47 protein-coding genes and 1 riboswitch (2 of these 48 cut by a window edge) are annotated in these 57671 nt (G+C 34.7%); of the genes, 31 read left to right on the top strand and 16 right to left on the bottom strand.

Features of this window, described 5'->3' with window-relative positions; translation table 11 throughout:
* From HM984_RS02285 to HM984_RS02265, 5 genes are all read right to left on the bottom strand, one after another.
* Positions 1 to 117, bottom strand: partial view of a phosphoenolpyruvate carboxylase gene (locus HM984_RS02285; protein WP_179347956.1) — the 5' end (the start) only. 2463 nt of this gene lie to the left of the window's left edge; only the first 117 of its 2580 coding nucleotides appear in the window; the start codon lies at positions 115 to 117; the stop codon falls past the left edge of the window.
* 9 nt (positions 118 to 126) lie between these two features.
* A complete protein-coding gene (gene leuB, locus HM984_RS02280) occupies positions 127 to 1245 on the bottom strand; it encodes a 3-isopropylmalate dehydrogenase (protein WP_115807918.1) in 1119 nt (372 codons plus the stop codon).
* A gap of 47 nt (positions 1246 to 1292) precedes the next feature.
* Complete coding sequence (gene leuD / locus HM984_RS02275) at positions 1293 to 1883, bottom strand: 3-isopropylmalate dehydratase small subunit (protein WP_179347955.1); 591 nt, start codon at positions 1881 to 1883, stop codon at positions 1293 to 1295.
* Between the two features lie 80 nt (positions 1884 to 1963).
* Positions 1964 to 3346, bottom strand: coding sequence for a 3-isopropylmalate dehydratase large subunit (gene leuC, locus HM984_RS02270; RefSeq protein ID WP_179347954.1), 1383 nt, complete (start codon positions 3344 to 3346; stop codon positions 1964 to 1966).
* A gap of 5 nt (positions 3347 to 3351) precedes the next feature.
* On the bottom strand, positions 3352 to 4527 hold the full coding sequence (locus HM984_RS02265) for a 2-isopropylmalate synthase (protein ID WP_179347953.1): 1176 nt from the start codon (positions 4525 to 4527) through the stop codon (positions 3352 to 3354).
* Between the two features lie 148 nt (positions 4528 to 4675).
* Between HM984_RS02265 and HM984_RS02260 the strand changes: the two genes are divergently transcribed.
* The 12 genes from HM984_RS02260 (at position 4676) to HM984_RS02205 (ending at position 25806) form a co-directional block, all read left to right on the top strand.
* Positions 4676 to 6223 carry a hypothetical protein gene (locus tag HM984_RS02260; RefSeq protein ID WP_179348127.1) on the top strand — a complete coding sequence of 516 codons (1548 nt, stop codon included), beginning with the start codon at positions 4676 to 4678 and terminating at the stop codon, positions 6221 to 6223.
* A gap of 102 nt (positions 6224 to 6325) precedes the next feature.
* Positions 6326 to 6449, top strand: a riboswitch (SAM riboswitch).
* Positions 6450 to 6593: 144 nt separating this feature from the next.
* Positions 6594 to 7892, top strand: a complete 1299-nt coding sequence (locus HM984_RS02255; protein WP_179347952.1) for an O-acetylhomoserine aminocarboxypropyltransferase/cysteine synthase family protein — start codon at positions 6594 to 6596, stop codon at positions 7890 to 7892.
* Positions 7893 to 7973: 81 nt separating this feature from the next.
* Entirely contained in the window at positions 7974 to 8426 is a 453-nt protein-coding gene (locus tag HM984_RS02250; RefSeq protein WP_115807923.1) for an OsmC family protein, read from the top strand.
* Positions 8427 to 8435: 9 nt separating this feature from the next.
* On the top strand, positions 8436 to 9443 hold the full coding sequence (locus HM984_RS02245; protein WP_179347951.1) for an alpha/beta fold hydrolase: 1008 nt from the start codon (positions 8436 to 8438) through the stop codon (positions 9441 to 9443).
* A 367-nt stretch (positions 9444 to 9810) separates the two neighbouring features.
* Complete coding sequence (locus tag HM984_RS02240; RefSeq protein WP_179347950.1) at positions 9811 to 11529, top strand: DUF885 domain-containing protein; 1719 nt, start codon at positions 9811 to 9813, stop codon at positions 11527 to 11529.
* Between the two features lie 89 nt (positions 11530 to 11618).
* Positions 11619 to 13073: a membrane dipeptidase gene (locus HM984_RS02235; protein ID WP_179347949.1), complete on the top strand. Its 1455-nt coding sequence runs from the start codon at positions 11619 to 11621 to the stop codon at positions 13071 to 13073.
* A 95-nt stretch (positions 13074 to 13168) separates the two neighbouring features.
* The gene (locus tag HM984_RS02230) at positions 13169 to 18265 is read left to right on the top strand and encodes a translocation/assembly module TamB domain-containing protein (RefSeq protein ID WP_179347948.1); all 5097 of its coding nucleotides are present in this window, start codon (positions 13169 to 13171) and stop codon (positions 18263 to 18265) included.
* A 2-nt stretch (positions 18266 to 18267) separates the two neighbouring features.
* Positions 18268 to 20559: a translocation and assembly module lipoprotein TamL gene (gene tamL, locus HM984_RS02225; protein ID WP_442712700.1), complete on the top strand. Its 2292-nt coding sequence runs from the start codon at positions 18268 to 18270 to the stop codon at positions 20557 to 20559.
* A 244-nt stretch (positions 20560 to 20803) separates the two neighbouring features.
* The gene (locus tag HM984_RS02220; RefSeq protein ID WP_115807929.1) at positions 20804 to 21277 is read left to right on the top strand and encodes a nucleoside deaminase; all 474 of its coding nucleotides are present in this window, start codon (positions 20804 to 20806) and stop codon (positions 21275 to 21277) included.
* Positions 21278 to 21468: 191 nt separating this feature from the next.
* Positions 21469 to 22878, top strand: coding sequence for an FAD binding domain-containing protein (locus HM984_RS02215; protein ID WP_179347947.1), 1410 nt, complete (start codon positions 21469 to 21471; stop codon positions 22876 to 22878).
* Complete coding sequence (locus HM984_RS02210) at positions 22871 to 25201, top strand: xanthine dehydrogenase molybdopterin binding subunit (RefSeq protein WP_179347946.1); 2331 nt, start codon at positions 22871 to 22873, stop codon at positions 25199 to 25201. Before HM984_RS02215 ends, HM984_RS02210 begins: the two co-directional genes overlap by 8 nt.
* 230 nt (positions 25202 to 25431) lie before the next feature.
* On the top strand, positions 25432 to 25806 hold the full coding sequence (locus HM984_RS02205) for a hypothetical protein (protein ID WP_218845001.1): 375 nt from the start codon (positions 25432 to 25434) through the stop codon (positions 25804 to 25806).
* 301 nt (positions 25807 to 26107) lie between these two features.
* Here the strand turns inward: HM984_RS02205 and HM984_RS02200 are convergent, their stop codons facing one another.
* The 3 genes from HM984_RS02200 to xdhC form a co-directional block, all read right to left on the bottom strand.
* Complete coding sequence (locus tag HM984_RS02200) at positions 26108 to 26593, bottom strand: nucleoside-triphosphatase (protein WP_179347945.1); 486 nt, start codon at positions 26591 to 26593, stop codon at positions 26108 to 26110.
* Positions 26590 to 27597, bottom strand: coding sequence for a hypothetical protein (locus tag HM984_RS02195; protein ID WP_179347944.1), 1008 nt, complete (start codon positions 27595 to 27597; stop codon positions 26590 to 26592). Before HM984_RS02195 ends, HM984_RS02200 begins: the two co-directional genes overlap by 4 nt.
* Before the next feature lie 80 nt (positions 27598 to 27677).
* The gene (xdhC, locus tag HM984_RS02190; RefSeq protein WP_179347943.1) at positions 27678 to 28457 is read right to left on the bottom strand and encodes a xanthine dehydrogenase accessory protein XdhC; all 780 of its coding nucleotides are present in this window, start codon (positions 28455 to 28457) and stop codon (positions 27678 to 27680) included.
* Between the two features lie 176 nt (positions 28458 to 28633).
* Between xdhC and HM984_RS02185 the strand changes: the two genes are divergently transcribed.
* The 13 genes from HM984_RS02185 to HM984_RS02125 all read left to right on the top strand — a co-directional run bounded on the left by HM984_RS02185 (position 28634) and on the right by HM984_RS02125 (position 42540).
* Positions 28634 to 28969: an arsenosugar biosynthesis-associated peroxidase-like protein gene (locus HM984_RS02185; protein WP_020895861.1), complete on the top strand. Its 336-nt coding sequence runs from the start codon at positions 28634 to 28636 to the stop codon at positions 28967 to 28969.
* A 56-nt stretch (positions 28970 to 29025) separates the two neighbouring features.
* On the top strand, positions 29026 to 30081 hold the full coding sequence (arsS, locus tag HM984_RS02180; RefSeq protein ID WP_179347942.1) for an arsenosugar biosynthesis radical SAM (seleno)protein ArsS: 1056 nt from the start codon (positions 29026 to 29028) through the stop codon (positions 30079 to 30081).
* 35 nt (positions 30082 to 30116) lie between these two features.
* On the top strand, positions 30117 to 30797 hold the full coding sequence (locus HM984_RS02175) for a DUF2064 domain-containing protein (protein ID WP_179347941.1): 681 nt from the start codon (positions 30117 to 30119) through the stop codon (positions 30795 to 30797).
* Between the two features lie 89 nt (positions 30798 to 30886).
* A complete protein-coding gene (locus HM984_RS02170; protein ID WP_179347940.1) occupies positions 30887 to 34081 on the top strand; it encodes a SusC/RagA family TonB-linked outer membrane protein in 3195 nt (1064 codons plus the stop codon).
* An 82-nt stretch (positions 34082 to 34163) separates the two neighbouring features.
* Complete coding sequence (locus tag HM984_RS02165) at positions 34164 to 35606, top strand: SusD/RagB family nutrient-binding outer membrane lipoprotein (protein ID WP_179347939.1); 1443 nt, start codon at positions 34164 to 34166, stop codon at positions 35604 to 35606.
* Positions 35607 to 35612: 6 nt separating this feature from the next.
* Positions 35613 to 36953 carry a sodium:solute symporter family transporter gene (locus tag HM984_RS02160; protein WP_179347938.1) on the top strand — a complete coding sequence of 447 codons (1341 nt, stop codon included), beginning with the start codon at positions 35613 to 35615 and terminating at the stop codon, positions 36951 to 36953.
* Between the two features lie 25 nt (positions 36954 to 36978).
* A complete protein-coding gene (locus tag HM984_RS02155) occupies positions 36979 to 37806 on the top strand; it encodes a metallophosphoesterase family protein (protein ID WP_179347937.1) in 828 nt (275 codons plus the stop codon).
* A gap of 30 nt (positions 37807 to 37836) precedes the next feature.
* Positions 37837 to 38331 carry a rhodanese-like domain-containing protein gene (locus tag HM984_RS02150; RefSeq protein ID WP_179347936.1) on the top strand — a complete coding sequence of 165 codons (495 nt, stop codon included), beginning with the start codon at positions 37837 to 37839 and terminating at the stop codon, positions 38329 to 38331.
* Complete coding sequence (locus HM984_RS02145) at positions 38324 to 38953, top strand: TIGR04282 family arsenosugar biosynthesis glycosyltransferase (protein WP_179347935.1); 630 nt, start codon at positions 38324 to 38326, stop codon at positions 38951 to 38953. The genes HM984_RS02150 and HM984_RS02145 overlap by 8 nt, the downstream gene beginning before the upstream one ends.
* Positions 38946 to 39758 carry a purine-nucleoside phosphorylase gene (locus HM984_RS02140; protein WP_179347934.1) on the top strand — a complete coding sequence of 271 codons (813 nt, stop codon included), beginning with the start codon at positions 38946 to 38948 and terminating at the stop codon, positions 39756 to 39758. The genes HM984_RS02145 and HM984_RS02140 overlap by 8 nt, the downstream gene beginning before the upstream one ends.
* Before the next feature lie 119 nt (positions 39759 to 39877).
* Positions 39878 to 40786, top strand: coding sequence for a sterol desaturase family protein (locus HM984_RS02135; RefSeq protein WP_115807945.1), 909 nt, complete (start codon positions 39878 to 39880; stop codon positions 40784 to 40786).
* Positions 40787 to 40813: 27 nt separating this feature from the next.
* Positions 40814 to 41674 (top strand): DUF547 domain-containing protein, encoded by an 861-nt coding sequence (locus HM984_RS02130; RefSeq protein WP_179347933.1) that lies wholly within the window; start codon positions 40814 to 40816, stop codon positions 41672 to 41674.
* Between the two features lie 32 nt (positions 41675 to 41706).
* The gene (locus HM984_RS02125) at positions 41707 to 42540 is read left to right on the top strand and encodes a TIGR04283 family arsenosugar biosynthesis glycosyltransferase (protein ID WP_179347932.1); all 834 of its coding nucleotides are present in this window, start codon (positions 41707 to 41709) and stop codon (positions 42538 to 42540) included.
* A gap of 133 nt (positions 42541 to 42673) precedes the next feature.
* Here the strand turns inward: HM984_RS02125 and HM984_RS02120 are convergent, their stop codons facing one another.
* Positions 42674 to 43405 (bottom strand): metallophosphoesterase family protein, encoded by a 732-nt coding sequence (locus tag HM984_RS02120; protein WP_179347931.1) that lies wholly within the window; start codon positions 43403 to 43405, stop codon positions 42674 to 42676.
* Between the two features lie 181 nt (positions 43406 to 43586).
* Between HM984_RS02120 and HM984_RS02115 the strand changes: the two genes are divergently transcribed.
* Positions 43587 to 45116 carry a carboxypeptidase-like regulatory domain-containing protein gene (locus HM984_RS02115; RefSeq protein ID WP_179347930.1) on the top strand — a complete coding sequence of 510 codons (1530 nt, stop codon included), beginning with the start codon at positions 43587 to 43589 and terminating at the stop codon, positions 45114 to 45116.
* A gap of 18 nt (positions 45117 to 45134) precedes the next feature.
* Here HM984_RS02115 and HM984_RS02110 read toward each other — a convergent pair whose 3' ends face one another.
* On the bottom strand, positions 45135 to 46142 hold the full coding sequence (locus HM984_RS02110; RefSeq protein WP_179347929.1) for a glycoside hydrolase family 113: 1008 nt from the start codon (positions 46140 to 46142) through the stop codon (positions 45135 to 45137).
* A gap of 96 nt (positions 46143 to 46238) precedes the next feature.
* Here HM984_RS02110 and HM984_RS02105 point away from each other — a divergent pair, with 96 nt between their 5' ends.
* From HM984_RS02105 to HM984_RS02085, 5 genes are all read left to right on the top strand, one after another.
* The gene (locus HM984_RS02105) at positions 46239 to 47543 is read left to right on the top strand and encodes an NAD(P)/FAD-dependent oxidoreductase (protein WP_179347928.1); all 1305 of its coding nucleotides are present in this window, start codon (positions 46239 to 46241) and stop codon (positions 47541 to 47543) included.
* A gap of 2 nt (positions 47544 to 47545) precedes the next feature.
* Positions 47546 to 49135, top strand: coding sequence for a 4Fe-4S binding protein (locus HM984_RS02100; RefSeq protein WP_115807952.1), 1590 nt, complete (start codon positions 47546 to 47548; stop codon positions 49133 to 49135).
* A 269-nt stretch (positions 49136 to 49404) separates the two neighbouring features.
* The gene (locus HM984_RS02095; RefSeq protein ID WP_179347927.1) at positions 49405 to 50097 is read left to right on the top strand and encodes a glycosyltransferase family 2 protein; all 693 of its coding nucleotides are present in this window, start codon (positions 49405 to 49407) and stop codon (positions 50095 to 50097) included.
* A complete protein-coding gene (locus HM984_RS02090; RefSeq protein ID WP_115807954.1) occupies positions 50094 to 51584 on the top strand; it encodes a cellulose synthase family protein in 1491 nt (496 codons plus the stop codon). Before HM984_RS02095 ends, HM984_RS02090 begins: the two co-directional genes overlap by 4 nt.
* Positions 51581 to 52948 carry an MptA/MptB family glycosyltransferase gene (locus tag HM984_RS02085; RefSeq protein ID WP_179347926.1) on the top strand — a complete coding sequence of 456 codons (1368 nt, stop codon included), beginning with the start codon at positions 51581 to 51583 and terminating at the stop codon, positions 52946 to 52948. Before HM984_RS02090 ends, HM984_RS02085 begins: the two co-directional genes overlap by 4 nt.
* A gap of 28 nt (positions 52949 to 52976) precedes the next feature.
* Here HM984_RS02085 and HM984_RS02080 read toward each other — a convergent pair whose 3' ends face one another.
* The 6 genes from HM984_RS02080 to speB all read right to left on the bottom strand — a co-directional run.
* The gene (locus tag HM984_RS02080; protein ID WP_147298309.1) at positions 52977 to 53348 is read right to left on the bottom strand and encodes a hypothetical protein; all 372 of its coding nucleotides are present in this window, start codon (positions 53346 to 53348) and stop codon (positions 52977 to 52979) included.
* Between the two features lie 170 nt (positions 53349 to 53518).
* Positions 53519 to 53932 (bottom strand): VOC family protein, encoded by a 414-nt coding sequence (locus HM984_RS02075; RefSeq protein WP_179347925.1) that lies wholly within the window; start codon positions 53930 to 53932, stop codon positions 53519 to 53521.
* A 121-nt stretch (positions 53933 to 54053) separates the two neighbouring features.
* The gene (locus HM984_RS02070; protein WP_020895942.1) at positions 54054 to 54380 is read right to left on the bottom strand and encodes a hypothetical protein; all 327 of its coding nucleotides are present in this window, start codon (positions 54378 to 54380) and stop codon (positions 54054 to 54056) included.
* 134 nt (positions 54381 to 54514) lie between these two features.
* A complete protein-coding gene (locus HM984_RS02065; protein WP_115807958.1) occupies positions 54515 to 56047 on the bottom strand; it encodes a carbon-nitrogen hydrolase family protein in 1533 nt (510 codons plus the stop codon).
* Positions 56047 to 57024, bottom strand: a complete 978-nt coding sequence (locus tag HM984_RS02060) for a deoxyhypusine synthase family protein (RefSeq protein ID WP_092466466.1) — start codon at positions 57022 to 57024, stop codon at positions 56047 to 56049. The genes HM984_RS02065 and HM984_RS02060 overlap by 1 nt, the downstream gene beginning before the upstream one ends.
* Positions 57014 to 57671, bottom strand: the 3' portion of a protein-coding gene (speB, locus tag HM984_RS02055; RefSeq protein ID WP_115807960.1) for an agmatinase. It continues 284 nt past the right edge of the window; 658 of the gene's 942 nt are visible here — the last part of the coding sequence; the start codon falls outside the window, past its right edge; its stop codon occupies positions 57014 to 57016. Before speB ends, HM984_RS02060 begins: the two co-directional genes overlap by 11 nt.

Here is a 57671-nt window from a genome sequence, read left to right as displayed (position 1 = left end):
AAGCGCTCCTGTTTTTGTAACAGCATCAAAAGGCAATGTCATAAATATACTATTGTATATCTGATATTTAGACAAAACATTTTGATTAAATCGTGTTAATTTTGGTTGTGTGGGCATTATCTTAAATTATATTATTGTTGACTGCCCTAAGTGGATATTCTTAAAATTGAGATTAGTATCTTTTGGATTGTAAATAAAATCTTCAATAAAGTCACCAACATTAGAGGTTGTCACCGTATTTACCACCGAATTTATATCTGGTGTTGTGATGTTTAATTTTAACGATTTTTCTACAGCTAACCTAATTAATTCGGCTTCATTATGTAACTCGAAATGACTCAACAACATAGCAGCCGATAAAATTGACGCAATCGGATTTGCAATACCTTTATCAGCCGCTTGAGGGTATGAACCATGAATAGGCTCGAACATTGCATACTTATCTCCAACTGAAGCAGACGCTAACAATCCAATAGAACCACCAATAACACTAGCTTCGTCACTAATAATATCTCCAAACATATTCTCGGTTAAAATCACATCGAACTGTTTTGGGTTTAAAATCATTTGCATCGCTGCATTATCTACAAATAAAAAGTCGAGTGTTACATCAGGATATTGCTCTGCAACTTCTTTAACTACCTTTCTCCAAAGTCGAGATGTTTCTAACACATTAGCCTTATCCACCAGAGTCACTTTATGACTTCTATTTTCAGCAGCAACAAATGCCAAATGTGCAATACGCTCTATTTCTTCGCGAGAATACCCACATAAATCCGAAGCGTAATTACCATCCTCTGATGTATGTTTTTCACCAAAATAAATACCTCCAGTTAATTCTCTATAAATAGAAATATCCGTACCCTGAATGATATGTTTCTTTAATGGCGATTTATCTAATAAGGTTTTATAAGCTTTTACAGGTCTAATATTAGCATACAAACCCAACTCTTTACGCAATTTAAGCAAGCCTTGCTCTGGACGCACTTTTGCAGAAGGATCATTATCATATTTAGGATCACCAATGGCTCCAAATAAGATGGCATCACTTTTTTTACAAAGTTCTAATGTTTTCTCTGGTAAAGCATCATTATGCTTATCTATGGCAACGGCGCCAACATCTGCCGTTGTAAATTTAAAATTATGATTAAATTCCGAAGCAATTGCTTTCAAAGCTTTTATAGCTTGATTTGTAACTTCTGGACCAATACCATCACCTGGTAAAATTGCTATGTTTAATTTCATCGAAGAAAAATCAATTCCCGAATTAACGAAAATCTTACGTTTAATTATTAGTATATTTTTTGAGCTTCAAAAGCTTCAATTTGTTCTTTATTATTAATCAGATAGTCGATATCATCATAACCATTGATCATACATGTTTTTTTGTAGGCATCAATTTCAAAATTTTCGGATAACTCTGAATCTTTTACTGAAATGGTTTGTTTTTCGAGATCAACCACTAATTCTATCTCTGGATTGGACACAATTTTCTGCATTAAGTCACTCAAAAATGCTGGCGAAACCTGCACTGGTAACAGTCCATTATTTAAGGCATTCCCTTTAAATATATCCGCAAAAAAACTAGACACCACCACTTTAAATCCAAAATCGGTTATAGCCCAAGCGGCATGTTCTCTACTCGACCCGCAGCCAAAATTATCTCCTGCAACTAAAATACTTCCTGAGTATTTTGAATCATTTAATACAAAATCCGTATTAACTGTTCCGTCTTTGTGATATCTCCAATCTCTAAATACATTGTTTCCAAACCCTTCTCTATCCGTCGCTTTTAAAAAACGAGCAGGTATAATTTGATCCGTATCTACATTCTCAATATGTAATGGAATGGCTCTTGATTGTAATGTTGTAAACTTTTCCATAGTAATGCCCACGAAAGTGGGTATCTTCTTTTAATTCATTTTAAATACCTACAAGGTTTTTGAAACCTTGCAGAATAATATCAATTCAATTGCTTTGAAATATCTATAATTTTACCTTCTACAGCAGTTGCAGCAGCAACTAAAGGACTTGCTAAAATCGTTCTTGAACCTTGCCCTTGGCGACCTTCGAAATTCCTATTTGAGGTTGATACACAATATTCTCCCTGAGGAATCTTATCATCGTTCATCGCTAAACATGCGGAACAACCTGGTTGACGCAATTCAAAACCTGCATCATCAAAAATAGATTTTAGACCTTCTTCTATTATTTGAGTTTCCACTTGCTTACTTCCTGGCACTAACCAAGCCGTAACATTAGCTGCTTTTTTCTTGCCTTTTATATAATTGGCTGCGACTCTAAAATCTTCAATTCTAGAATTGGTACAACTCCCTATAAACACAAAATTGATGGGCTTATTAATCAAGCTTTCTCCAGCTTCAAAATTCATATAAGCTAAAGATTTTTTAAACGATGGATTTTCATCCACAGGAATCGTTTCAGAAATTTTAATTCCCATTCCTGGATTCGTTCCATACGTAATCATTGGTGCTATATCTTCTGCATCGAAGCTGTATTCTTTATCAAATTTAGCATCGCTGTCTGTTGGTAAAGTTTTCCAATAGGCCACTTTCTTATCAAACGCGTCTCCTTTTAGTGCGAATTCTCTACCTTTTACGTATTCAAAAGTGGTTTCATCTGGCGCAATCATGCCTCCTCTTGCTCCCATTTCGATACTCATGTTACAGACCGTCATACGACCTTCCATGCTCATGTCTTCAAACACATTTCCTGCATATTCGCAGAAATAACCTGTACCAGAATTGGTTCCTAATTTTGAAATGATATACAGAATTACATCCTTTGGTAAAACACCATTTTTCAACTTACCATTAACGGTAACTCTTAAACTTTTTGGTTTTGAAAGCAATAAGCACTGGCTCGCAAATACTTGCGCCACCTGACTTGTTCCGATACCAAAAGCAATGGCTCCAAACGCACCATGTGTTGAAGTGTGACTGTCTCCGCAGACCATGGTCAAGCCTGGTTGTGTCACCCCTAACTCTGGAGCCATTACATGCACAATACCATTATATTTATGTCCTAATTCGTATAGGGTTATATTATTTTTTTTACAATTTTCAGATAATTGCTCCAATTGCTTTCTAGACAACTCATCTTTTATCGGTTGATCCTGATTCAAAGTCGGAGTATTATGATCTGCTGTAGCCACAATTTGATTGGGCCTAAAAACAGGAATGCCACGATCTTCTAACTCATTAAAAGCCTGTGGACTTGTTACTTCATGTATTAAATGTTTATCTATATATAATATTTGTGGCCCATTTTCTATAGTACTGACCACATGCGAATCCCAAACTTTATCAAATAATGTTTTACTCATCTATCTTATGCTGAAATTATTTGTTGATATACATTACTCGTCTCTATAATTTGATGAATATCGTTATCATTGATTTCTTTTTGTCGATCTGCAAAACTCAAAAAGTTAGCATACACATCATCTAACTGCAACTTCGTAAGCTCATAACCTACATTTTTTGCTCTGTAAGCTAAGGCTGCTCTTCCACTTCTTGCGGTTAACACAATAGCCGACTCCGTAACACCGACATCTCTAGGGTCGATAATTTCGTAAGTTGCTCTATTCTTTATCACACCATCTTGATGAATCCCAGAACTATGCGCAAAAGCATTTGCTCCAACAATCGCCTTGTTTGGCTGTGTATAAATCCCCATACTATCGCTAACCAACTGACTCATTCCGTATAGCATAGACGTATTAATATTTGTATCTAAATTAAGATAAGGATGCTGCTTTAGCACCATCACCACTTCTTCTAAAGCCGTGTTTCCTGCACGCTCACCAATACCATTGATCGTACACTCAATTTGACGTGCTCCGTTAATCACACCCTCTATAGAATTAGCGGTTGCTAAACCTAAATCATTATGGCAATGACAAGACAGAATAGCCTTTTCAATACCTTTTACATTTTCTTTTAAGTATTTAATTTTTGCACCATATTCACTAGGCAAACAATACCCTGTTGTATCAGGAATATTCAATACTGTTGCACCTGCTCTAATGGCAGCTTCACAAACTCTTGCTAAATATTCATTATCTGTTCGTCCGGCATCTTCAGCATAAAACTCAACATCTTCAACAAATGACTTTGCATATTTCACCGCTTCAAAAGCACGCTCAATAATCGCCTCTCTATTAGATTTGAATTTATGAAGAATATGCGAATCTGAAGTCCCAATTCCCGTATGGATTCTAGGCTTCTTAGCATACTTTAAAGATTCGGCAGCTACTTTTATATCATTTTCTACAGCTCTTGTTAAACCACAAACCGTAGCATTTTTAACAATTTTTGAAATCGCTTCTACCGATTTGAAATCACCTGGACTAGAGACCGGAAACCCTGCTTCAATGACATCAACTCCAAGCTGATCTAACTGCTCTGCAATAATCACTTTTTGTTCTGAGTTAAGTTTACAACCCGGAACTTGCTCTCCATCGCGAAGTGTTGTATCGAAGATTTGTATGTTGTTATTAGACATATATCAAAATATATTTTATAGTATTGTCTAACGAATGTATGTTTTGATTTAGATTTAAACATTATTGATATAGTTAGTTTACGATGTTCAGTCGCCAAAATATACTTTAAATAACTGATTTACAGATTTATAAATCTATTTTCTATTGATAACTAAAGACCAAAAAGATAATTTATTCTCACTTGTAAAGTCCTTAACAAAATCCGAAAAACGGCAATTTAAACTTTACGTAGGGAGACTTGGGGTAAATTCAGATTCTAAATTCTTAAACTTATTTAACCTTTTAGACAAATCAAAAGGCTATAATGAAGCTGTTATTATTAAAAGTGGTATTGTAAAAAAGCAACAACTTGCAAACGTAAAAGCGCATTTATACAAACAAATTTTAATTAGTCTTAAGCTCAATCCTTCACATCAAAATGTGCGTTCACAAATTAGAGAACAACTCGATTTTGCTTCCATCTTGTATCATAAAGGCTTATATAAACAAAGCTTAAAAATTTTAGATAAAGCCAAAGAGTTGGCGATTATTAACGAAGAAAAAAATTCAGCTTTCGAGATTGTTGAGCTCGAAAAAGTAATTGAGTCACAATATATTACACGAAGCATTAGCACCAGAGCAGATGAATTGGCTGTACAAGCCAAGGAACTGAGTTCTCTTAATGTTATTGCCAGTAAACTCTCCAATTTATCACTTCAACTTTATAGTACTATTCTAAAAACAGGCTATATAAGAAATGAAAAAGAAGCCAACATGGTTATTGATTATTTTAATAATCATGTTCCAAAAGTTGACATTGAAAAATTAGGATTTAGAGAAAAATTATGGCTTTATAAAGCTAATTTATGGCAAAGCTTTTTGCTTCAAGATTTTTTAAATTGTTACAAATACGCTTCAAAATGGGTGGATTTATTTTATCAAAACCCAAGCATGATTAACCTGAACCCTGTATTCTTTTTAAAAGGCAACAACTACCTTTTAGAAGCGCTTGTTTTCATCGGCAACAAACAAAAATTCTTAGAAAAGTTTTCAGAATTTGAAGCTACTGTTCAAAAATCTAATTTTCCACAAGATGAAAATGTGGCGACTTTAGTTTTTCTCTACACCAATTTCCACAGTATTAATCAACACTTTATTGACGGGAGTTTTGAGGAAGGTTTAGGTTTAATTCCTAAAATTGAAAAAGCACTAATTCCATTTAGCAATAGAATAGATCCGCATCACAAAATGATATTTTATTACAAGTTTGCGAGTTTACAATTTGGAGCTGGCAACAATAAAGCTTGTATAAAATATTTAGATAAAATCATCTCTAACAAAACACTTTCGATGCGTGAAGATTTACTCTGTTTCTCAAGAGTTTTAAATCTTGTAGCCCATTATGAAGCTGGTTTAGATTATCATTTAGAAACCCTTTTACGAAGCACGTACAAGTTTTTAATTAAGATGAATGACCTGCATGAAGTACAAAAAGAGATGATAAAATTCATTAGAGGACTTCAGGATATTTATCCACACGATCTTAAAAATGCGTTTATAGAATTACACAAAACGCTGAAGACTTTTGAAGATCATCCGTACGAACGACGTGCGTTTTTATATCTCGATATTATTTCTTGGCTAGAGAGTAAAATTCAGAACAAACCTGTGAGCGAAATTATTCAAACTAAGTATTTAGCAAAGAAAAGTTCATAATTCTACGAATTTCACAAAAAACTCATAAAATTGACAAATTATTTGGATTTGTAGTTTTTGTATTGCAATATTTGTGCTCACAAAGTTCAAACACTTACTGAAATGTTATCAAGAAAGGCGGAGGGAATGACCCTATGAAGCCTTAGCAACCCTTAGATTTACTAAGAAGGTGCTAAATTCTACTTAATTATTTGATTCATTAATCGAAAAATTGGATAGATAACTCAAGACTAATTACTCATCTGTAATTAGCATTTTCTTTTTAATATTTTTCTATTAAGTACGCTTCTTCCTTCGACTACGCTCAAGGAACAAAAGAGGCTTATTTGGCTTTTGGTTTAATCATTTATTAACTCAAAAACTTAGAAAAATGAGTACACAAAAATTCGCAACACAAGCGTTGCACGCAGGTCACGACACCAATCTAACTTCAGGAACAAGAGCTGTTCCTATTTACCAAACATCATCGTATGTTTTTAAAGATTCAGATGAAGCTGCTGGGAGATTTAACCTTTCTGTTCCAGGTTTTATCTACACACGTTTAAACAATCCAACAAACGACATTTTAGAGCAGCGATTAGCAGCACTAGAAGGTGGAATTGCAGCGGTTGCAACAGCTTCTGGAACCTCAGCAATTGCAACAACGTTACTAACACTTTTAAGAGCAGGAGACCACATTGTTGCATCGAGCAGTTTGTATGGAGGCACTTACAATTTATTGAGCGTTACCTTACCGAGACACGGCATTACCACAACGTTTGTTGATGCGTCAAACCCGGAAGAGTTTGAAAAAGCAGCACAAGAAAACACAAGAGCCTTTTTTGTAGAGTCTTTAGGGAATCCGAAATTAGATGTTTTAGATCTTGAAGCGATTTCAAAAGGAGCTAAAGCGCACAAAGTGCCCTTAATTGTAGATAATACAGTAGCCACACCTTATTTATTAAATCCGATAGAATACGGTGCAAACATCGTTATTCATTCGTTAACCAAATATATCACCGGAAACGGAACATCACTAGGAGGCATCATTATTGATGCTGGTACTTTTGACTGGACTAACGGAAAATTTCCAGAGTTCACAGAACCTTCTGCAGGTTACCATGGTTTAGTCTATAGCGAAGCCATAGGAGCAGCAGCATTTATAGCAAAAATTAGAATTGAAGGTTTACGAGATTATGGTGGAGCGCTGAGTCCGTTTAACGCGTTTCAAATTATTCAAGGTTTAGAAACTTTAGAATTACGTATTCTAAAACATAGTAAAAATGCCCTTGAATTAGCCACATGGTTAGAATCTCAACCTGAAGTTAAATGGGTGAATTACCCAGGATTAAAATCTAGCAAGTATAATGCGTTAGCTAAAAAGTATTTACCAAAAGGCCAAAGTGGCGTCGTCACTTTTGGAGTGGATGGTGGTTACGAAGCTGCAAAAACCATTGCTGATACGACCAAATTATTCTCATTGTTAGCCAATATTGGAGACACAAAATCGCTTATCATTCATCCTGCAAGTACAACGCATCAACAATTAAGTGATGACGCGCAAGAAACCACAGGTGTTACTAAAGATTTAATTCGTTTGTCTGTAGGTATTGAAAATATAGAAGATTTAAAAGACGATTTAAAAGAGGCTTTTGCTGTTGTTAAACAGAAAAAAGCCCTTCAAAATTAAATTTAAGTTGTGACGTAGAATGGATGTCTTTAATCGTAAAGGCATCTGTTTTATAATATTCAATACTAAAAAGACAAAAACATGAGTGATTTAAAATTCTCCGTTGTAGGAGACAGTGCTTCTGCAACCCAATTTATAGGAAAAACAAGACAATTTACTTTAGTTGTAGATGAACCTGAAGCTTTAGGTGGCACCGATGAAGATGCCAATCCTGTAGAATACATTTTAGCAGGCTTTGCTGGTTGCGCCAATGTTGTTGGACATCTCGTAGCCAAGGAATTAGGTTTCACAATTAAAAATTTAAAGATTGAAGTGACGGGTGAATTAAATCCTGATCGTTTTTTAGGTACGTCTACGAAAGAACGCGCAGGCTTTAAAACCATTAATCTCAATCTTATTCCAGAGACTGACGCTAGTATCGAAGTCTTAACACAATGGCTTCAGATTGTTGAAGAACGTTGTCCTGTAAAAGATAATTTACAGAATAAAACACCTTTAAAAATTTCCGTAGAAAAAGAATATACGGCTATATAAAAAATTTTTATGGCACATTTACACTACATAACCCTAACTAATTACGTTACTGAAAGCGGTAAGACAATCACTCCTAAATTGTCTTACCAAACTTTTGGTAAAGCATTACATACTGCACCCATAATTTTAGTCAACCACGCCCTTACCGGAAACTCAAATGTAGTTGGAGAAGACGGTTGGTGGAATGATATTATTGGCGACGACAAATGTATTGACACTAATGATTATACGATTTTAGCGTTTAACATTCTTGGCAATGGCTACGATAATATTGCAGAAAACTGCATTGAAAATTACAAAGACTTTACAGCAAGAGATATTGCAAAACTGTTTGCTTTAGCTATAGAGCAATTAGAAATTGAAAATTTATTTGCCGTAATTGGCGGCTCTGTTGGTGGTGGAATTGCATGGGAATTAGCAGCACTAAAACCACGCTTAATTCAGCATTTGATTCCTATTGCGACCGACTGGAAATCCACGGATTGGGTCATTGCGAATTGCCATATTCAAGATGCGATATTGAATAACTCGTCACAACCTTTAGTCGATGCCAGAATGCACGCCATGACTTTATATCGTACACCAGAATCGTTGACTCAAAAATTTGAACGCACTAGGAAAAACGATACCCTTTACAACATTGAATCTTGGTTGAGTTACCATGGCACAGCTCTAGACAATCGTTTTCAGGTTGCTGCTTATAAACTGATGAATCAGATTTTGCGCACTATTGATATTACCAGAAACAGAACTGATTTTTTAGAAATCGCTTCAAAAATTGAAGGAGACATTCACATCATCACCATTAATTCTGATTTGTTTTTTAAAGCGGATGAAAACTGGAATACTTATGTGGACTTAAAAGCAGTGAAAGACAACGTACATATTCATGAAATTAAATCCGTACATGGTCACGATGCTTTTTTAATAGAATTTGATCAATTAGCACGCTTTTTAAAGCCTATTTTTAAGGTGGAAGCCAAAGTTTGTGAAAATCGTAAGAAGTGTGTGGCTTAAATTCTAAACCCACTTGAAGTATTATTTTTCCATTGTATAAATTATTTTAGTCATTTTTAAAACGTTAGCAATTTGCTCTAACGTGACTTTGCTCGCAAAATATCGAAATAAATGGTTAGTTTAAACCTACTATTTCAGCACAAAAAAACCATTGAATTTCCTTCAATTCTTCCCAATCAAAAAATATTTCCAAATTATTATTTCTTCATAAATTAAGGTCTCGATTACGAGATTATAAGAATTCCAATCTATCTCGTATATTTATGACGCTAATAAACTCATAATTAATAATGAAAGAGAGAATAAAGGTTCCCTACCTTCTGTTTTATTAATTTATGAATCGGCAAATAACTTTTATAAATCTTATATGAATAACTTCAAGTCTCTAGTCATAATTCTCTGTTTAGGATTATTATCCGTTCAATCCCTTTCAAATTCCGATAAATTAAATGCCATTATTGCAAAATATGAAACCCAAAGAGATTATGAATTTAAACCTAATAAATCTGTTGAAAATACCATTAAATATCATAATGCTGAAGCTGATTTCGCAGAGCTTTTAAAGAAAAAATTAGAACAAATTTCAGAGGAGGGATTGTCTGAATCCGAAAAAATTTCAAAAGAATTATTAGCCTTCGTCTTACAAGATAAAATTGACACAAACACATATAAAACTTATTTAAACACAATTACAAATGAGTATGCTTTTCATTTGGAATTAAGTCGAATGGGAAATACAACCTTCGACACAAAAGAACAGGCAAACAACTATTTAAAACGTCTTGATGATCTACCGAAATGGGTTGATTATAATATCGACATCATGAGATCCGCCATAAAAGAGGGCATGGGACAACCAATGGCTGTTTTTAATAATTATGAAGATACCTATGACAAGCACATTGTTTCAGACGTTACTACAAGTCAATTTTACAAACCATTTCTTAATTTACCAAAATCGTTTCCGACAACATTGAGAGATTCTATCATTGGAATTGCAAAAACGAGTGTTCAAAAAAACGCCATCGATCAGTATAAAAAAATCAAACACTTTTTTGAAGATGACTACTTTCCAAATACGAGAAAAGAATTAGGTGTTTCAAGCATTCCGAATGGTGAAGCATTTTATCAAAATAGAATTAATTATTTTACGACGAGTAATGAATATACAGCGGATGACATTCACAAAATTGGACTAACTGAAGTTGCAAGAATTAAATCAGAAATGCAACAGATTATTGCTGATTTAGGATTTGAGGGCAGCTTTGCAGAGTTCATAGAATTTCTTAGAACTGACGAACAATTTCGCCCGAAAACAGCAAAGGAACTAATGATGTTTGCCAGAGATATTGCAAAGCGCATCGATGCAGAATTACCAAAGTTCTTTAAAACATTACCTAGAAACCCCTATGGAGTTGTTCCTGTTCCAGAAGAGATTGCACCAAATTATACAGCAGGACGATATTCACATTCTTATAACGACGAAACGGCTGGGTTTTATTGGGTAAACACCTATAATTTACCGAGCAGAACCCTATACACAATTCCGGCTTTAACAGCGCACGAAGCTGTTCCTGGGCATCATTTACAAATCTCACTGAATAATGAATTACCTGAATCAATTCCTCGTTTTAGAAGGAACTTATATTTATCGGCTTATGGTGAAGGTTGGGGGTTATACTCAGAATATTTAGTTGATGAAATGAATATTTACACGACTCCTTATGAGAAATTTGGTCAGTTAACTTACGAAATGTGGAGAGCGTGCCGACTAGTGGTTGACACAGGTGTACATGCAAAAGGTTGGACAAGACAGCAAATGATTGATTATATGTCTGAAAACACAGCTTTATCCATACATGAAGTCACTACCGAAACCGACCGTTACATTTCTTGGCCAGGACAAGCGATTTCCTATAAAATTGGAGAACTTAAAATAAGAGCGTTACGACAAAAAGCAGAAACTGAATTAGGTGCAAAATTTAATATTCGCGACTTTCATGAAATTATTTTAGAACAAGGGACAGTCACTTTGTCAATTCTTGAAAGACGTGTGAACACTTACATTGACAATGTAAAGCAATAAAAAAAGTAATGATTCGAAAACAACCTTACCGATAACACCTATTAGGTTCTTATAAAAAACTACCTTTTCAATGTCCTAATCAATTTAAAATGAGCAAGTCATATATAGATATTCACTGTCATCCTTCCTTAAAACCTTATGGGAAGAGTTTTAAATATCAACCACAAAAACAAAACCGTCTTAATACTGGCAGAAAAAATTCTATTTGGCATTATAGTCCTCCGAATTTTATTGAAAGACACGTAAACTTATTACTTACTCTCACAAAATTCACACAAACCGACCTTACAGCTTTAGCGAAAACAGATTGTAATATTGTTATTATCTCTTTATACCCTTTTGAAAAACACTTTTTAAAAGATAGGATGTTAGGTTTTAAATTTATTCCAGATTTATTAGTCAATTTAGCAGCAGGAGTAAGTCAAAAACGGATTGATAATTTAAGGAATCATTCTAGTTATTTTCAAGATTTAAATGATGAGTACAACTATTATATGCAATTGCATAATATGGCTCAAATTATAGATGACGTTACATTTACATACCGCCTTGTGAGCAGCTATTCTGAAATTACCAACAATATAAAAACCTCAACAGCTAAAAGAAAAATCATTAGTCTTGTACCAAGTATTGAAGGAGCTCACGCTTTCGAAACTGGTTTAGACAAGGACAAAGACACCGCAGATGAAGCCACTGTTTTACAACATATAGAAACTGTAAAAAAGTGGGACCACAAACCATTCTTTGTTACGTTGGCCCATCACTTTTATAATGAAATTTGTGGTCACGCGAGAAGTATTAGCATAGGCTTAATTGAAAAAGAACAAAATAGAGGCCTTAACACAGACATTACAGAATTAGGATTTAAGGTTATTGATAAACTTTTAGATAACTCTGACAACAAACGCATACTCATCGATGTAAAACACATGAGTACAGCCGCTCGAAAAACGTACTATAAATTATTAGAAACCAAATACATTAATGAGAATATTCCAATTATTGTAAGTCATGGAGCCCTAAATGGCAAACGTTCCATTGAAGAATGGAAAATATCTGACTCAAAACTCAGCGAGAATTTTAGTGATGTTGACATTAACTTTTATGATTCGGAAATTGTACGTATTGCAAAATCTAAAGGGCTTTTTGGATTGCAATTAGACGAACGCCGCATTGGCAGCAAAAAAGCAATTAGAAGCTCGCGTGTTTATTGGCCAAATACGAAGAGGCGTTATGAGAATAAATCTCAATTAATATGGAACCAAATTCAACGTATAGGCGAAATTCTAAACGAAAACGGATTATTTTGCTGGGAAACGGTTGCAATTGGCTCTGATTTTGATGGCATCATAAACCCAATCAAAGGACTTTGGACTGCCGAAAACATAAAAGACATAAAACCTTATCTTATCCAAAACGCTGAAAATTACCTTAAATCTAATGCTTCAAAATTACAAGCACAGAATCAAATTTCAGCAGAAGAAATTATTGACCGATTACTATTTATTAATGCTGATGCCTTTTTAAAACGAAACTTCAATTAATCAACTTTTAATTTTAATTAAAAAATAATGTGAGAGCGTTAATATTATTAGCATTAAAGACAATAGTTATACTTTTACACGTATATATTTGACTATTGAATAAGATCGAAAATACAGAGCCTCAAGCACCAAAAAAACGACAATATCGTTGGTTTCGCAGAACCTTACGCGTACTGCTAGGCATTCTTGTGTTCTTTTTTCTGGTCGTTCTTTTTGTTCGTAGCCCTTGGGGACAAGGTATTATTGTGGATAAAGCAGTCAGTTACGTCTCTGATAAAACAGGAACTAAAGTCGCCATAGAAAAACTTTTTATTACGTTTGATGGTGATATACAACTCGATGGTCTGTATCTCGAAGATAAAAAAGGGGACACTTTAGTCTATTCAAAATCATTGGAGGCTAACATGCCACTAATTAAAATCATAAGTGGTAATGGGATCGGAGTAGACGCTTTAGATTGGGATGGTTTGCGCGCTAACGTGATTAGAAAAGATAGTATTGAAGGTTACAATTTTCAATTTCTAATTGATGCTTTTGCTTCAGCGGATACGACAACCGTGGTAACAGACACCACTTCCACTCCACTTAATCTAGTTTTAGGCAACTTAAATTTCAACAATTTCGATATTGTTTTTGATGATGCGGTTGCAGGCATCGATTCTAGATTTAAAATTGGCAAGTTGAAGGCTAATATGAAAACCACCAATATTGAAGACATGATTTTTGATGCTTCAACGATTGAACTTAGCGAAGCCAATATTAAGTTTATTCAAAAACCAGTAGCGATTGACACCACAACTTCAGAGACTCCTTTACCAAAATTATCTTTTGAAACTATTGTATTAAACAATGTGGTTGCTTATTACGAATCGCAACCCGATCGTTTGATTGCAGATGTTGACATTTCGGAATTCTCAACAGAATCACCACTCATAAATTTAGCAGCTAGTGATTTCAATCTTAAAAACATCACGCTTAAAAATTCTAAAATCAGCTTAACCACAGACGCTGAAATTAATGGCTTAACGCAAAAAATTGAAGACGTTACAAACGAAGCCAAAACAGACATCACAACGTTTGAATGGCCACAACTAAAAATTAATATCGCGTCCATTGATTTTGAAAACAATCACATAAATTATAGCGTAGGTAACGCAAAACCTACAAAAGACATTTTCAACCCGAATGCGATCGCACTTTCAAATTTCACACTTCAAGCTAAAGACATTTCTTTAAAGGATAAAAAAGCGACACTAGATTTAGAGCAATTGAATTTTAATGAATTTTCAGGATTAAACCTTAATCAACTCGCTGTTAATTTCAACGCTACAGACCAAGATATGCGTTTGGATGATTTACAATTCAAATTAAATAACAATTCAATTTCAGGTGATGCGCATTTAGAGTATCAGTCACTTTCAAAATTAATAGAAACGCCTGAAACCACTAAAGTCAACTTAAATCTCCCTGCCTTCCAAATCTCATTGACAGAGATTTTCAAATTTCAACGTGATTTAAAAAATAACGAATACCTCAATAAATTAAGCAAAAAACTAGTTTTAGGAAACCTAAATGCTTCCGGAACTTTAGCATCGATTAATTTAAATAAAGCAGAACTGAATTGGGGAAGTTCAACAAAAATTTCTACTAAAGGAACGCTTCAAAACGTTACCAATCCCAAAACACTTCAATTTAATATCCCACAGTTTTCAGCAGTTACAAAACGATCTGATTTAATTCAGTTTGTAAATGAGGAAGATTTAGGAATTAGCTTTCCAAATGACGTGAAATTTGTGGCACAATTTAAAGGAAATCTTGACGACATTTCAACTAAAGCAAAACTCACCACCTCACAAGGTCTGGCATCAGTAGATGGTAATTTTAAAAATACCGATAACATTTCTTATGACGCGCTGTTAACTATTGAGGAATACAAGGTGAACGAATTACTTAACAATCCTCAACTTGGTGCTTTAAGTCTTACGTTAAAATCTAAAGGATCTGGCAGCACTATCAATACCTTAAATGCGGATTTAGAGGCTACTATTTCGGAATTTCAGCTTAATAACTATGCTATAAAAGATCTTAATATTAATGGAAATATAAAAGACGGATCCGGAACTATTAATTCAAAATACAAAGACGACAACCTAAATGCTAATCTAGAGGCCTTTGTTGTTTTAGACTCAATTTCCCCTGAAGCCAATGTAACATTAGATGTTATTGGTGCAAATTTACAAGCACTTGGTTTAATGAATCGCAATGTTAAAACTGCTATGCATTTAACGGCAGATTTTAAAGGTAATGGAGAACGTTACGATGCTAGTGCAACACTAGACAAAGGTGTTGTGGTTTATGACAATCGAAGTTATTTAATAGGAGATCTAAATGCAATCGCACATGTAGAAAAAGACACCACTTCGGTTACGATAAAAAATAAAATTATAGATCTCGATTTGCAATCAAATACAGATCCACAAACCTTTAGTAAGGCTTTAAAAAGACATGTGCTTAGCTATTTCTATAGAGAAACGGATAGGCCTGATTCTATTTCTGATTTTGTGAATTTAAACCTAAAAGGCAGAATTGCACAATCACCTTTACTTAACGATGTCTTTTTAGTTAACGCAAGAGATTTAGACACGATAAATATTGCTGTAGATTTCAATGAAAGAAGGCGTAAACTAAAAGCAAATATTACGGCTCCACACATTAATTATAGCGGCAACACTTTAGATAGTCTTGCATTTTCAATAGATACAGATAAGGATAATTTCAATTTTAATCTTGGCTTTAATAATGTGAATGCTGGTCCTTTAGATATTCCGAAAACCATCATAAAAGGAAAACAATCTGACCATGAATTATCACTAGACTTTTTAGGCTATCATGACGGTGAGAAATTAATGAATGTAAATACTAAACTCACAGGAGATCGTGAACGTTTAGTTTTTACTGTAAGTCCGGATAGTTTAATTCTGAATAAAGAAAAATGGACTATTCCTCAAAGTAATGAGATGGTTCTAACCGACAAAAAACTTGAGTTTAACGACTTCAAAATCACAAAGAACAATCAGTCCATAGAACTTACTGATAAATTAAATAACATCTCAAAAAAACATATTGCTATAGCTTTTGAAAATTTTGATATTAATGAAGTATTCAACTATTTAAACCCTACAACAGAATTAGCAAGCGGCAAATTAAATGGTGATTTTATTCTCGAAGATCCTTTTGAAAACACAGGAATCATTGCCGATTTAAACATTGAAGAATTCAACGCTCTTAAAACAGACTTAGGTACTTTAAGTATTAACGGTAAGTCGCTTGGAGCAGGCAGCTATGCGTTTAATGCAGGATTAAAAGGTGGTAATATTGATTTTGATCTCGTTGGCGATTATACGGTTACCAACACCGTTGCTAATTTAGATCTCGATTTTGATATCAATGAATTTAAAATGAAAGCACTCAACACGCTTTCTCTGGGAGAAATCAAAGAAACAGATGGTAGTTTTTCTGGAAATTTTAAAGTTACAGGCACCACTTCAGATCCGCAATACAATGGGTCTTTAACATTCAATAATGCAAGTTTTAATGTTGCCAAGCTCAACTCAAAATTTAGCATGGCTAATGAAAAACTGAACATTAACAATGCAGGACTTTCAATGACTGACTTCACCATTCACGATGAAAATAATAATGCATTGGTGCTTTCAGGGAATGTTGGCACTAAAAACTTTATTAATCCTACATTCGATTTAAGTGTTAAGGCCACAAATTTTCAGGTATTAAATGCTACAAAAGAAGATAATGAAGAATTTTACGGCAACGTTAGTTTCGATGCTAGTGCAAAGTTAACTGGCGATTTACAAATCCCTAAACTAGATGCCAAATTAACCTTAGGCTCCGATACAGATTTAACGTATGTAATGCCGTCTTCTGTTGCGAGTATTGAAGAACGCGATGGTGTGGTGATTTTTGTAAATCGTGAAAATCCGGATGCGATTCTAACCCAAACAGAAGAACAAACTGCAACGATTAAAGGTTTCGATATTTCTGCATTACTCAAAATTGGCAAAAATGCAGCAGTTACCGTTGTCATAGACGAAGAAACTGGCGACAATTTTAAAGCCTCAGGAGAAGGGGATTTTGTCTTTACGATGAATCCAAACGGTCGTATTACACTCACAGGTGCATATGAAATTCTAGATGGCCATTACGAGCTAAATTTATATAACTTAGTCAATAGAAAGTTCTTAATTGCAAGCGGAAGTCGCGTAACGTGGTCTGGAGATCCGTTGGATGCCAAATTAGACGTGCGTGCGATTTACAATTTAGAAACCTCTGCTTCTGGATTAATGGCATCACAAATTTCTGGATCAGACCCTTCAGTAAAAAGTAAATACAAGCAAGTTTTACCTTTTAATGTGTATCTTAATATTGATGGAGAATTGCTACAGCCTAAGATTTCCTTTGGTTTAGATATGCCAGAAGAAGAGCAAGGTGCCATCGGAGGTCAGGTTTACGGTAGAGTTCAACAAGTTAACCAGCAAGAAGGAGAACTTAATCGCCAGGTATTTTCACTTTTAGTGCTAAATCGTTTTTATCCAGATGCCGGCAGTGATGGTAGTGATGGTGGTTTTGCGACCATTGCAAGAGACAATTTAAATGATGCGGTTTCGGATCAGCTGAACGCGTTTTCAGATAAATTATTAGGGAAATCTGGTATTGAGCTCGACTTTGGACTTAACAGTTACACCGACTACCAAGGAGATGCACCAACAGACCGAACGCAATTAGATATTGCAGCGCAGAAAAAACTATTTAACGATCGGTTAACCGTTAGAGTTGGTAGCGAAGTCGATATTCAAGGCAGTAGCAGTACAGGTGAAGAAACGCCAATAATTGGTAACGTAAGTTTAGAATATACGCTTACAGAAGATGGCAGGTATCGCTTAAAAGGTTTTAGAAAAAGTGAATTTGAAAATGTTATAGACGGACAAACCATCGTCAGTGGTATCGGCTTAATTTTTACACAAGAATTTAACCAATTTAGCGAACTTTGGGATGCGATATTACGTTCCAAAAAAGAGGAAGATGAAACGAATGACGCAAAAAAAGAAGCGGCAAAGAAGGAACTTGAAGCTAAAGCAGAAACCACAGAAAAAAGCTTAGAACAGAAAAAGAATTGAATTTGAAACGGATTTTAAAACATAGTATCTACTTTATAGTCTTCGGAATGATTTTATACTCTTGCAGTATCACAAAATACATCCCTGAAGGAGAAAAATTATACACTGGTGCTAAAATTGAAATTGAGGCCGATTCTGCTGTTGAAAATATTAAAGCATTAAAATCAGATTTAGAAACCGTACTACGACCTGAACCTAATTCAAAATTTTTAGGAATGCGCTTAGGCTTATATTACTATTACAAATCTCAAAAAGACAACCCAGGTTTCATCAACAGATGGTTAAATAAAAAAATAGGAGAAAAACCTATTTATCAATCGGATATAAAAACATTTGAAATCGAAGATGTATTGATAAACCGGTTAGAAAACAAAGGTTTTTTTTATAGCTCAGCAGCATCTTCTATAGAAGAAAAAGAAACGGAAGCCTTTGTAAATTACAAAGTACAGGTTACAAAACCCTATACCGTAGCCAATTTCCAACTCGATTCTATGCCCTCACCAATATACGAGGACGTCAAAAATGTGACTCAAGATTCCCCTATTCATAAAAATATGCGTTTCGATCTATCTAATATGAAATTAGAGCGTCAGCGTATCGATGTAGAATTAAAGAAAAGAGGTTATTATAATCTTAACCCAGATTTTTTCATTTTTGAAGCAGACACCAATCAGTACGATAATAAACGTTTCGATTTATTCTTAAAACTAAAGGCTGAAGTTCCTCAAAAGGCAACCATTCCCTACCAAATTAAACAGCTTAACATATACCCAAACTACGATTTACAAGATTCTACCTATAGCGAAAAGCAGCGTTTCAAAGAAAAAAACTATTACCAAGACTCGCTTTTTATAAAGCCAAAATATCTCGATAAATATATTACGCTAAAAGAAGGAGATTTTTACGATCCGCAATCCTCAAAAAATACTGCAAGGCGCTTATCGACTATTGGCGCTTATAAATATGTAAATATTCAATATAAAGAAATAGACTCCTTACAAACCGATAGTTTGGGTACTCTCGAAGCTAATATTTACTTATCACCTTTAACTAAACGCGCAGTGCGAGCTGAGCTACAAGCCGTAACAAAATCTAACAATTTCACAGGGCCAAACTTAGCTTTAACCTATAGTAACCGGAATCTTTTTAAAGGAGGAGAGACTTTAAACATTAGTACCAATGTTGGTTATGAAACGCAGTTTGCGAGTGGTGATAATTCGGGTTTAAGCAGTTTAGAGTTGGGTTTAAAAGGCGAAGTGATTTTCCCTCGTGTGATATTCCCGATAACATTCAACGAAAATTTCTTTGAATATTCCATTCCGAAAACAAAAACAAGTCTCGGTGTTAATTATTTAAGTCGAAGTAAATTATACACGTTATTATCTGGTAGTGCGCTTTTTGGATATTCATGGAATGCTAACAAATATATCACCTATGAGTTTAATCCTATTTCGGTTAACTACACGCAACTCACAAAAACATCAACGGAATTTGAAGAGATATTAGACGACAATCCGTTTTTACAACAAAGTTTCGATCAGCAATTTATTTCCGGATTAACCTTTTCCTTCACCTATAACGAAATGGTAGATTCTAATGATCCGCATCAGTTTTATTTAAATACAACCTTAGATGTCGCAGGAAACTCCATTAGTTTATTTGGTAAAGATGGAGAACCAGATGAACCTAAAACATTCCTTGGACTCCAATATGCGCAATATGCAAAAGCGGACATGGATTTACGATTTCATCTCAACTTCGGAAAAAATAAGTCACAAACTATAGCAACCCGATTCTTCGCTGGCTACGGCTTACCTTATGGCAATTCTGATGTGATTCCTTACGTGAAACAATATTTCTCAGGCGGACCGTATAGCGTCAGAGCGTTTAGAATTCGCTCCTTAGGACCAGGAACCTATAGCGCAGAAGCCGATGAAGACAATAACAGTAGTACTTACTTTGACCAAACCGGAAACATTAGATTAGAAGCCAATGTGGAGTACCGTTTTCCAATATTTTCATTTTTTAAAGGAGCTATTTTCGCTGACGCTGGAAATGTTTGGAACTCAAAATCGAACCCATCTTTTGATAATGAAGAAGACAAATTTACATCCGACTTCATCAATCAATTGGGTATGGGAACAGGGATTGGTCTTCATATAGATGTGCAAGGGTTTGTCATTCGTTTCGATTTGGCAGCACCATTTCACGATCCTTCTCTACCAGAAGGTCAACGATGGGACTTTAAAGTCGATGAACCTGTGCTAAATTTCGCCATTGGGTATTCATTTTAAATGAAGTTGTAGCTGAAGTTGAACTCGAAATTGAAACTGAAACTGAAATTTTAAATTCACAGCTCATCTTGACTCACAACTCACAACTCACAACTCACGACTCACGGCTCTTGGCTCTTGGCTCTTGGCTCTTGGCTCTTGGCTCTTGGCTCTTGGCTCTTGGCTCTTAAAATAAATCCGTTTTCATTCCATTATCAAAATTTTAATACCTTTATTCAAAACTAAAAATAGACACAAATTATATATGAACAATAAAGAACAATTCATGAAAGAAGCTGTAAACGCAGCGCTAAAAGGAATGAACAACAATGAAGGCGGACCATTTGGCTGTGTCGTTGTTAAAGACGGAAAAATTGTAGGACGTGGAAATAACAAAGTTACCTCTACCAACGACCCAACAGCACATGCTGAAGTTACAGCGATTAGAGATGCTTGTAAAAACCTAGATTCTTTTCAACTAGATGGTTGCGAAATTTACACCTCTTGCGAGCCTTGCCCTATGTGTTTAGGTGCTATTTATTGGGCGAGACCAGACAAAGTATATTATGGAAGTAACCAAGTAGATGCTGCAAATATTGGCTTTGATGATGAATTTATTTACAAAGAAATTCCATTACCATACTCAGAACGCAGCATTCCTTTTGAGCAATTAGCTCGTGAGGTTGCATTAGAACCATTTCAAGAATGGACTAAGAAAATGGATAAGACTGAGTATTAGTTTTTTTTTATAGACGGAAGACGGATAAAGAAAACTAAAACGCTTTGTTTTATATGAAGTATAAAAAACAACATTGAATTTAACTTTGTTTATCAATTAGTTAGAATTCAGTCTTTGTTCTTGACTCTATCAGCGCAGCGGTCTTTCGGCTTTTATGAGACAACAATGATTGATTACAGAAAACACAGTATATGATCACCTTCATCCTAAATAACAAAACCATTAAAACATCGGAGCATTCCGGAACCACTTTATTGGATTTTGTACGTTACCAACAACGCTTAACAGGCACCAAAATTGGTTGTCGTGAAGGCGATTGTGGTGCTTGCACACTTTTGGTCGGTACACTAAACGACGATACGATGGAGTACCAAAGTATCACCTCATGTATTTCACCATTAGGAAACGCACATGGCAAACATATTGTAACGGTTGAAGGCACCAATCTAAAAGACAAACTCACCACAGCTCAAGAAGCCATGAAAGCAAATTACGCGACCCAATGCGGATTTTGCACACCTGGTTTTGTGGTAGCCTTAACTGGTTTTGCATTATCGAATTCTGAAAACAATTACAGCAATGCCATTGACGCTATTAGTGGAAACATTTGTAGATGTACAGGTTATAAAGCCATTGAAAAAGCGGCACATCAAGTGGTTGAAAAACTAGAGCATCAAGAAAAAAATTCTTTTAAATGGTTAATTGACAATGGATTTATTCCAGAATATTTCGAAAGCATTCCACAACGTTTAAAAGATATTGAAGGAAAGTATATAAATCAACCCAAAGGAAAATATGTTTCTGGCGGAACGGACTTATACGTCCAGAAAGCAGATCATTTAGCAGATAACGACGTACACCTAATTGCTGAGAAAGATTATTTAAAAGGCATTTCAATTGAAAACGGAATTTGCACCATCGGAACCAACTCTACCGTTTCTGATTTATGGAATCACACAGAGTTAAATAGCATTTTACCCAATTTAAGAAAACATTTAAAATTGGTCTCTTCAGAACAAATTAGAAACATGGCTTCTTTGGGTGGAAACATAGCCAATGCTTCGCCTATTGGAGATATGACTATATTTTTCTTAGCACTCAATAGTGATCTTACGATCACCAATGAAAAAGACGAAGAGCGTAGTGTTGCACTAAATAACTTTTATCAAGGGTATAAAACTTACGACTTAAACGATCGTGAACTTTTAAAAACAATAAGCTTTAAATTACCAACAGCGCAGTCCTTTTTCAATTTTGAAAAAGTTTGTAAACGCACCCATTTGGATATTGCAAGCGTCAATTCTGCTATACATTTATCAATTGAAAATGACACCATTTCAGAAGCTCATGTATCTCTTGGCGGTGTTGCTGCAATTCCGAAGTATTTACACGATACCTCAGCATTTTTAACAGGAAAACCACTGACTTCCGAAACGATATTAGAAGCTAATGAGATACTTCAAAAGGAAATCACTCCAATTAGCGATGTTCGCGGAACTAGTGATTATAAGCGTTTGCTCGCAAGACAATTGTTTTTCGCGCATTTTACGGAGTTGTTCCCCAATCATTTCACCTTAAACGATTTTGTTCAACATGCATAAAAACAAATCAAATAAAGTCTTAGACACTAAGTTAGACGCCGTTTCTCTGTCATTAAAGCAAAGCATTAAAAACTTAGATTCATATACGCATGTTCGTGGTGAATCCTTGTATGTTGATGATGTTAATATTAGACAAGGTACATTTCACGCCGTGGTTTTTGACTCACCAAAAGCACACGGAAAAATAAAACATATCGATTATTCTAAAGCAGAAGCTTTGGAAGGTGTCGAACGTATTTTTACCTACAAAGATGTTCCTGGCGAAAATGAAATTGGAGGCATCATCGCAGACGAACCTTTATTTGCAGAAGACGAGGTTCATTTTTGGGGCATGCCAATTGCTTTAATTGTTGCCGAATCGGAATTTATCGCAAGAAAAGCAAGAGGTTTAATCGAGATTGAAATTGAAGATTTACCAGTCATCACCACAGCAAAAGAAGCCAAAGCAAAAGGTAGTTTTATTAACGCACCACGCTCTTTTAGTTTAGGTGATACCGAAAAAGTATTTACAGAATGTGACTATGTTTTTGAAGGTGAAACCTTTTCCAACGGTCAAGAACATTTATACATTGAAGCACAAGGCGCTTACGCCGAACCAATGGAAAATGGCAATATAAAAATCACTTCATCTACGCAAGGTCCAACGGCTGTACAAAAAACGATTGCAAAAGTTTTAGGCATTGCAATGCATAAAATTGAAGTCGATGTGACACGTCTTGGTGGTGGATTTGGTGGAAAAGAAGACCAAGCCACACCTTGGGCAGTTATGGTTGCTTTGGCAACGCATCACCTAAGCCAATCGGTAAAATTGATACTGAATCGTCATGACGATTTACGCATGACAGGAAAGCGTCATCCTTACGAAAGCACCTATAAAATTGGCTTATCCAAAGACCTAAAAATTCTAGCCTACCAAACGGAATTTTTACAAAATTCTGGTGCTGCTGCAGATTTATCTCCTGCCATTGCTGAGCGTACCTTATTTCATGCCACCAATAGTTATTACGTACCAAACGTGACCACAAAAGTATTGAGTTGTAAAACCAACTTACCACCAAATACAGCCTTTAGAGGTTTTGGTGGACCACAAGGTATGTTTGTGATTGAGTCTGCTATTGCCAAAGCAGCTTCTGAAATTGGGGTTTCAGCTATAAAAATTCAAGAAGTTAATTTGTTAGATGAAAATGACACATTTTCGTACGGACAAATTGCTAAAAAAGTAGAAGCCAAAAACACATGGCATTCTGCTAAAAGCATATTTAGCAGTGACGCCTTAGAACAAGAAGTTGCTGATTTCAACAAAAACAATACAGCCTTCAAGAAAGGGCTTTCGTTTATGCCAATTACCTTTGGTATATCGTTTACCAACACACCAATGAATCATGCACGTGCTTTGGTTCATATTTATTTAGATGGCAGTGTTGGCATAAGCACAGCGGCTGTAGAAATGGGTCAAGGTGTGAATACCAAAATGATGCAGATTGCTGCGGATGTATTTTCGATTCCTATTGATAAAATCAAAATAGAAACCACCAATACTACGCGTGTGGCTAATACGTCGCCTTCTGCTGCGAGTTCTACGGCAGATTTAAATGGAAAAGCAACTCTAATGGCTTGTAATGCTTTAGTAGAACGCCTAAAACTAGTGGCTTCAGAAGATTTAAATGTGTCAGAAAAAGACATTACTTTAAAGGATGAATCTGTCTTTATAAATGATAAACCATCCGAATTATCTTGGACAGAACTCATCAGTAGTGCCATGCTCAAACGTGTCGCTTTAACTGAAAACACCCATTACGCCACACCAGAGATTCACTTTGATAAAACCAAAGAAAAAGGACATCCTTTTGCCTATCACGTATACGGAACAGCCATCACAACGGTGACTGTAGATTGTACGCGTGGCACTTACGAATTTGACTCCGTTAAAATCGTGCACGATTACGGAAAAAGTATGAGTGAAGGCATCGATTTAGGTCAAGTAGAAGGTGCTTTAATACAAGGTATCGGTTGGATGACCATGGAAGAAATTGCCTATAATGATGATGGTAAATTGTTATCGAATGCGCTATCAACCTATAAAGTGCCTGATATATTTTCTGTACCAAAATGTGTGGAAGTGATTCCTGTAGAAACTGAAGGCAATGACATGGCGATTTTAAAATCTAAAGCCGTTGGTGAGCCACCATTAATGTATGGCATTGGTACTTATTTTGCGCTTCAAAATGCGATAAAGGCTTTTAATTCTAATTATGATTTAGAATTTCATGCACCGATGACACCTGAGAAGGTTTTGATGGGGTTGTATGAAAATAAAAAATGAACAAAGAACACCCCCTAAAGTCCCCTCAAGGGGACATTTCAAAAAATAAACATTGGTACTATTGTCCCCTTGAGGGGACTTTAGGGGTGTAAATAATCACAATAAATAAACGCCTTATCGCTCTACATTACAAAAAACAAAACATCCTTAAAGGTGCACTAATTTACAGTGCAGGTGATACTATTGCTGCACTTTTACTTGGTGAATTCGTCTGGTATCGCTTACTAGGCATGATGTTTATTGGTGCTACTTTTTATGCGTTTGAAATCCCGAATTATTTTGATTGGATTGTGAAAACGACACAGTTTAGAAAAGGGACTAAAGCCACATTAAGTAAAACTATTTTAGCAATAGCCTATTTTAACCCCTTATGGATTGCCCGACATTTACTGTTTATTAAATTATTTTCAGGTCAGGTTGAAGCTATTGGTTTTAATCTTTTAGAGATTGCGTTTTGGTCATTTCTAGTGAATATTCCTATTTCCTTTATGGCAAATTATATTATTCAAAATCGATTCCGACAGAAATGGAGGTTTCTTGGATCTGCCGTTTTCTCTGCTTTAATGGCGATTTATTATGCTTTGAGTGAGACTATTTTTTCTTGACCAATTCCTGCAAACGCAGGAATCTCATTAATGAGAAGAAAATTACTATTGTACATATCCTGTAAGGTTTTTAAAACCTGACAGGTATAAAAGCTAATTAACAGTCGCAAATTTTTAAAATCACATCAGGATAACAGCCGAACAAATAGATTATATGTTCTTGCTTACCAGACCTGCTAGGTTTGAAAAACCTGCGAGGTCTACTATTTCAAATAAGACCTCACCATACTAACACAAATGAGATTGTGTGATGCGGAACATCTACTTACCAGACCTGTCAGGTTTTTAAAACCTTACAGGACTAATTCAGTGTTTCTAAATTTACTTTTGTGAGAATCCTATATTTCTCTATTGAATAATGCGTCAAAACAGCCTCCAATAAATAATCTCTAACAACAAGAATGAGGTGCTTGTTTTCATTAGTTTCATAATTAGGAATCAATCTTTCTGCTGACAAATACAAGCCTTCACCTTTCAATTCCAACTTGCCTAATTCATCAATAATAAGATACTGCGATTCATTTTTTGAAGCAACAGCTAGTAAATAAGTATTCGCTTTTTCAAAAGCCGATTTTAAAAACTTAAAGTTTCCAATTTCAATGATGGATTCAGTTTCGAGTTCAGTTTCAAGTTCAAATTCATTCTTAGATTTTACTTCCAGAAAATAGCGCTTTCCTTGGGCATTATCCGGACACAATAATCCATCAACATCATCACGGTTTTTACACCACTCTAATAAAGCTGTTGTTTTTCCTGTTCGTACAGCACCTCTGAGGATATATATCATTCTGAAGGCACTTTAAAATGAATACAATTAGAAATGCTATTCGCCATAAAATATTGGAATCTCGTGTAGCCTTTTAAATGTTTTGTGTCTTTCCATGTGAATGCAATGATTTGACGGAAATACGGAAACAAGTCCATCGCATTCGCAATATCCTCTTGATATTTGGATTCTTTTTTTCGAAGATATTTCTGAACCACTTTCAACAAAAAAGGGCCAATTACTAGATACCAAAGCATTAAAATGAAGAAACTTCGCAAGACGATATAAATGGCTTTTTGCCACCCAAAAAGAGGACCTCCAAATATTGAAAAGGCTAAAACCATAACCGCAACAGTGCTTAACCACACCCAAATGACTTTCGTTTTAAAAGCTACTTTTTTGGTTTTCTTATCGCGTTTATTCGTTTCAAGATGAAGATAAAAATCAGTTTCTTTTTTATTCGAAATAATCTTAATCGTATTTTTAATAAAAATCCCTGCTAAAATTCCACAAATACCATAAACCAAAAGATAGGTGGTGACTAAAACTGATGTTGTAGACGTTTCTGAAACAAAATTTAATTTTTTCTGAACCCAAGCACCATAAATATCAATGGCTTCCCAGAGGTTTGTTCCGTAAACAATGGTTAGTATTAATAATTTTTGAAGGGCCGATTCTAAAAAGGTCACCATTCCTAAAACCATTATCGTAGCTCCTTTCCATGAGAAATTAGAAAATAAAATCGCGCCCAAAACCGCTTGAAAACTCACAGCAACATAAGCTCCGAATGGAGAATATGGACTCACTGCCATTTTTATAATTAAGACAATGACCAATGCTTTTAAGATGGCTTGCCATTTATTTTCGGCATAATAGGCAATTAAACTAATGAGTAAAATGGACACTCCACCAACAATTAACCCTGTAAATGGTGAGTTAAATACGTGTAAAAAACCGCCTAAACCGGACTCGTTTAGAGCCCAAAGTGCTGTTAGTTTTTCTATAATGGACTTGTTGTTTTTCATGCTACTTCCCGTAAAAACGGGAATCTTTTTTAAATTTCGTTTTATGAAGAGATTCTTCGCTTTGCTCAGAATGACATTATCTATTTAGTTACTGACTGATAATGCACTTGAAGTAATTGTGCGACCACACTAATCGCGATTTCTTTTGGTGTATCTCCTCCGATATCTAATCCTATTGGACAAACCACATTTGTCATCCCTTCAGGAATACCCATTTCTTTAATCAACATCGTATTGAACCGTACTTTTTTTGTTTTGCTTCCTATTAATCCTAGAAATTTAGTTTCATTTTGCAAAGCCATAGTTATCAAATCAAAATCGATGGCATGATTATGTGTTAGCACGAGAACATAACAATTAGGTCCCCATTTCACAGCATCTTTAAACGATTTAAAATCGGTTTCGATCGCTTGATGTGTCGTTACACTTTTATCTAATTCTAAATTAGAAAACCAATCTTCGCGCGAATCTATAAGGTTCACTTTAAAAGGTGTATCGACTAAAAGTTTGCAGATTTCAACACCAATATGTCCTGCTCCAAATAAAAATAATTCTGGTGATTGATTCATGGGTTCTATGATAAATTCTACTTTTCCTCCGCAACATTGTTCAAATTCTGGACCTAAAGTATATGTGGATTCAATAATTATGTTCTCTTTTAAAGCAACGATAGCTTCGTCTATGGCTTTAAATTCAAGTTTTCCTCCTCCTATGGTTCCGTGAATATCTTTATTCTCCGTCACTAACATGCGCGAACCCACCACACAAGGAGTTGACCCTAAGCACTTCGTTACCGTTATAAAGGCAACAGGTATTTGCTTTTGTTTAAATTCAGAAAGTAATTCAATCCAGTTTTGCATTTCTAATAAAAAAAGAGAATTTAAAAGTAAGGTTTTTTGATTGAAATGATCTTCTATTTTTAAAACTAGCGTCAAACCATATAATAGAAATCAATCTTTTAAAATTTTCTGTAATCTTTAAGATTTAACTTCGACTTAATCATTATATTGATTTTTCTAAATCAAAAAATAATTTTATGTCAAAACCATATTACGATGCTGCGGATTTACGCAAATTTGGAAAAATCACAGAATGGAGTGAAGAATTAGGCACTAAATTCTTTGACTATTACGGAAAAGTATTTGAAGAAGGCGCTTTAACGGCGCGTGAAAAATCACTCATAGCCTTAGCTGTCGCACATACAGAACAATGCCCATATTGTATAGATGCCTATACAAAAGACACGTTACAACGTGGTATTACCAAAGAGCAAATGATGGAAGCCATACACGTTGGAGCAGCGATAAAAAGCGGCGCAACTTTAGTGCATGGCGTACAAATGATGAATAAAGTAAACAAATTAGACGGTTAGGATAAAAACCTCAACCGCATTAATTTCGTAAGAACTACAAACAAGAGAAACGATTAATGGCAACAAAGTCCCTAAAAAAGCTCGGAAACGATTTAGCACAAAGCAATAAACAAATAGAAATACTCTCTAATGGTATCTTTAAAACTGGTGAATTACCAACCTTTAAAGATAAGATTTCAGAAACGAGTCAATTTCCAATTAAAGCTAAAAAACTAGAAATTCTACAGATTAATGTTGGCTACATGTGTAACCAAGTTTGCGACCATTGCCACGTAGATGCTGGTCCGGACCGTAAAGAAATTATGACGAGAGACACCATGAGACAATGTCTTGAGGTGATTAAAAATTCTGGAGCACACACACTAGATTTAACTGGTGGAGCACCAGAAATGAATCCTGATTTTAGATGGTTTGTAGAAGAAGCAGCCAAAGTTGGTATTACGGATTTTATAGTACGTTCTAATTTAACCATTATTAGAGCCAATAAAAAATATTACGATTTACCAGAATTCTTTAAAAAGCACAATGTACACGTGGTAAGTTCTATGCCACACTGGACGCGAGGAAAAACGGATAAACAACGTGGAGATGGTGTTTTTGATAAATCTATAAAAGCCTTACAAGAATTAAATGCTGTGGGTTACGGAATGCCAGGTAGCGACCTAAAATTAGATTTGGTTTACAATCCGTCTGGAGCCTTTTTACCAGGTGATCAAGTTGCGATGGAAAAGGATTTCAAAAAGGCATTGATGGACGATTTCGGAATTGAATTTCATAATCTATTTGCCATTACAAATTTACCTATCGCACGATTCTTAGATTACTTAATCGCTTCAGAAAACTACGAAGATTATATGTATTCTTTAGTAGAAGCTTATAATCCGGCTGCTGTAGAAAATGTGATGTGTACCAATACCTTATCGATTAGTTGGGATGGTTATTTATTTGATTGTGATTTTAATCAGATGTTAGAATTACCCGTTAATAGTAAGTCGAGACACATATCTGAATTTAACGAAGAATTATTAGAAGGACGAAACATTGTGATTTCGCAGCATTGTTACGGCTGTACTGCTGGTGCAGGAAGTAGCTGTCAAGGTGTTGTAGCATAAACAAATTAAAATTTCTGCCTTCGCAGGAATACATAATGAAGACTAAAACCGCCATATTAATCTTTGCAAATTCTGCAGAAAAAGAATTGACTTCAAAATCAATTTCTTCTTCTGACTTCTTTAATTTGCTTGATTCTGATACTGTAAAAACGGTTAAGAAAACGAATTTACCTTATTTTCATTTTTCTGAAAAAGAACAAATAGGTAGTTCATTTGGCGAGCGCTTTACTAATGCCATTGAAGCTGTTTTTAATAAAGGCTTTGAACATGTTATTTCTCTCGGAAACGACATACCTCATCTTAGAGCCAATCATATTCTAAAGGCAACTCAGAACTTAGCAACTTCAGACTATGTTTTAGGCCCTTCTACCGATGGTGGTTTTTATTTAATGGGTTTCAAAAAAGCACATTTTAATAAAATTAGTTTTCAGAATTTACCTTGGCAAACCTCTAAATTAAGACAGAGTTTAAATACCGAATTACAACATCAAAACGAAAGTGTTTCCTATTTAGAAAGACTCACAGATATTGATGATGTTTCCGATATCGACTCCGTTTTAGAAAGTTTCAAAACTTTAGATTTTAAGATAAAACGATTACTACTATTACTTCGAAAAACAACAAAGACCATCGTAACGTCTACTTCTGTTTTTCAATATGCTGCAGTATTTAAATCACCATACAACAAAGGCTCACCTATTTTACTTCATATATAAAAGAGGGATTTTAATTCGATTAAAGTCCAAGAATTTTACGCCTAAATATTCTCACATCTTAAAAAATCGCCACGTTTTGTGGTCGTAATATGAAGTACATTTACTCATGTTTGCTGCTATGCTTATGTCTATTTGGCAATGCGCAAATTACAATTACCGGAACCGTCACCGATGCTGTTTCTAAATCACCTTTGCCGTTTGTAAACATTACATCTAGCAATGGCAATGGAACAACAACAGATGAGCAAGGCACATATAGCATTGTCGTTAATTCAAGTGCCGAACAACTTACTTTTTCCTTTTTAGGTTTTAAAACGCAAACCATTAGTGTTGATAATAAAACGATAATCAATATTGCATTAGAAGAAGATTCTGCAGCTTTAGACGAGGTAGTTATTACCGCTTTAGGACTAGAACGCGACACTAAAGAATTGGGTTATGCTGTTCAAGCCATTTCCTCTAAAAAATTAACGGAAGTAAAAACGGTGAACTTTCTAGACAATTTACAAGGTAAATTGGCTGGTGTTACGGTAACGCAAGGTGCTACAGGTGTTGGTTCGTCTTCTAAAATCACCATTAGAGGTGAAGCGTCTTTTTCTAACAACAATCCTTTATTTGTGGTTGATGGCGTACCCATAAATAACGAAACGGTTTTTAATTTTACAAACGAAGCTGCAGCCGGATTTCAAGAAATTGATTTTGGTAATGGTGCCATGGAAGTCAATCCTGATGATATTGGCTCTGTTACCGTTTTAAAAGGACCAAGTGCCGCGGCATTATATGGCACAAGAGCATCCAATGGTGTTATTGTTATTGAAACCAAAAACGGAAAAAACAAAAGAGGTTTAGGTATTAGTTTTAATTCCTCTCTTTTTGTAGACACTGCTTTTAGACTACCTGATTTTCAAAATTCTTATGGTCAAGGTAATTCTGGTCAGTTTGAATATATTGATGGCCTTGGCGGCGGAATTAACGACAATATCACCTATTCTTGGGGACCACAATTAGACACGGGTTTGTTAATTCCGCAATTCGATAGTCCTGTACAATTATCAAATGGCACTTTTGTTAGAGGTGGAGATACTGCACTTTATGATGGTTTAGATATCACAGCAACACCTTTTGTTTCTAATCCAGATAACTTGAAGGATTTTTATGAAACTGGTGTTACAACCATTAATAATATTTCAGTTTCTAATGGATTTGATTCAGGTAATTACCGATTGTCGTTCACCGACTTGAGAAGTGAATCGATTATTCCTGGCGTGAATTTAGACCGCCAAACCATTGCTGCTAAATTAAACTTTAAGCCAAGTGATAATACCGAAATCAATTCATCTTTTAGCTACATAAATTCTAGTAGCGACAATAGACCATCCAATGGTTACGGAAGTGAAAACGCAAATTACTCGTTAGTAGCTTGGGGACCACGTTCATTAAATATTGAAAATCTTAAAAATTATTGGCAACCTGGTTTAGAAGGCACGCAACAATATTCTTTTAACTACACGTTTTTTGACAATCCGTATTTCATCTTAAATGAGAACACCAATTCCTTTAATCGCGATCGTATTTTTGGAAATCTATCCATTACACAAGAACTGACTAAAAACTTAAGCATATCCTTAAGAACAGGAATGGATTACAGCACTGAAAAGCGTGAATTACGCAGAGCATATAGTAGTAACCGTTTTAGTAATGGTGCTTATGCTGAGCATGATGTTATGTTTAGAGAGATTAATACTGATGTTCTCATCAACTACAAAAATCAGTTTGAAGATTTTTCTCTTGATGTCTTTTTAGGTGGAAACAGACTGAACCAAACCGCATCAACTAAACAATCGCAAACGGTTAATTTAGCACAACCCGGAATTTACAACTTAAATAATGCAGCATCACCAATTGAAGTGTTTCAGTTTGAAAGTGAAAAGCGTATTAATTCATTTTATGGTATTGCAAAACTGGGTTATAAAGATTATCTATTCTTAGATATTACAGGAAGAAACGATTGGTCTAGTGCTTTAGCGACACCTTTTTCTGTGGACGGAACCTCGTTCTTCTACCCTTCCGTGTCATCGAGTTTTATTTTATCTAACATTACAGAATTACCAGACGTATTTTCGTTTGTAAAACTTAGAGCAAGTGTGGCACAAGTTGGAAATGATACTAGTGCCTATCAAACTTCTGGTGCTTTTGTATCGCAAACCTCTTATAATAGTCAACCCACATTTAGCGATCAAAATTTTATCCCGAATGCCAATTTAAAACCAGAACGCACCACCTCTTATGAATTTGGTACAGACCTGCGTTTTTTTGAAAACAAATTGCGATTAGACGTTACCTATTACAACGCCAATACCGAAGACCAAATTATCTCATTACCTGTGGCTATTTCTTCGGGCTACAATCAGCAAGTAGTTAATGGCGGAAAAGTAAATACGCAAGGAGTGGAAATTATTTTAGGGATCACACCTATTCAAACCGATAATTTTAATTGGAATAGCACTTTTAACTTCTCAACCAATCGTTCTGTAATTAAAGATTTACCGCAAGCGGATGGCAGATTAACATTGGCCTACAGCAGAATTTATGATAGTGCGAATCAAACCGTTTGGTTTCAGGTGGAAGAAGGTGGACGTGTTGGTGATTTCTATGGAACAGGTTATAAAAAAAACGACAATGGCGAATTTTTAATTGATGATGAAGGTCGATTTATCGCAGATAATGATTTAAAAAAATTAGGGAATTACAATCCTGATTTCACATTGGGATGGAGTAACAATTTCAATTATAAAAATTGGAATATGAGTTTTTTATTCGATTGGAGACAAGGAGGCGAAGTCGTTTCTAGAACACGTGCTTTAGGAAATGTTGGTGGTCAATTAGCCGAAACCAGTTACAGACCAGATGCCGGAATTGTAGCGCAAGGTGTTAATGTAAATACAGGACAAGCAAATACCGTAGCGGTTTCGGCAGAAAGTTATTACAGACAGTTTTACGATAGAAATCACGAAGAGAATAACGTTTACGACGCTTCCTTTTTAAAACTACGTCAATTCGCTATTGGCTATACCTTCAATATAAATGATGGCTTTTTAGGATTAAAAGAAGGTGCTGATTTAAGCCTTTCGTTAGTTGGAAATAATCTATTTGCCATTACTGAGAATCCGCATTTTGACCCAGAGCAATTAGCGGTTCAAGGGAATGGTTTTGTGAGTGGTGTGGAAGATATGAGTTACGCGACCACACGAAGTATTGGTTTTAAAGCCGGATTTAATTTCTAGTTCTCACAACAACGGGAATCTCAAGAATAGTGAACAAAATAATAGGCTTCCCTTTTTTAAGGGAATGAAAATAAAATTTTCAATGAAAAAAATTATATATATCGTTTCGGTTTTAAGCTTGATTTTTACCACAAGCTGTACCAAAGATTTTGAAGACATCAATACGAATCCAAATGCACCAAGTTCTGTTCAGCCTAGTTTATTACTGCGACAAGTGATTTACGATTTTGGCGAAAACATGAGCTATGAAGGTTTTGTTGCAGGTGACTTATTAGCGCAACACAGAACCGCTTTAGATTTTAATTTATTTGATAGACATGCGCTAAAATCACCACAATTAGGTGGCAATCCTTGGCCTATTTTTTATACGAACTTAAGAGATAATGAAATTATAATAAATCAAGCTAGAACCATAGAAACCTTTGCTGTTTATGAAGGTCCTGCTTTGATTCTTAAGGCTTATATGGCGGCTGGGTTGACGGATTTATTTGGAGACGTTCCTTATTTTGAAGCTTTTAATGGCGTTAACGGCACAGTAACACCAGCATATGATTTGCAAGAAGAGATTTACCTCAATGAAAACGGTATTTTAGATAACTTAGATAAAGGCATTGCGGCTATTGAAGCCTATACGGATGCCATTCCGCTAGAAGGCGATATTTTATTTAATGGCAATTTAGAGGCTTGGATAAAATTCGCGAATGCCTTAAAAATTAAACATTTGGTGCGTATTTCTGATAGAATTGATGTTTCTAATGATTTACAATCCCTTTTTGATGAAGGCAACTATATCACTTCCAACAGTGAGAATGCCATTTTTAATTTTACAAATACAGACCCAAACAGTTTTAGGTTAGCACAATTACGTATTGGTGATTTCAACAATTTTGTCTTATCCGAAACAATGGAAACAATTTTAGTTGGTCTAAATGATACGAGACTTTCAAGTTTATTTCGTCCGTTCTCAAATTCAAGTACTAATGAATTTAATGGTTTATTAAACGGCATTGATGCCTCATCAACCTCAATTGCCTTAGCTAATTATTCATTAGCAAGTACTGCTTTTCGAGAAGACACCTCAACCTTAGACGCTAATTTTATTACCGCTTGGGAAGTGCAATTTGCCTTAGCTGAAGCGGCTGCCAAAGGTTTTATCAACGCAGATGCACAAACCCTTTATAATTCCGGAATCACTTTAGCTTTCGAATATTGGAACACAGCATTACCTGTAGATTACCTCACTGGTCCTGCGGCTTATGATGCTTTTGGGTCAAATCCAATAGAACAAATCTTAACGCAAAAATGGATAGCTAATGTTATTAATGGTTATGAAGGTTGGATAGAATACCGAAGAACAGGTTTGCCCGAACTGCAAACCATTTCTGCAAGTTTAAACAATGATTTAATTCCGATTAGAATGCCTTATCCTGCTGAAGAAGCCGCTTTAAATTTTGAAAATTACAGTGTTGCTGCAAATGCAACAGACAACAATAGTATAAACGTGCCAGTTTGGTGGAATGAATAAACATAGATGGATATAATTAACTGGCAATGGACATTGATAATCGTATCGAGTTTACTTCTCTTTCTATTATCACCATTAGCAAAAACTACAGACGAATTTTTTAAGGCGGTTCATAAAAAGAAAGCACCTAACAGCTTAGTGCTTACCGGAAGCCTTATCATTTCTTGGATTTTTGCCAAGAGCATTACCAATGCCGCAAATCTAGGTTTAGACTTTGGCATTGTTGGTGGTGTTGCGTATGCTGGTTATTATGTATCGTTTGCTGTCGCTGGTTTACTAATTTACAAAATGCGCGTTGTTGGTGGATTTAAAAGTATTCATCAGTTTCTTACCACCAAATTCGGAAAAGGAGCCATGGCTTTATTTTCGATTCTAATTGCCATCAGGTTATTCAATGAAGTTTGGAGTAACACGATGGTTATTGGTAGTTATTTTGGCGAAACAGGCAGTTCCAATTATTATTGGGCCATTATCGTTTTCACCATTTTGACTCTAGCGTATGCGATAAAAGGAGGCTTAAGCAGTTCTATTTTTACTGATGTCATTCAAATGGTATTATTCAGTATTCTACTTATAGTAATTTTATGGAATATCTTCTCTATTGAAACCTTTAGCGTTACTGATGTCGTAACCTCTGGTACGTGGAGTTTTGAATTGGGTTTAAATTTATTTTTCGCAGCTATTATCCAATCCTTTAGTTATCCGTTTCACGATCCCGTTTTAACGGATAGAGCCTTTATTAGTTCACCAAAAGTCACCCGAAAAAGCTTTTTATGGGCAAGTTTATTAGGTGCTATTTGTATTATACTATTTAGTGTTATTGGCGTCTATGCACAAACCCAAGGCTTTAAAGGTCAAGCCGCCGTAGAAGTTGGTAAAGCCTTTGGCGTGGTTATTTTATTAGTCATTAATTTTATAATGATTACCTCAGCCGCTTCCACACTAGACTCTACGTTTTCATCATTTTCAAAATTATTGGCGATTGATATAGGTATGGTTAACGATTTAACCTTTGGTAGAGCATCTATGGCAGCTATTGCTATTTTAGGTACACTGCCTGTTTTTCTTGAAGCCGAAATATTATCCGCAACCACCATATCAGGAACCATGGTTATTGGCTTAACACCTATCTTTCTTTTTTGGAACATTAAAGTACCCCAAATGAGTTTCTACCTGAGCGTTATTACCGGATTAGTATTTGGATTTACCTTGGTTTTTAATGTGTTTCCGGAAGCCTTAATTTTTACAGAAGGCAAGTATGCCGATTTACTTTGGGTTAATATTTGGGGGATTTTAAGTTGTAATATTTTATATTTCATACCGAAATGGTTGAGATCAAATAAATAAGATGTCCACTTGCGTGGAAAATGTTATGGATAAAAACATAGTTGACATAGAAAAACTTTCAGGTAAAGTATTACTCTTTGGTGGTGTTTACAGTAACCTTCAAGCACTTGAAGCACTAATTGCTGTGGCAGAATCTGAAGGCATTCCACCAGAAAATTGTATTTGCACTGGCGATATTATTGGTTATTGCGCACAACCCGAAGAAACTATTCAAACTTTTAAAAACTGGAATGCCAGAAGCATCGTTGGTAATGTAGAAATTCAACTACGTGATGATGAAGACGATTGTGGCTGCGATTTTAGAGAAGGTTCGCGATGCGATGGTTTTTCACAACAATGGTATCCGTATGCGAAGAGCAAACTTTCAAAAGATTCACTTGACTATCTTGAAACGCTTCCGGATCATATACAATTCACAATGGGAAATCAAAAAGTGACTGTTGTACATGGTTCGTATTTTAATGTTTCAGAATTTATTTTTAAATCGACACCTTGGACTACTAAGCACTCTAATTGTGAAGCTACTGAAAGTGACATCATTATTGCTGGTCATTGTGGTTTACCTTTCGAAGATAAAAACAGCGATAAACTTTGGATAAATCCTGGTGTCATTGGTATGCCTGCTAATGATGGAAAACCCAATGTTTGGTTTGCTATTTTAGAGGGTTCGGAAAAACCCTTGCAGGTAAATTTTCGTAAGTTAGATTATAACCATACGCTCACTAACAAATTAATGCTAAACGGATTGCTTCCAGAATCTTATGCAAAAACGATCGTTACAGGGATTTGGGACAACATGGAAATTTTACCTGAGGCCGAAAAACAGCAGCAAGGAAAACCACTAGAACTGTAAGGTTAACCAAATTATTTATACTAATTAGAAATGCGAAACCTCTTTATCATATTTTTTTTACTCTTAAGTTTCTTTGGAAATAGCCAAGAAACCCTTCAAGAGTTATTAAAAACTCATAATACAGAGCGTGTTCCTTATATTTCTGTTCAAGAATTAGCCATGCCAAAAACGGACGCTATCTTACTGGATGCCAGAGAACTTAAAGAATATAACGTAAGTCACATCCCTAACTCAACTTATGTTGGTTATGATAATTTCGATTTAGATACTGTTGTAAAATCAATTCCAGATACTTCAAAAACTATAGTAATCTATTGTTCTGTTGGTATACGGTCTGAAGATATTGCAGAACAACTCAAAAAGAAAGGTTACACCAATGTTTACAATTTATTTGGTGGTATTTTTGAATGGAAGAACAACAATTTTCCTCTAATAAATCCAGAAGGAAATGAAACAGATTATATACACGCTTACTCTAAGGATTGGAGTAAATGGTTATTAAAAGGCACTAAAATCTATGAATAAATCACTTGTTATTGTGTTTGTCAAAAACATAAAATTAGGAACTGTAAAAACAAGACTCGCTAAAACTATTGGCGATTTTGGTGCGTTTGAAGTGTACACCGAATTGGTTAAAATCACAGAAAAAGCAACTCAGAAATTAGACATAGATAAACGCATTTATTTTTCTAATGCAATTGTAGATGATCAATGGAAAGGTGAATTTAAAGCGGTGCAACATGGAGCTGATTTAGGAGAACGCATGCTTAACGCTTTTAAAGATGGATTTGATGCTGGCTATGACAACATCGTTTTAGTTGGTTCTGATTTACCAGATATAGATGTCGCTCACATAAAAAACGGTTTAGAGGCCTTAAACACTAATGAAGTGGTTTTTGGACCAGCAGAAGATGGTGGCTATTATTTAGTAGGTATGTCTAAATTGAATACCAAAATTTTCACCAATAAACCATGGAGTCAACCCAATTTATTAGAATTAACGTTACAAGAGTTACAGAGTAATCAAATTTCAGTTGGTACCTTAGACACTTTAAACGATATTGACACCTATGAAGACTTAATTGCTTCAGACTTTTATAAATCGAACAATAAATTACAAGAAAAAATACAGCAACTCAATGATTAACCAAATAACAGAAAGCACAGAATATTTACAAGGCAAAGGCTTTGATCAACCCGAAATCGGCATAATTTTAGGTACAGGTTTAGGACAATTAGTTGATGAAATTGAAATCATAGCCGAAGCAAGTTATAATCACATTCCAAACTTTCCTACAGCAACCGTAGAGTTTCATAAAGGCAAACTTATTTACGGCATTTTAGAAGGTAAAAAGGTGGTTGTTATGCAAGGTCGTTTTCATGTTTATGAAGGTTATTCTTTACAAGATGTAACGTTTCCGGTGAGAATTATGGAGAAATTAGGTATAACAACCTTATTGGTTTCTAATGCTTCTGGTGCCATTAATCTCGATTATAAAAAAGGAGAATTAATGCTTATTGACGATCATATTAATCTTCAAGGAGGTTCTCCTTTAGCTTTTAAAGGCGTTTCAGAATTAGGAGAACGTTTTACAGACATGAGCGCTCCTTATGATGCAGACATCAATTCGAAATTTGAAAGCATTGCTAAAGCACATAATATAACGTTACACAAAGGTGTTTACGCTAGTGTGGTTGGGCCTCAACTCGAAACACGTGCCGAATATCGTATGTTAAAAATTATTGGATCTGATGCTGTTGGTATGAGTACGGTTCCTGAAATTATTGTGGCAAATCACTTGAATTTAAAGGTTGCTGCCGTTTCTGTGTTAACAGATGAATGTGATCCAGAAAATTTAAAACCTGTTGATATTTCTGAAATCATTGCTATGGCCGGAAAAGCAGAACCGAATATGATTACACTTTTTAAAGAGCTGATTAAGACCTTATAAAAAAGACCTGCAAAGATTTAAAAACCTTGTTGATTCTAAAAATACTAGAATAATACCTACAAGGTTTTAAAAACCTTGCAGGATAACAAAAGACATTCCTGCCTACTCAGGAAGCACCTATGGAAAAATACTTAGACCTTATTAAAAATTCCTATTCAGGATACTGGAATTACCTCAAATACGAACTCATTGACCTCAATCATTGGGACAACTTTTTTTATGGTCTTATTCTTATTTCTGTTTTAGTTTGGATTCTTGAAATTGCATTTCCTTGGAGAAAAGAGCAGGCCTTATTCCGAAAAGATTTTTGGCTAGATACGTTTTACATGTTTTTCAATTTCTTTTTATTGAATCTTATTGTTTTTATTGCCTTATCTAATACGGTTTCAGAACTATTTAATGATGTTTTAGGAGTTGTTGGACTGTCTGTTTCAAGCTTTCAACTTTTTGATGTCGATGAACTTCCTAAATGGTTCGGTTTATTTATCTTTTTTATTGTTTCAGACTTTGTACAATGGAATACACATCGGCTTTTACACCGTTTTGAATGGCTTTGGAATTTTCACAAAGTGCACCATTCTGTAAAAGAAATGGGCTTTGCCGCACACTTACGTTACCATTGGATGGAACCTGTAGTTTATAAATCTATACTGTACATTCCTATCGCTATTATTGGCGGTTTTGATGCACAAGATGTTGCTATTGTTTATTTCTTCAGCATTGCTATTGGTCATCTTAACCATGCTAATTTGGGTTGGGATTATGGTGTTTTAAAATACATTTTTAATAATCCAAAAATGCATATCTGGCATCATGTAAAAGAATTACCCAAAGATGTAAGGTTTGGTGTCAACTTTGGACTGACTTTAAGTCTATGGGATTACATTTTTAAAACTGATTATATACCACACGATGGTAGAGATATTGAACTCGGTTTTGAAGGTGATGAAAATTTTCCTAAAGATTTTTTAAAGCAAGAATTGTATCCTGCGTTTTCAAAAAAACAGGACATCAAGAGTTCAGAATAGTAAATCTAACACCTAAAAACACTATACATGAAATATTTATCAGCCTTAATTGTCACTTTAATATTTACGTTATCGTGTAGTGGATTGCAACAAACAACTCAAGATAAAGCTGTCGGAACAAATGCTTCTGATGTTGTTTTTACAGAACAAAAAAAAGACAATAATTCTACTAAAGTAAGCTTAGGGGAAGATGGTACCATAAGTGATGATGGTATTTCAGTAACTAAAGAGCTTATTTATACGGAAGCTTTTGATCATGCTATTCTTAATGCATTGTTAAAAGAATACGTTTCAGAAGATGGAAACGTAAATTATAAAGGTCTTAAAACTGAATCAAAAACTTTACAGCGTTATATTGATTTATTGAAATTACATCAACCTAATGATGATTGGACTAAGAACGACAAACTCGCTTATTGGATTAACGCATACAACGCATTAACCATCGATCTAATCCTCAGAAATTACCCAACAAAAAGTATTAAAGACATTAAAGACCCTTGGGATCAGCGTCTTTGGAAATTGGGTGATACTTGGCAAAATTTAAATGATATAGAGCATGAAATACTCAGAAAAATGAATGAACCAAGAATTCATTTTGCTATTGTTTGTGCTTCTGTATCGTGTCCTAAACTTCAGAATACAGCATTTACAGCTTCAAACTTAGATGCACATTTAACCAATGCTACAAAAGAATTTTTAGCGGATACGTCTAAAAACGAATTGTCTAAAGACAACATAAAGATTTCAAAAATATTCAGATGGTTTAAAAATGACTTTGAACAAAGTGGAAGTTTAATTGATTTCTTAAATCAATACTCAGACATTACCATTTCAGAGTCTGCTAAAAAAAGCTACACCGATTATAATTGGGATTTAAACGAATAAAACTACGATCATAAATTTATCGTAAGTACTATATGATTAGTATAATTATTCCTGTTTTAAATGAAGTTGATAGTATAGGTCGATTGTTAACGCATTTAATTGAGAATTCGTCGTCTAAGAACATTTCTGAAATCATTGTGGTTGATGGAGGTAGTACGGATGGGACTTTGGACATACTTAGACCTATTCGATTTTTGAAACCTGACAGGTCTGTAGACCACCATAAGACGTCCAATGTTCTCGACACAAAATTCCAAAAAAATAATTCCACTCGAACTGACGTACTAGATAACGCTAAAAGAGATCCTGAATCAAGTTCAGGATTGGAAAATAAATCAAATATTCTTTTGATTAATTCTCCAAAAGGAAGAGCAAAACAAATGAATACCGGAGCAAAACATGCTAAAGGAGACATTTTGTACTTCCTTCATGCTGATTCTTTTCCACCTAAAGATTTTGATCAACTTATTATAAATGAAGTCCAAAAAGGGAACCAAGCAGGTTGTTTTAGAATGCAGTTTGATAGCAACCATTGGTGGCTGCGTTTAGCCAGTTGGCTTACCCAATTTTCTTGGCGTGCTAGTAGAGGTGGCGACCAAAGTCAGTTTATAACTAAAACACTATTTAACGATATTGGTGGTTATAATGAGAACTATATTATCTACGAAGACAATATTTTGATTAATGAATTGTACGCTCGAAATGAATTTACAGTTATCAATAAAAAATTAATAACCTCAGCACGACTCTATCGAAAACACGGTGTTTGGAAATTACAATACCACTTCTGGACGATTTATGTAAAGAAATGGTTTGGTGCTTCTGCAGATGAATTGTTGGCTTATTATAAGAAGTATGTTTGTTAGTTTGCTTTCCTGCAAGGTTTCAAGAACCTTGTAGGTATGAGACTATTTGTTGAAAGTCTTATTCATTTTGCTCAAATCAATAAAACCTACAAGGAGTCCTCGTTCCTCGGAAACACCTTGCAGGTTATTAGAGCTATCTTTTGTTCCGTCCCAATTCATCAGGATACAAATCCATGACTTTATCACTCTGAAAAATTGCTTTGGTATCAATATCTATAGCAGATAATTTTCCTGTAAAGGTTGCTCCTGTATCTACATTCCAAATATTACCACAATTCATCGGTTGGTCTTCACCAAAATTAGTGGTAGGTGTATGACCTATATAAATTTCAGAATAATGCTTTAAACGATTCGGGTAAAGGACTGAATCTTGTTCAATATTTTTGTCCATGGTTAATGCCATTTCCCACAGTGTTCTATCAAAATAGAAGTTTTCTTTATGTAATTCGCTTTCTACTCCTTTCATAGACGTAAAACCAGCATGCACAAATAATCTATTTTTGGTATCGAGATGATATAACGGCATACCTTCAAAAAAATCGAGATGCATTAATTTTTGGTCTTTAGAAAACGTAGCATAACTTTCAATGGTTTCCTTTCCTCCATGCTTAAACCACACATCATTTATAATACCTGAGGCCAACCATTGTTCGCACCAAACATCGTGATTTCCTTTCATAAAAACACAGGTATTGGTTTTAGACAATTCTATTAAATACTGAATCACTTGTGCGGAGTCACTCCAACCATCAACATAATCTCCTAAGAAAATCAAAGCATCCTCAGAGTTCACATTTGCTCTATCTATAATTTGAGTTAAACCTCTTAATCCACCATGAATATCCCCTATCGCTAATGTTCTCATCTTAATTCTTTTTTTCAAAGCTAAAGCTTAATTTCTAATAAAGACATTCTTAAAATGAATTCTTAATTTTTCTTAAAGTTGTTAAACTTAAGATAAATCTTACTTAACAAAAGTCTAAATTTACTTTTCAAACTCTGATAATCATATACTTTGGCAGTAATCAACCAACCAATCCATCATCATGAAAATCAATCAAATCATCGTTGCTATAGCATTATTTGCTATGGTAACCTCTTACGGACAGCAAACATTTACTTCAAAACTCTTAGATCAAAGCACAGACAAACCCATTCCTTTCGCAACCATTCAGTTCAACTCAAAAGCAGGAGTCATCAGTAATGATAATGGAGAATTCAACATCAGTATTACACGTGCCATAAAAGCAACCGACTCGCTAATGATAAGTTGTTTGGGTTATGAGGAAAAACGAATTCCACTTCTTAACTTCAACAATTCACTTATTTACTTAAAGTCAAAATCAGTGGATTTATCGGAAGTATTAGTCACCAATAAAAACTACACGATTGACGAAATTTTAGATAAAATAAAAGAAGGCTTAATCCTTAATTACGATTATAGCTATAACAAACGCAAACTCTTTTATAGAACATCTTACTATAATGAAATGGACAAGTATGATGTTAAATTAGAAAAATCAACAATACCAGAATTCAATCAACAATTAATAGATAGCTTACTTCAAATTATGCCTAAAAACAGTAGTAGCCATACTGAAATATTAGGTGAACTCTATGGTGAAATTAGTCCTGAAACATCTCAAAAAATGGACATCCTAAAAGCCTGTCGTTTATATGATAAATCCAAAGATATTAACATGGATAACTACGAAAAACGGTTTAATGATATCTTTAAAAAATATGTAAAACGCGATTCGTATTTTAAAATTAAATCGGGTTGGTTTAGTGTAAAAGAAGAGATGGATTCTTCATTATTTGGCGACACAAATGAGAAAGAGGAAGCCGCTACTGATGCTTTACTTGCCGAACAAAAGAAAAAAGATTCGATCCGTAAAATCGGCTTTTTACATTGGCGAAAAATGCAGATTCATAATTTTGAAAATAACAATTTTATCGATGATGACAATGACCTCAATTTTATTCATAAATCTAGACGGTACGAATTTGAAATCGCAGATTATGCTTATATCAATGATATGTTCGTATATGTTATTCCGTTTAAGCCTAAACGAAGTGAAGACTTTTCTGGAACCATGTATGTGAACACTGAAGACTTTGCGGTTGTAAGAGTTGATTATAAAAATGTGAAGCCACTTAGTAAATTTTCTCTTCTTGGTATTTCAATGAAAAAATTTTTAAAAGAAGGGACTATTATTTTTCAGAAAAACGATAATGAAAAATATACTCTTAAATACAAAGATGAAACTTTAGGAGAGCAAGTTGGTGTTAAAAGACCCATAAAAATTGTAGAGAAAAACAAAAATGTAAAAGGCAGACGCAAACAAAATGAATTAAAAGGAGACATTCATTTTATCGTTAGAAATATTGAAAAAACAGAACTTATTGTCTTTGAAACCGATGCCATTTCTGAGTCTGATTTTCAAAATTTTAAAGAAAAACCTCAGGTTTCTCCAACTCAATTAAATCAATACGATCCTGAGTTTTGGAAAGGTTATAATATTATTGAACCTAATAAAGCGATAAAAGAATTTAAGGTCCTTGATGATAAATAAGCGACTAATACACAACAACTATTTTTTATAGTAGTGCGCTTTTATAATTTGCTCCACAGGCTTATTTTGTGGAGTAAATTGATTGTCTTCCAAACCACCAACTTTATGGTGATCTATAAACCATTTCCACAAGTAACCCCCAGCAAACCAATCTTCTTGCCATACCGCATCGAACAGAGCTTGTGTGGCATTATTTTGTGCCGTAAGATTCACAGACGTCATAGAGCGATCGTAACGCCAAGGTTCTTTTCCTGAATAATCAACGCTTCTGTAACCAAACTCTGTAAACAGAATCGGCCGATCTAATTTTTGAGAAAAACGCTTTAAACCCGGTTTATGTTTTTCCCAACCTTTTATACAATCTTCAATTGTTGGTGTTTGCATGTCACTCACCGGAAAATAAGCATCAATACCAACATAATCTAATTCCGACCAAAAAGGTGTGGTCCAAAATTCATCCCAATTGGCCGCGTAGGTTAGATTACCCGTGTAGACCTTTCTGATTTCTTTTATTAATTGATGCCAATACGCTGGTCTATTTTTTATAAATTCTTCAAGCTCGGTTCCTATACAAAATACTTCAACATTTAATTCCTCAGCCAATTCAGCATATTCCATAACAAAGTCGGTATACGACGTTTCTAACAATAGCCAATCGGCCTCCGAGGACGCCTTTAAAAATCCTGTGAATTCTCCATGAGAAATCCATAATTGCGGCTTCACCATCACATTAATACCTTCCTTGTGAAGTGCCTCAATATACTGTCCGGCACCAGATCGTGTTTCACCAAACCACTGACGTTCGGTATTATGAATTATTTCAGGATGATTAAGATCCGCAATAAAACCAAAAGGCATAACAGCAGCTGCATTGGCATTAATATTCACTATTGGTTTAACGTGTGACGAATCTACAATGCCTCTAGAAGCAACAAAACTAACTCCATTGATTTTAGAAGGTTGATGCGGAATCGCAGCACAACTTATAAAAAGGATACTTAAAAGGAAATAAAAAACATATCGCATACTGCAAAATTATGTCTAAATTTAAAAAAAATCGACTAATAGATTAAGGTTTTAACAAAAGCTTCGACCTATAGTCCATATCAACAATCTAATTATATGGAACACATCGTTATTATTGGCAACGGCATATCTGGAGTTACGCTTGCGAGACACATCAGAAAGTTATCCGACAAAAAAATAACTATCGTCTCAGCCGAAGCCGATTATTTCTTCTCTCGTACCGCATTAATGTACGTTTACATGGGACATATGAAATTTGAACACACACAACCTTACGAAAACTGGTTCTGGAAAAAAAACAGAATTGAGCTAAAGAAAGGCTATGTAAAACAGGTTGAAACAGAAACTAAAACACTTCATTTTGCTGAAGGTGACACACTTCAATACGATAAATTAATCATTGCAACAGGAAGTAAACCCAATAAATTTGGTTGGCCAGGACAAGATTTAAACGGTGTAATGGGCATGTACCACAAACAAGATTTAGAAACGCTTGAAGCACATGCACCTAATAATGACGTGTGTAAACGTGCCGTGATTGTTGGTGGCGGATTAATAGGTATTGAATTGGCTGAAATGTTGAATAGCCGAAGTATACCAGTAACATTTCTAGTTAGAGAAGACAGCTTTTGGAATGGTGTTTTGCCTCAAGGTGAAAGCGAAATGATTAACAGACATATTAAGAATCATCATATCGATTTACGACTTTCCACAAATCTGAAAGCCATTAACTCGGACGAAAACGGCAATGTAAAATCTGTTATTATTGAAGAAACAGGTGAAGAATTAGAATGTAATGTTGTTGGTTTAACTGCTGGAGTGACACCAAATATAGATTTTATAAAAGATTCCGGTATTGAAATTGGTCGTGGTGTTAAAGTGAATCGATTTTTAGAAACCAACATACCAGATGTATACGCCATTGGTGATTGTGCAGAACAACATGAAGCTATTGGAAACAGAAGACCAATTGAGGCTGTTTGGTACACTGGTCGTATGATGGGTGAAGTTTTAGCGCAAACCATCTGTGGTAATAAAATGGAGTATAAACCAGGTCATTGGTTTAATTCGGCTAAATTTTTAGATATCGAATATCAAACCTATGGTTGGGTGTTTGGAAAAAATGGACGTCCGGATTATGAACAACATTTTCATTGGAAACATGAAGACGATACGAAATGTATAACAGTCGCTTACGATAAAAACACCAATCAATTTTTAGGTATTAACACATTCGGTATAAGAATGCGCCATGAAGTTTTTGACAAATGGCTTACCGAAAAACGCGACATGGATTACGTAATGAATCACCTCTCTGAAGCCAATTTTGAGCCTGAATTTTATTCAAGATTTGAAAATGAAATTTTACAAGCATACACTAACCAATTACAAACTGCATAAAAATGAGCAATAAATTAAATCATAGTATGTCTTTGGCAAAACCAGATGCTTTAGATATTTCAAACAAACAAAAAGTAGCACTTTCTGCAGGAGTCATTGGGTTATTTATTTTAGCCTTAGCGCTTTTTAATACTAATTTCCCAAACAAAGCCCTGTTTTTAACGCTTTCATTAGGCTTAATAATTGGTGGTATCGTTGTCTATTCTAGAGAGGCCTATTTATCTAAATTAGAAGGTATAAAAAATGATGGTGTTTGGTTTAAATCTATTTCCTCGCGTGGAGTTTGGGGTTGGATTGTTGGTGTTATCTTAACCACATTCTATATCGTTCTTTACTTCTTTCCTAAATATTTAGGTTTAGGTGTTGATGGTGCTGAAAACACAGGTTTAATTAGTTTATTCGACCCATTAAGTCACTTATTAAGTGGCAGAAACGCGAGCCAATGGTTTGTGTACGGAACGCTTTATACCGTTGCTATTTTAGCCTTTGGATATAAATTTATATTAAAATATAGACATAATCGTTACCAACAATTGCGTACCGTTTCAGTCATGTTTTTTCAGTTAGGTTTTGCCTTCTTGATTCCTGAATTTATGTACGTTATGAACAACGATTTACCATATTACGATCTTAAAAGTATATGGCCCCTTAATTATTACATCTTTGACGAATGGTCTGTAAACGGCTTTTTATCTAATGGAAATATTGGTATCGCCTTACTCATATTTGGTATCCTATCTATATTTGTGTTTACACCTATTTTAACCTATAAATACGGCAAACGTTGGTATTGTTCTTGGGTTTGTGGTTGTGGTGGATTAGCAGAAACTGCTGGTGATTCGTTTAGACAATTATCGTCTAAAAAGATGTCAGCCTGGAAACTAGAACGTTGGTTAATCCATACCGTTTTAGTGTTTTCTATTGTAATGACAGCTGCGATGGTTTATTCTTACTTAGGTTACGATAAAAATGATTTTTGGCTAACTAGAGGTGTTTTTATAAGCTTAGTCATTGGCTTTTTGACCATAGTTTTTGCGGCAGTAATGTTATTTAAAAGACATGAATTAGGAAAAGATGCAAAATACGGAGCTATAGGATTTTTCATTGTGATTGCTCTTTTACTGATTATGCATTATACAGGCACAACCGATCACCTATTCTATATTAAAGCCGGAGCCTTAAGGTCTGCTTATGGTATTTACATTGGTTCTATTTTTTCTGGAGTGATTGGAACTGGATTTTACCCCATTTTAGGAAATCGTTCTTGGTGTCGTTTTGGTTGTCCTATGGCAGCGATTCTTGGATTTCAACAACGTATGTTTTCAAAATTTAGAATTACTACTAATGGTGGCCAATGTATTTCTTGTGGTAACTGTTCTAACAGTTGCGAAATGGGTATCGATGTAAGACACTATGCTCAAAAAGGTGAAAACATTGTGCGTTCTAGCTGTGTCGGTTGTGGTATTTGTTCTGCAGTGTGCCCAAGAGGTGTTTTAAAATTAGAAAATGACACTATGAAAGGACGTATTAATCCAACAGAAATCCTTTTAGGAAACGATGTTGATTTAATGGATTTAGTAAATCAGAAATAGTTCTCAGTTGCAGTCTCAGCAAAAAAATAAGTAAAAATTGATATAGTTTCACCTACTCCATGGATTCTAATTATTGTGAAAACATTCAAAGATTCATGGAGTTTACATAGAGAAACTCAGAGAAAAAGATAAACATTAAATTTTATTAAAAATTTGGAATCGTTTTTGTCATAAAAAATATTAAAAGAATTGTATTGTATCACTGCATCTCTACAGTTTTGCGACTGTGCGCGATTTAATTCTTACTTTTGCACCTTCAAACCAACTCAATGCCCAATATAAAAGTTATTATTCCTGCTTATAACGAAGAAGAATCTATTCCTCTTGTGGTTAGAGACATACCTTCAATTGTCAGTGAAATTATTGTGGTGAGTAATAACTCAACGGATAACACTGAAATTAATGCCAAAAATGCTGGTGCAACAGTTTTAATTGAAAATAGAAAAGGCTATGGTTATGCGTGTTTAAAAGGCATGGATTATGTTTCTAAACTTGAAATAAAACCAGATATAATAGTTTTCTTAGATGGAGATTATAGTGATTACCCCGAAGAATTAACAAAAATAGTTCAACCTATTTTAGAAGATAATGTTGATTTTGTCATTGGTGCTCGCGACAAAGACTTACGAGAAGAAGGTTCTATGACGTCGCCTCAAATTTTCGGTAACTGGCTAGCAACAAGCCTTATGTCGCTATTTTTTCGTTCAACTTTTACAGACTTAGGTCCGTTTAGAGCTATTAAATACAATACCCTTTTAGGTTTAAACATGGAAGACAAAACCTATGGTTGGACGGTAGAGATGCAGCTCAAAGTATTAAAGCAAAAATTAAGCTATAGAGAGATCCCTGTAAATTATAGGAATAGAATAGGTGTCTCAAAAGTTTCAGGAACGATAAAAGGTGCTATCTTTGCAGGCATAAAAATCCTAGGTTGGATTTTTAAATATAGTTTTAAAAAATGATTCTCGAATCGATTATTATTGTCATTTACACCATTGCCATTGTACTGATCTTCATGTATGCTTTGGCGCAACTCAATCTACTTTACAATTATTTGTCTTCAAAAAAGAAGCGGCAAGATTGTGAAACCTTTGATTTTTCAAATTCTGAAGAAATCCCAATTGTTACCATTCAACTTCCTGTATTTAACGAGATGTATGTAATGGAGCGTCTGTTAACCAATATTGCGCTTTTAGAATATCCTAAAGACAAATTAGAAATTCAGGTTTTAGATGATTCTACAGATGAAACAGTTGCAACAACAAAAGCACATGTAGAACAATTGGCTAAAACAGGTTTAGACATCATACATATTACCAGAACAGACCGAAGTGGTTTTAAGGCTGGTGCGCTTAAAGAAGGTTTAAAAATTGCAAAAGGTGAATATATTGCCATTTTTGATGCCGATTTTCTACCACAACCGAATTGGTTAAAACGTACCATTCCTTATTTTAAAAATGAAAAAATAGGAGTTGTTCAGACACGTTGGGGACATATTAATCGCGATTATTCTTTACTAACTAAAATCCAAGCCTTCGCTTTAGATGCCCATTTTACTTTAGAGCAAGTGGGTAGAAATAGTAAAGGTCACTTTATTAATTTTAATGGTACAGCTGGTGTATGGCGTAAAACCTGTATTATCGACGCTGGTAATTGGGAAGGAGATACACTTACCGAAGATTTAGATTTAAGTTATAGAGCACAGTTAAGAAATTGGGAATTTAAATATCTTGAAGATGTTGAAACTCCTGCAGAATTACCTGTAGTGATTAGCGCAGCACGTTCGCAACAATTCCGTTGGAACAAAGGTGGTGCAGAAAACTTTAGAAAAATGCTTTGGCGCGTTTTAAAATCTGATAATATTTCTACTAAAACAAAAGTTCACGGATTACTTCATCTATTGAACAGCACAATGTTCTTAAGCATATTTACGGTTGCTATTTTGAGTATTCCGATGTTGTATATAAAGAACGAATACGAACATTTAAGAAACTACTTTTATGTGATGAGTTTCTTTGTAATGAGTACCATTATTTTCTTTGTATGTTATTGGTTTATGTACCGCAGTATTTATGGAAGTGGTTTTAAAAAGTTCTTTAATTATATAGGAATGTTTTTTACATTTTTCTCTATAGCGATGGGCTTTTCGCTTCATAATTCTATTGCTGTTATTGAAGGGCATATTGGTAAACGAAGTGAGTTTGTAAGAACACCTAAATTCAATATCAGTACCATTAGAGATTCTTGGAAAGGCAATAAATACATCATAAAAAAGGTGTCACCTCACGTGATTATAGAAGGTATTTTAATGCTTTATTTTGCTTTTGGCATGTATAGTGCTTTTGTGGTTGGAGACCAAGGTGGTGACTTCGGATTATTTCCTTTTCACTTAATGCTATTTATTGGCTTTGGATATGTGTTTTTTAAATCCCTTAGCTCTAAGGTGTGATCGCTATTTGGAAATATCACAAAATTCCATTTCTATTTTTTGTTGCTAGTTGCATCTTTTATATAGGGTTTGCTTACCATATAACTCGCACGGACACCGCACAACTGTTGCTCCTATATATTGCATTATTTCTTTTTGCCTATAAAATCATTAAGACGTCTGGGTTTAACTTTAAACTTTTAGTGTTATTTGCAATTGCTTTTAGAGTTTTATTTCTTTTCGCGATTCCGAATTTATCACAAGATTTCTATCGCTTTATTTGGGATGGACGCTTAATTCTCGAAGGCTTTAACCCATATCTCTACACTCCAGATTCTTTTATTAATAGTGGAAAATTCCCTGTAGATAACGCTCAGGAATTATACAATGGCATGGGCAGCTTAAGCTCCTCACACTTTTCTAATTACCCTCCTTTAAATCAATTGTGCTTTGTTATTGCCAATCTATTTCCTGGTCAAAGTATCTTAAGCTCTGTAATGGGTTTAAGACTCGTTATTATAGCCGCAGATATTGGAACGCTATACTTTGGAAAGAAACTTTTAGAACGTTCAAAACTACCCTCAAATAGAATCTTTTGGTATATTTTAAATCCATTCATTATAATTGAATTAACAGGTAATCTTCATTTTGAAGGTGTTATGATTTTTTTCTTAATCTGGTCATTATATTTATTACACACTCATAAATGGCAATGGGCAGCAGTAATTTTGGCTTGTTCTATTTCTGTAAAATTAATCCCATTAATGTTGTTGCCTTTGTTTTTTTGGTGGTTTACTTCTAATAAATTGAAAGGGCAAACTGAGAAATTAGGACTCTTAAAACTTATCCCATTTTACACCATCGTAATCGCCACAACCTTACTATTATTCTTACCATTTTTCTCAATGGAATTTGTAACCAACTATTCTAAAACAGTTGGTCTTTGGTTTGGTAATTTTGAATTTAATGCCAGCATTTATTATCTCTTAAGAGCAATTGGATATGCCATAACCGGCTATAATGAAATTGCTATAATAGGTAAAATTCTACCTCTAATTTCCGTCGTTATCATCCTAGGTTTTTCATTCCTAAAACAGAACAATAGTTTACCTAAACTAGCAACGTCGATGTTGTTAGCGCTAACCTGCTATTTGTTTTTAAGCACAACAGTGCACCCATGGTATATTGCAACTTTAGTTATACTAAGTATATTTACTAATTACAAGTTCCCTTTAGTTTGGTCGTTAGCGATTGTACTGAGTTATTTAGCGTACTCTAATGCGACTTATTCTGAAAACCTTTGGATTATTGGCTTAGAATATGCCTTAGTATTTTCCATTTTTGTTTGGGAAGTTTTCATAAAAAAAAGACCACTAGTTTCCTAGTAGTCTAATTTTATGAGTTAAGAATTAATTACAACTTCTTTATTTGAATTATCTTATACGTTTCGTAAACCTCTGTGTATCCATTTTCATCTTCTTCTTCAAACTCAGTAATTTCGTAAGTGATTTCAAAACGTTTCCCAACCAAATCCTTAGACTTTAGGTTTACGGCCTTAAGAGCTTCTTCTGAAATTTCAGAAAAATATACTGTTTCTTCGCTGTCTTCATCGTCAGCATCCTCATTAATTAAAAAAGAATAACCATCATCGGGATCATAACCATCAAAGATACCAGTGGTCGTTACTTTTATCTTTTCCTGAATAATTTCACTTGCTTTTGAAAATGCATTTGCGCTTAAAACCATTACTAGAAGCACAAATACTGTAATTTTTTTTGTATTCATTGCGTTTAATTTTTATGCTGAATGTCATCAGCATGTTTTAAATATAGATTGTGGTTTTGGGAATTTGCCACCTCAAGCCCAAATGCTTTTAGATTACAACCTCTTGGTTATAATTGCGTGGATATGTGTGACGTTTATTTTTCTGTATCGGACTAAGTAAATAGTAACAATTATATATTAAAAATTTCTTTAGAATCTTTAAAACTCTTAAATTCTAACATGTAATCATTTGGATCTTTGATAAAAAACGACAAATGTTCGCCTATTTTATCTTTTAAAAATGTGGTTTGAGTGACCACTTTTAAATTCAAATGATTCAGTTTAGCATAGAGTTCTCCCCATTTTTCAACATCGATAATAACACCAAAATGAAATGAGGGTAATAACTTACCTTCAAACACATAATTTGGACTATTGAAATTGAATTTTTCGGCTTGAATAAAAGTGAGTTGATGATTAAATAAATTTATATCCAACCAGTTCTCACTAGTTCTTCCTATAGAAGCGCCAATATTGTTAGTATAAAAGTTTTTTGTGTCTTCTACACTTAAACATGGTAATGACATGTGAAATGATGATTCCATAATTCAACCATTTAAAATTTACACAATTTTAATTTAAAGTTCAACTTAACTTTTAGTAGGCCAAAAAGTTAAGTTGAAATCTTATAGTAAATTACAAAATTAGTTTCAACTAAACTAAACTTTAATCGAAATCTTCGTCCTCTGCTCCAGGCTCTAAATCTGGATCTACAACAGCATCCGGATCGTCATCTTCGAAGTCTTCATAATCGTCTTCGTCGTAATTTTCCATGGTCTGCTCTAGTTTCGTACTCACTTTTACCAAATACTTGGTATCTTCTGTGGTAACTTCTACGGCTTCGACTGTTTCGTTTTTTGCATTTTTAAACGAGATAACATTATCGTCGTCATATCCATCAGGATATTTTTCAACCAGAAGGGACAAAATTTCTGGTGTCAATTTTTTAAAATCAACTATAACTCGTTTTAAATGTGCGTCTTTTGGTTTCATTAGGTAAATTCTATTTTTTCTATATGTCAGATGTTATAGTTATTTCAAAATTAATTCTCCGTGATAAACTTTTAGCAGCGGCTATTTCATTTGTAATACTATTTCTGATGCTAATTTTTTTTTAAATATAATACTTATTTGTTTACTCGAATAACATCATAAAAATCTTTTCTACGATCTTTTAAATTTTTCACCGCTCCAAAGGAATGTAATTCTCTTAATAATCCCAAATCTACATCAGCAACCAATATCATTTCTGTGTTTGGTGTCGTTTCTGCTTTTATACCATTACTAGGGAATGAAAAGTCACAAGGCGTAAAAACAGCCGATTGCGCATACTGAATATCCATATTATTTACATTTGGTAAGTTACCAACACTACCAGCAATAGCAACATAACATTCGTTTTCTATAGCTCTTGCTTGCGCACACAAACGTACTCTAGAATAACCATTTTGGGTATCTGTTAAAAACGGAACAAATAAAATATCCATACCTTCATCTGCTAATAACCTTGATAATTCAGGGAATTCAGAATCATAGCAAATTAAAACTCCAATTTTTCCAGCGTCCGTTTCAAAGGTTTTTAACTGATGACCTCGTTGCATTCCCCAAACTTTAGCTTCGTCTGGGGTCACATGAATTTTTTCATAACGCTCTAAACTTCCATCTCTACGACATAAATACCCCACATTATAAAGCACATCATCAACAACTTCAGGCATACTACCCGTAATGATATTGATATTGTAAGAAATTGATAATTGCTGCATTCTCTCTACAATAGTCTGCGTATAACTTGCTAGTTCTCTAATCGCTTGTGGCTCGTGCATATGATTATACTTAGCCATCAATGGTGCATTGAAAAACTCAGGAAACACCGCAAAATCTGAACGATACGCAGAAACACTATCTACGAAGTATTCTACTTGCTGCATTAAGTCATCTAAGCCACTATATGGTCGCATTTGCCACTGAATTAAACCTAGACGGACTACAGTTTTAACACTACTTGCTTTTTTATTAGGCTTGGTATAATAAATATTATCCCACTCCATTAACACCGCATACTCACTAGACGCTGTATCTCCTTCTAAATACCCTTTTATAATCCGAATTGGATGAAAATCATTAGACGTCTGAAAGTTTAAAACCGGATCGTGAATCTCCTTATGTTTTACTTTCTGAATGTATTCTTTTGGTGAATATTGATCTTTATACTTGTAATAATTTGGCATTCTACCTCCAAATACAATTCCTTTTAAATTTAGGTTTTCGCATAATTCTTTTCGGTAATCATATAAACGACGTCCTAAACGTAAGCCTCTAAATTCTGGTTTTATAAAAACATCAATTCCATAAAGCACATCTCCATCAGGATCGTGATTTTTAAATTTATCACCTTCTATAATGTCCGCGTAGGTATGGTTATCATCAATCTTATCGTAATCTACAATTAAAGATAAGGCACAACCTGCCAATTGACCGTCGATGCGAATAACCACCTGCCCTTCAGAAAAAATAGAAGTCAAACGTGCAATATGGTCCTTTTTCCAATAGGAATTTAGAACACCACCATACGCTTCTAAGGTTGCTGATTTTAATTCTTCAAAATCACCAACCGTTAAAAAACTTAATTCTATATTATCAATTCTATGCTCTTCCATTACATATCTAAAAGATAAGCAAAAATTAAAGGTGCAACAATAGTAGCATCACTCTCAATGATGAATTTAGGGGTATTAATATCTAATTTACCCCAAGTAATTTTCTCATTTGGCACCGCTCCAGAGTACGACCCGTAACTAGTTGTACTATCGCTAATTTGACAGAAATAGCTCCAGAAAGGTGTTTCCGGACGTTCCATATCTTGATATAACATTGGTACGACACAAATCGGAAAATCACCAGCAATACCTCCTCCAATTTGGAAGAATCCGATACCATTTTGCGAATTATTTGTGTACCAATCGGCTAAAAATGTCATGTATTCAATACCAGATTTCATGGTGCTTGCTTTCAATTCTCCTTTAAGCACGTAGCTTGCAAAAATATTCCCCATAGTACTATCTTCCCAACCTGGACAAATAATAGGAAGGTTTTTCTCTGCGGCTGCATACATCCAAGAATCCTTAAGGTCTATTTCGTAATGCTCTTCTAAAACACCAGACAATAACAATTTGTACATATATTCATGCGGAAGGTAACGTTCACCTTTAGCTTCGGCATCTTTCCATATTTTAACGATATGTTCTTGTATACGTCTAAAGGCTTCCTCTTCAGGAATACATGTATCTGTGACACGGTTTAAGCCTTTCTCTAATAAATCCCACTCATCCTGAGGAGTTAAATCTCTGTAGTTAGGCACACGTTTATAATGGCTATGTGCTACTAAATTCATGATATCCTCTTCTAAATTCGCACCAGTACAAGACACTATTTGCACCTTATCTTTACGAATCATTTCAGCGAAAATCTTACCTAATTCTGCAGTACTCATGGCACCCGCTAAAGACACTAACATCTTTGCTCCAGAATTTAACTGATCTTCATACCCCTTCGCTGCATCAACCAAAGCCGCTGCATTAAAGTGTAAATAATACTTTTCTATAAATTTTGAAATTTCTCCTTTATTAGTAGTCATCTTCTGTATCAAATTTAGATTTTTTATTTCCTGAGTTATTTGAGTCGTTGAAATTGCTTTCGAAACCATCTTCAATATTTTGGTCTCTAAATTTGTAGCTCAACATTTTGTAGTACAATTTAGCCGCTAAGAAATCTGATGATTTTTCATTTTCATTTGGGCATAATTCTACAATGTCAAATCCAACGACATTCTTTTCTTCGAATACTTGCTTTAAGAATTCGAGTGTTTCATAATATAATAAACCTCCCGGTTCTGGTGTTCCTGTGCTTGGCATTATTGAAGGATCAAAAGCATCCAAATCAAATGTGATAAACACATTATCTGTCATTTGGTCAATTGCAGAATCCATCCAACTGTCATCAACAGCCATTTCGTGAGCGAAATATGTTTTCTCCTCGTCCATTACTGTTTTCTCAATGATGTCCATTGAACGAATACCAACTTGGATTAAGTTCGTTGTTTGGCTCGCTTCATAAACGGCACACGCATGGTTACATGTAGAACCTTCGTAGCTTTCGCGTAAATCGGCATGCGCATCGATATGTAAAACGGTGATATCGTCAAACATTTCATTGAATGCTCTAATGGTTCCGATAGATACTGAATGCTCACCCCCAAAAACCGTTACAAATTTGTTCTTCTTA

The organism is Winogradskyella pacifica (assembly GCF_013403915.1).
GTDB lineage: Bacteria > Bacteroidota > Bacteroidia > Flavobacteriales > Flavobacteriaceae > Winogradskyella > Winogradskyella pacifica.
This window is presented reverse-complemented; position numbering and strand designations above follow the sequence as displayed.

What these genes read in the sequence shown, in the direction of transcription:
- HM984_RS02255 (WP_179347952.1), top strand. Translation starts at nt 6,594, where the DNA reads ATGAGTACACAAAAATTCGCAACACAAGCGTTGCACGCAGGTCACGAC.
- HM984_RS02135 (WP_115807945.1), top strand. Translation starts at nt 39,878, where the DNA reads ATGGAAAAATACTTAGACCTTATTAAAAATTCCTATTCAGGATACTGG.
- HM984_RS02210 (WP_179347946.1), top strand. Translation starts at nt 22,871, where the DNA reads ATGCATAAAAACAAATCAAATAAAGTCTTAGACACTAAGTTAGACGCC.
- HM984_RS02075 (WP_179347925.1), bottom strand. Translation starts at nt 53,932, where the DNA reads ATGGAATCATCATTTCACATGTCATTACCATGTTTAAGTGTAGAAGAC.
- HM984_RS02120 (WP_179347931.1), bottom strand. Translation starts at nt 43,405, where the DNA reads ATGAGAACATTAGCGATAGGGGATATTCATGGTGGATTAAGAGGTTTA.
- HM984_RS02245 (WP_179347951.1), top strand. Translation starts at nt 8,436, where the DNA reads ATGGCACATTTACACTACATAACCCTAACTAATTACGTTACTGAAAGC.
- HM984_RS02115 (WP_179347930.1), top strand. Translation starts at nt 43,587, where the DNA reads ATGAAAATCAATCAAATCATCGTTGCTATAGCATTATTTGCTATGGTA.
- HM984_RS02220 (WP_115807929.1), top strand. Translation starts at nt 20,804, where the DNA reads ATGAACAATAAAGAACAATTCATGAAAGAAGCTGTAAACGCAGCGCTA.
- HM984_RS02140 (WP_179347934.1), top strand. Translation starts at nt 38,946, where the DNA reads ATGATTAACCAAATAACAGAAAGCACAGAATATTTACAAGGCAAAGGC.
- HM984_RS02250 (WP_115807923.1), top strand. Translation starts at nt 7,974, where the DNA reads ATGAGTGATTTAAAATTCTCCGTTGTAGGAGACAGTGCTTCTGCAACC.
- HM984_RS02170 (WP_179347940.1), top strand. Translation starts at nt 30,887, where the DNA reads ATGAAGTACATTTACTCATGTTTGCTGCTATGCTTATGTCTATTTGGC.
- HM984_RS02215 (WP_179347947.1), top strand. Translation starts at nt 21,469, where the DNA reads ATGATCACCTTCATCCTAAATAACAAAACCATTAAAACATCGGAGCAT.
- HM984_RS02165 (WP_179347939.1), top strand. Translation starts at nt 34,164, where the DNA reads ATGAAAAAAATTATATATATCGTTTCGGTTTTAAGCTTGATTTTTACC.
- arsS (WP_179347942.1), top strand. Translation starts at nt 29,026, where the DNA reads ATGGCAACAAAGTCCCTAAAAAAGCTCGGAAACGATTTAGCACAAAGC.
- HM984_RS02205 (WP_218845001.1), top strand. Translation starts at nt 25,432, where the DNA reads ATGATGTTTATTGGTGCTACTTTTTATGCGTTTGAAATCCCGAATTAT.
- HM984_RS02240 (WP_179347950.1), top strand. Translation starts at nt 9,811, where the DNA reads ATGAATAACTTCAAGTCTCTAGTCATAATTCTCTGTTTAGGATTATTA.
- HM984_RS02060 (WP_092466466.1), bottom strand. Translation starts at nt 57,024, where the DNA reads ATGACTACTAATAAAGGAGAAATTTCAAAATTTATAGAAAAGTATTAT.
- HM984_RS02185 (WP_020895861.1), top strand. Translation starts at nt 28,634, where the DNA reads ATGTCAAAACCATATTACGATGCTGCGGATTTACGCAAATTTGGAAAA.
- HM984_RS02200 (WP_179347945.1), bottom strand. Translation starts at nt 26,593, where the DNA reads ATGATATATATCCTCAGAGGTGCTGTACGAACAGGAAAAACAACAGCT.
- HM984_RS02160 (WP_179347938.1), top strand. Translation starts at nt 35,613, where the DNA reads ATGGATATAATTAACTGGCAATGGACATTGATAATCGTATCGAGTTTA.
- xdhC (WP_179347943.1), bottom strand. Translation starts at nt 28,457, where the DNA reads ATGCAAAACTGGATTGAATTACTTTCTGAATTTAAACAAAAGCAAATA.
- HM984_RS02155 (WP_179347937.1), top strand. Translation starts at nt 36,979, where the DNA reads ATGGATAAAAACATAGTTGACATAGAAAAACTTTCAGGTAAAGTATTA.
- HM984_RS02130 (WP_179347933.1), top strand. Translation starts at nt 40,814, where the DNA reads ATGAAATATTTATCAGCCTTAATTGTCACTTTAATATTTACGTTATCG.
- leuB (WP_115807918.1), bottom strand. Translation starts at nt 1,245, where the DNA reads ATGAAATTAAACATAGCAATTTTACCAGGTGATGGTATTGGTCCAGAA.
- HM984_RS02105 (WP_179347928.1), top strand. Translation starts at nt 46,239, where the DNA reads ATGGAACACATCGTTATTATTGGCAACGGCATATCTGGAGTTACGCTT.
- HM984_RS02265 (WP_179347953.1), bottom strand. Translation starts at nt 4,527, where the DNA reads ATGTCTAATAACAACATACAAATCTTCGATACAACACTTCGCGATGGA.
- leuD (WP_179347955.1), bottom strand. Translation starts at nt 1,883, where the DNA reads ATGGAAAAGTTTACAACATTACAATCAAGAGCCATTCCATTACATATT.
- HM984_RS02195 (WP_179347944.1), bottom strand. Translation starts at nt 27,597, where the DNA reads ATGAAAAACAACAAGTCCATTATAGAAAAACTAACAGCACTTTGGGCT.
- HM984_RS02150 (WP_179347936.1), top strand. Translation starts at nt 37,837, where the DNA reads ATGCGAAACCTCTTTATCATATTTTTTTTACTCTTAAGTTTCTTTGGA.
- HM984_RS02145 (WP_179347935.1), top strand. Translation starts at nt 38,324, where the DNA reads ATGAATAAATCACTTGTTATTGTGTTTGTCAAAAACATAAAATTAGGA.
- HM984_RS02175 (WP_179347941.1), top strand. Translation starts at nt 30,117, where the DNA reads ATGAAGACTAAAACCGCCATATTAATCTTTGCAAATTCTGCAGAAAAA.
- HM984_RS02095 (WP_179347927.1), top strand. Translation starts at nt 49,405, where the DNA reads ATGCCCAATATAAAAGTTATTATTCCTGCTTATAACGAAGAAGAATCT.
- HM984_RS02080 (WP_147298309.1), bottom strand. Translation starts at nt 53,348, where the DNA reads ATGAATACAAAAAAAATTACAGTATTTGTGCTTCTAGTAATGGTTTTA.
- HM984_RS02065 (WP_115807958.1), bottom strand. Translation starts at nt 56,047, where the DNA reads ATGGAAGAGCATAGAATTGATAATATAGAATTAAGTTTTTTAACGGTT.
- HM984_RS02070 (WP_020895942.1), bottom strand. Translation starts at nt 54,380, where the DNA reads ATGAAACCAAAAGACGCACATTTAAAACGAGTTATAGTTGATTTTAAA.
- HM984_RS02090 (WP_115807954.1), top strand. Translation starts at nt 50,094, where the DNA reads ATGATTCTCGAATCGATTATTATTGTCATTTACACCATTGCCATTGTA.
- leuC (WP_179347954.1), bottom strand. Translation starts at nt 3,346, where the DNA reads ATGAGTAAAACATTATTTGATAAAGTTTGGGATTCGCATGTGGTCAGT.
- HM984_RS02125 (WP_179347932.1), top strand. Translation starts at nt 41,707, where the DNA reads ATGATTAGTATAATTATTCCTGTTTTAAATGAAGTTGATAGTATAGGT.
- HM984_RS02110 (WP_179347929.1), bottom strand. Translation starts at nt 46,142, where the DNA reads ATGCGATATGTTTTTTATTTCCTTTTAAGTATCCTTTTTATAAGTTGT.
- HM984_RS02235 (WP_179347949.1), top strand. Translation starts at nt 11,619, where the DNA reads ATGAGCAAGTCATATATAGATATTCACTGTCATCCTTCCTTAAAACCT.
- HM984_RS02100 (WP_115807952.1), top strand. Translation starts at nt 47,546, where the DNA reads ATGAGCAATAAATTAAATCATAGTATGTCTTTGGCAAAACCAGATGCT.